The organism is Paenibacillus sp. BR2-3, assembly GCF_046529485.1.
Taxonomy (GTDB): Bacteria; Bacillota; Bacilli; order Paenibacillales; family Paenibacillaceae; genus Paenibacillus_AQ.
Map to the genome: position 1 here is coordinate 4210020 of NZ_CP126311.1, position 57671 is coordinate 4267690.

The 57671-nt window shown below is 47.3% G+C and carries 51 protein-coding genes, 16 tRNA genes, 2 rRNA genes and 1 pseudogene (2 of these 70 cut by a window edge); 7 read left to right on the plus strand and 63 right to left on the minus strand.

Features of this window, described 5'->3' with window-relative positions:
- From arsC to PaeBR_RS20295, 11 genes are all read right to left on the minus strand, one after another.
- Positions 1-171, minus strand: the 5' end (the start) of a protein-coding gene (arsC, locus tag PaeBR_RS20245) for an arsenate reductase (thioredoxin) (protein WP_410512298.1). Its footprint begins 294 nt before the window's first position; only the first 171 of its 465 coding nucleotides appear in the window; the start codon lies at positions 169-171; its stop codon lies off the left edge, out of view.
- 37 nt (positions 172-208) lie between these two features.
- The gene (locus PaeBR_RS20250; protein ID WP_410512299.1) at positions 209-643 is read right to left on the minus strand and encodes an arsenate reductase ArsC; all 435 of its coding nucleotides are present in this window, start codon (positions 641-643) and stop codon (positions 209-211) included.
- Between the two features lie 109 nt (positions 644-752).
- Positions 753-1505: a phosphate ABC transporter ATP-binding protein PstB gene (gene pstB / locus PaeBR_RS20255; RefSeq protein WP_410512300.1), complete on the minus strand. Its 753-nt coding sequence runs from the start codon at positions 1503-1505 to the stop codon at positions 753-755.
- 16 nt (positions 1506-1521) lie between these two features.
- Complete coding sequence (gene pstA, locus PaeBR_RS20260; protein WP_410512301.1) at positions 1522-2379, minus strand: phosphate ABC transporter permease PstA; 858 nt, start codon at positions 2377-2379, stop codon at positions 1522-1524.
- On the minus strand, positions 2379-3290 hold the full coding sequence (gene pstC / locus PaeBR_RS20265; RefSeq protein WP_410512302.1) for a phosphate ABC transporter permease subunit PstC: 912 nt from the start codon (positions 3288-3290) through the stop codon (positions 2379-2381). Before pstC ends, pstA begins: the two co-directional genes overlap by 1 nt.
- 99 nt (positions 3291-3389) lie before the next feature.
- Positions 3390-4400: a phosphate ABC transporter substrate-binding protein PstS family protein gene (locus PaeBR_RS20270; RefSeq protein WP_410512303.1), complete on the minus strand. Its 1011-nt coding sequence runs from the start codon at positions 4398-4400 to the stop codon at positions 3390-3392.
- 185 nt (positions 4401-4585) lie between these two features.
- Positions 4586-4735, minus strand: coding sequence for a hypothetical protein (locus PaeBR_RS20275; RefSeq protein WP_410512304.1), 150 nt, complete (start codon positions 4733-4735; stop codon positions 4586-4588).
- A 39-nt stretch (positions 4736-4774) separates the two neighbouring features.
- Positions 4775-5494 (minus strand): winged helix-turn-helix domain-containing protein, encoded by a 720-nt coding sequence (locus tag PaeBR_RS20280; RefSeq protein ID WP_410512305.1) that lies wholly within the window; start codon positions 5492-5494, stop codon positions 4775-4777.
- 111 nt (positions 5495-5605) lie between these two features.
- A complete protein-coding gene (gene gshAB, locus PaeBR_RS20285; protein ID WP_410512306.1) occupies positions 5606-7945 on the minus strand; it encodes a bifunctional glutamate--cysteine ligase GshA/glutathione synthetase GshB in 2340 nt (779 codons plus the stop codon).
- 459 nt (positions 7946-8404) lie between these two features.
- Positions 8405-9190, minus strand: a complete 786-nt coding sequence (locus tag PaeBR_RS20290; protein WP_410512307.1) for a TrmH family RNA methyltransferase — start codon at positions 9188-9190, stop codon at positions 8405-8407.
- 222 nt (positions 9191-9412) lie between these two features.
- Positions 9413-10072 (minus strand): potassium channel family protein, encoded by a 660-nt coding sequence (locus PaeBR_RS20295; protein ID WP_410512308.1) that lies wholly within the window; start codon positions 10070-10072, stop codon positions 9413-9415.
- A 134-nt stretch (positions 10073-10206) separates the two neighbouring features.
- Between PaeBR_RS20295 and PaeBR_RS20300 the strand changes: the two genes are divergently transcribed.
- Positions 10207-10443 (plus strand): small acid-soluble spore protein SspI, encoded by a 237-nt coding sequence (locus PaeBR_RS20300; protein WP_410512309.1) that lies wholly within the window; start codon positions 10207-10209, stop codon positions 10441-10443.
- A gap of 121 nt (positions 10444-10564) precedes the next feature.
- Here PaeBR_RS20300 and PaeBR_RS20305 read toward each other — a convergent pair whose 3' ends face one another.
- The 10 genes from PaeBR_RS20305 to PaeBR_RS20350 form a co-directional block, all read right to left on the minus strand.
- Entirely contained in the window at positions 10565-12151 is a 1587-nt protein-coding gene (locus tag PaeBR_RS20305; protein ID WP_410512310.1) for a peptide chain release factor 3, read from the minus strand.
- A gap of 192 nt (positions 12152-12343) precedes the next feature.
- Positions 12344-13894 carry a glucose-6-phosphate dehydrogenase gene (zwf, locus tag PaeBR_RS20310; protein WP_410512311.1) on the minus strand — a complete coding sequence of 517 codons (1551 nt, stop codon included), beginning with the start codon at positions 13892-13894 and terminating at the stop codon, positions 12344-12346.
- Positions 13895-14117: 223 nt separating this feature from the next.
- Positions 14118-14936 (minus strand): YwmB family TATA-box binding protein, encoded by an 819-nt coding sequence (locus tag PaeBR_RS20315; protein WP_410512312.1) that lies wholly within the window; start codon positions 14934-14936, stop codon positions 14118-14120.
- A 166-nt stretch (positions 14937-15102) separates the two neighbouring features.
- Entirely contained in the window at positions 15103-15756 is a 654-nt protein-coding gene (locus PaeBR_RS20320; protein ID WP_410512313.1) for a response regulator, read from the minus strand.
- Between the two features lie 15 nt (positions 15757-15771).
- Positions 15772-16830, minus strand: coding sequence for a histidine kinase (locus PaeBR_RS20325; RefSeq protein ID WP_410512314.1), 1059 nt, complete (start codon positions 16828-16830; stop codon positions 15772-15774).
- 7 nt (positions 16831-16837) lie between these two features.
- Complete coding sequence (gene liaF, locus PaeBR_RS20330; RefSeq protein WP_410512315.1) at positions 16838-17485, minus strand: cell wall-active antibiotics response protein LiaF; 648 nt, start codon at positions 17483-17485, stop codon at positions 16838-16840.
- Between the two features lie 132 nt (positions 17486-17617).
- Positions 17618-18325 (minus strand): PspA/IM30 family protein, encoded by a 708-nt coding sequence (locus tag PaeBR_RS20335; protein ID WP_410512316.1) that lies wholly within the window; start codon positions 18323-18325, stop codon positions 17618-17620.
- Positions 18326-18328: 3 nt separating this feature from the next.
- On the minus strand, positions 18329-18724 hold the full coding sequence (locus tag PaeBR_RS20340; protein ID WP_410512317.1) for a PspC domain-containing protein: 396 nt from the start codon (positions 18722-18724) through the stop codon (positions 18329-18331).
- 4 nt (positions 18725-18728) lie between these two features.
- Positions 18729-19406 carry a PspA/IM30 family protein gene (locus tag PaeBR_RS20345; RefSeq protein WP_410512318.1) on the minus strand — a complete coding sequence of 226 codons (678 nt, stop codon included), beginning with the start codon at positions 19404-19406 and terminating at the stop codon, positions 18729-18731.
- Between the two features lie 44 nt (positions 19407-19450).
- Complete coding sequence (locus PaeBR_RS20350; protein ID WP_410512319.1) at positions 19451-19753, minus strand: LiaF transmembrane domain-containing protein; 303 nt, start codon at positions 19751-19753, stop codon at positions 19451-19453.
- 249 nt (positions 19754-20002) lie between these two features.
- Here PaeBR_RS20350 and PaeBR_RS20355 point away from each other — a divergent pair, with 249 nt between their 5' ends.
- From PaeBR_RS20355 to PaeBR_RS20370, 4 genes are all read left to right on the plus strand, one after another.
- Positions 20003-20689, plus strand: a complete 687-nt coding sequence (locus PaeBR_RS20355; RefSeq protein WP_410512320.1) for a response regulator transcription factor — start codon at positions 20003-20005, stop codon at positions 20687-20689.
- Complete coding sequence (locus tag PaeBR_RS20360) at positions 20686-21723, plus strand: sensor histidine kinase (RefSeq protein ID WP_410512321.1); 1038 nt, start codon at positions 20686-20688, stop codon at positions 21721-21723. The genes PaeBR_RS20355 and PaeBR_RS20360 overlap by 4 nt, the downstream gene beginning before the upstream one ends.
- A 101-nt stretch (positions 21724-21824) precedes the next feature.
- Entirely contained in the window at positions 21825-22526 is a 702-nt protein-coding gene (locus PaeBR_RS20365; protein WP_410512322.1) for an ABC transporter ATP-binding protein, read from the plus strand.
- Positions 22523-25054, plus strand: a complete 2532-nt coding sequence (locus PaeBR_RS20370; protein WP_410512323.1) for an ABC transporter permease — start codon at positions 22523-22525, stop codon at positions 25052-25054. Before PaeBR_RS20365 ends, PaeBR_RS20370 begins: the two co-directional genes overlap by 4 nt.
- Positions 25055-25173: 119 nt before the next feature.
- Here the strand turns inward: PaeBR_RS20370 and PaeBR_RS20375 are convergent, their stop codons facing one another.
- From PaeBR_RS20375 to PaeBR_RS20480, 22 genes are all read right to left on the minus strand, one after another.
- Positions 25174-26001: a MetQ/NlpA family ABC transporter substrate-binding protein gene (locus tag PaeBR_RS20375; RefSeq protein WP_410512324.1), complete on the minus strand. Its 828-nt coding sequence runs from the start codon at positions 25999-26001 to the stop codon at positions 25174-25176.
- A 58-nt stretch (positions 26002-26059) separates the two neighbouring features.
- On the minus strand, positions 26060-26722 hold the full coding sequence (locus PaeBR_RS20380; RefSeq protein ID WP_410512325.1) for a methionine ABC transporter permease: 663 nt from the start codon (positions 26720-26722) through the stop codon (positions 26060-26062).
- Positions 26715-27476, minus strand: a complete 762-nt coding sequence (locus tag PaeBR_RS20385) for a methionine ABC transporter ATP-binding protein (RefSeq protein WP_410515259.1) — start codon at positions 27474-27476, stop codon at positions 26715-26717. Before PaeBR_RS20385 ends, PaeBR_RS20380 begins: the two co-directional genes overlap by 8 nt.
- A gap of 290 nt (positions 27477-27766) precedes the next feature.
- Positions 27767-27845, minus strand: a tRNA-Leu gene (locus PaeBR_RS20390).
- A 14-nt stretch (positions 27846-27859) separates the two neighbouring features.
- A tRNA-Cys gene (locus PaeBR_RS20395) sits at positions 27860-27933 on the minus strand.
- A gap of 11 nt (positions 27934-27944) precedes the next feature.
- A tRNA-Gly gene (locus PaeBR_RS20400) sits at positions 27945-28019 on the minus strand.
- A 6-nt stretch (positions 28020-28025) separates the two neighbouring features.
- Positions 28026-28100, minus strand: a tRNA-Gln gene (locus PaeBR_RS20405).
- A 24-nt stretch (positions 28101-28124) separates the two neighbouring features.
- Positions 28125-28200, minus strand: a tRNA-His gene (locus PaeBR_RS20410).
- Between the two features lie 56 nt (positions 28201-28256).
- Positions 28257-28332: transfer RNA gene (locus PaeBR_RS20415), tRNA-His, on the minus strand.
- Positions 28333-28356: 24 nt separating this feature from the next.
- A tRNA-Trp gene (locus PaeBR_RS20420) sits at positions 28357-28430 on the minus strand.
- A 5-nt stretch (positions 28431-28435) separates the two neighbouring features.
- Positions 28436-28521 (minus strand) — tRNA-Tyr (locus PaeBR_RS20425).
- 5 nt (positions 28522-28526) lie between these two features.
- Positions 28527-28602: transfer RNA gene (locus tag PaeBR_RS20430), tRNA-Thr, on the minus strand.
- A 22-nt stretch (positions 28603-28624) separates the two neighbouring features.
- Positions 28625-28700 (minus strand) — tRNA-Phe (locus tag PaeBR_RS20435).
- Positions 28701-28719: 19 nt separating this feature from the next.
- Positions 28720-28797: transfer RNA gene (locus PaeBR_RS20440), tRNA-Asp, on the minus strand.
- 12 nt (positions 28798-28809) lie between these two features.
- Positions 28810-28886, minus strand: a tRNA-Met gene (locus PaeBR_RS20445).
- 88 nt (positions 28887-28974) lie between these two features.
- Positions 28975-29050, minus strand: a tRNA-Val gene (locus tag PaeBR_RS20450).
- 54 nt (positions 29051-29104) lie between these two features.
- A tRNA-Glu gene (locus PaeBR_RS20455) sits at positions 29105-29179 on the minus strand.
- Between the two features lie 18 nt (positions 29180-29197).
- Positions 29198-29290: transfer RNA gene (locus PaeBR_RS20460), tRNA-Ser, on the minus strand.
- 3 nt (positions 29291-29293) lie between these two features.
- A tRNA-Asn gene (locus PaeBR_RS20465) sits at positions 29294-29369 on the minus strand.
- A 63-nt stretch (positions 29370-29432) separates the two neighbouring features.
- Positions 29433-32364 (minus strand): 23S ribosomal RNA (locus tag PaeBR_RS20470).
- Positions 32365-32759: 395 nt separating this feature from the next.
- Positions 32760-34317 (minus strand): 16S ribosomal RNA (locus PaeBR_RS20475).
- Together the 16S and 23S rRNA genes with 16 tRNA genes alongside form the textbook arrangement of a ribosomal RNA operon.
- A gap of 449 nt (positions 34318-34766) precedes the next feature.
- The gene (locus tag PaeBR_RS20480; protein WP_410512326.1) at positions 34767-35621 is read right to left on the minus strand and encodes a nucleotidyltransferase-like protein; all 855 of its coding nucleotides are present in this window, start codon (positions 35619-35621) and stop codon (positions 34767-34769) included.
- Between the two features lie 152 nt (positions 35622-35773).
- Here PaeBR_RS20480 and PaeBR_RS20485 point away from each other — a divergent pair, with 152 nt between their 5' ends.
- Positions 35774-36139 carry a DUF2614 family zinc ribbon-containing protein gene (locus PaeBR_RS20485; RefSeq protein ID WP_410512327.1) on the plus strand — a complete coding sequence of 122 codons (366 nt, stop codon included), beginning with the start codon at positions 35774-35776 and terminating at the stop codon, positions 36137-36139.
- 158 nt (positions 36140-36297) lie between these two features.
- On the opposite strand, the gene PaeBR_RS20490 is transcribed toward PaeBR_RS20485, so the two are convergent.
- From PaeBR_RS20490 to PaeBR_RS20580, 19 genes are all read right to left on the minus strand, one after another.
- Entirely contained in the window at positions 36298-38016 is a 1719-nt protein-coding gene (locus PaeBR_RS20490; RefSeq protein ID WP_410512328.1) for a glycosyl hydrolase family 18 protein, read from the minus strand.
- Between the two features lie 137 nt (positions 38017-38153).
- The gene (gene perR, locus PaeBR_RS20495) at positions 38154-38573 is read right to left on the minus strand and encodes a peroxide-responsive transcriptional repressor PerR (protein ID WP_410512329.1); all 420 of its coding nucleotides are present in this window, start codon (positions 38571-38573) and stop codon (positions 38154-38156) included.
- Positions 38574-38696: 123 nt separating this feature from the next.
- Positions 38697-40562: a DUF4097 family beta strand repeat-containing protein gene (locus tag PaeBR_RS20500; RefSeq protein WP_410512330.1), complete on the minus strand. Its 1866-nt coding sequence runs from the start codon at positions 40560-40562 to the stop codon at positions 38697-38699.
- Positions 40549-41037, minus strand: a complete 489-nt coding sequence (locus tag PaeBR_RS20505; RefSeq protein WP_410512331.1) for a GNAT family N-acetyltransferase — start codon at positions 41035-41037, stop codon at positions 40549-40551. The genes PaeBR_RS20500 and PaeBR_RS20505 overlap by 14 nt, the downstream gene beginning before the upstream one ends.
- A 92-nt stretch (positions 41038-41129) precedes the next feature.
- A complete protein-coding gene (gene gatB / locus PaeBR_RS20510) occupies positions 41130-42566 on the minus strand; it encodes an Asp-tRNA(Asn)/Glu-tRNA(Gln) amidotransferase subunit GatB (RefSeq protein ID WP_410512332.1) in 1437 nt (478 codons plus the stop codon).
- A 31-nt stretch (positions 42567-42597) separates the two neighbouring features.
- Entirely contained in the window at positions 42598-44055 is a 1458-nt protein-coding gene (gene gatA / locus PaeBR_RS20515) for an Asp-tRNA(Asn)/Glu-tRNA(Gln) amidotransferase subunit GatA (protein ID WP_410512333.1), read from the minus strand.
- Positions 44056-44085: 30 nt separating this feature from the next.
- Positions 44086-44373, minus strand: a complete 288-nt coding sequence (gene gatC / locus PaeBR_RS20520) for an Asp-tRNA(Asn)/Glu-tRNA(Gln) amidotransferase subunit GatC (protein ID WP_410512334.1) — start codon at positions 44371-44373, stop codon at positions 44086-44088.
- A 218-nt stretch (positions 44374-44591) separates the two neighbouring features.
- Complete coding sequence (locus tag PaeBR_RS20525; RefSeq protein ID WP_410512335.1) at positions 44592-44975, minus strand: ATPase; 384 nt, start codon at positions 44973-44975, stop codon at positions 44592-44594.
- 105 nt (positions 44976-45080) lie between these two features.
- Positions 45081-45863: an ABC transporter permease gene (locus PaeBR_RS20530; protein ID WP_410512336.1), complete on the minus strand. Its 783-nt coding sequence runs from the start codon at positions 45861-45863 to the stop codon at positions 45081-45083.
- Positions 45860-46765: an ATP-binding cassette domain-containing protein gene (locus PaeBR_RS20535; RefSeq protein WP_410512337.1), complete on the minus strand. Its 906-nt coding sequence runs from the start codon at positions 46763-46765 to the stop codon at positions 45860-45862. Before PaeBR_RS20535 ends, PaeBR_RS20530 begins: the two co-directional genes overlap by 4 nt.
- A gap of 11 nt (positions 46766-46776) precedes the next feature.
- Positions 46777-46968 (minus strand): PLD nuclease N-terminal domain-containing protein, encoded by a 192-nt coding sequence (locus PaeBR_RS20540; protein ID WP_410512338.1) that lies wholly within the window; start codon positions 46966-46968, stop codon positions 46777-46779.
- 25 nt (positions 46969-46993) lie between these two features.
- Entirely contained in the window at positions 46994-47221 is a 228-nt protein-coding gene (locus tag PaeBR_RS20545) for a hypothetical protein (protein WP_410512339.1), read from the minus strand.
- Positions 47218-47553 (minus strand): DUF5345 family protein, encoded by a 336-nt coding sequence (locus PaeBR_RS20550; protein ID WP_410512340.1) that lies wholly within the window; start codon positions 47551-47553, stop codon positions 47218-47220. The genes PaeBR_RS20545 and PaeBR_RS20550 overlap by 4 nt, the downstream gene beginning before the upstream one ends.
- Positions 47543-48079, minus strand: coding sequence for an RNA polymerase sigma factor SigY (gene sigY / locus PaeBR_RS20555; RefSeq protein WP_410512341.1), 537 nt, complete (start codon positions 48077-48079; stop codon positions 47543-47545). Before sigY ends, PaeBR_RS20550 begins: the two co-directional genes overlap by 11 nt.
- Before the next feature lie 82 nt (positions 48080-48161).
- Positions 48162-48422, minus strand: a complete 261-nt coding sequence (locus PaeBR_RS20560) for a hypothetical protein (RefSeq protein ID WP_410512342.1) — start codon at positions 48420-48422, stop codon at positions 48162-48164.
- 152 nt (positions 48423-48574) lie between these two features.
- On the minus strand, positions 48575-54568 hold the full coding sequence (locus PaeBR_RS20565; RefSeq protein WP_410512343.1) for an S-layer homology domain-containing protein: 5994 nt from the start codon (positions 54566-54568) through the stop codon (positions 48575-48577).
- A gap of 439 nt (positions 54569-55007) precedes the next feature.
- On the minus strand, positions 55008-55634 hold the full coding sequence (locus PaeBR_RS20570; protein ID WP_410512344.1) for an MBL fold metallo-hydrolase: 627 nt from the start codon (positions 55632-55634) through the stop codon (positions 55008-55010).
- Between the two features lie 5 nt (positions 55635-55639).
- Positions 55640-56206, minus strand: a complete 567-nt coding sequence (locus PaeBR_RS20575) for a thioredoxin family protein (protein WP_410512345.1) — start codon at positions 56204-56206, stop codon at positions 55640-55642.
- Positions 56203-56820 carry a DedA family protein gene (locus PaeBR_RS20580; RefSeq protein WP_410512346.1) on the minus strand — a complete coding sequence of 206 codons (618 nt, stop codon included), beginning with the start codon at positions 56818-56820 and terminating at the stop codon, positions 56203-56205. The genes PaeBR_RS20575 and PaeBR_RS20580 overlap by 4 nt, the downstream gene beginning before the upstream one ends.
- Before the next feature lie 201 nt (positions 56821-57021).
- On the opposite strand from PaeBR_RS20580, the pseudogene PaeBR_RS20585 reads away from it, so the two are divergent.
- A pseudogene (locus tag PaeBR_RS20585) lies at positions 57022-57135 on the plus strand (ArsR family transcriptional regulator); the annotation flags it as partial.
- 63 nt (positions 57136-57198) lie between these two features.
- On the opposite strand, the gene PaeBR_RS20590 reads toward PaeBR_RS20585, so the two are convergent.
- Positions 57199-57671 carry the end of an O-antigen ligase family protein gene (locus PaeBR_RS20590; protein WP_410512347.1) on the minus strand. The gene runs 1657 nt beyond the window's last position, so the window shows 473 of its 2130 coding nt (coding positions 1658-2130); the start codon falls outside the window, past its right edge — the gene reads right to left on this strand; the stop codon is at positions 57199-57201.

Here is a 57671-nt window from a genome sequence, read left to right on the forward strand (position 1 = left end):
CTCCATTACTTGCACAGCTCGCGGATTTAACCCGTGGGCTTCAAGTCCTGCACTATGGATCTCAAAGCTAGCGTTGTAAAGCATGCTATAATATTTGGCAAATCCTTCAGCCATCTGGCTTCTGCATGAATTGCCGGTGCAAAGAAATAGAATTACAATTGAATCTTGCATAGCAATACCTCCCTGTAAGCTAAGAATAACTCTTATCTTATTGATTGATGCGGTGAGGTATGTTTAACTCCCTCAACAATTCAATAATTTTTAGCCGGATTTCATCACGCGCGGATCTTACATCTTCCAGACGGCCCTCATGGGTTAATGGATCGGCAATATCCCATTGCACATTTTTAATGGCAAACGGTACGACAGGGCATTTTTCATTTAATTGTTCGCATAGCTTTACAATCACATTCGACTGCATAAAAGTCTGCATATCAATACTCTTTGAGATTCTGGTGGAAATATCAATCCCGACTTCTTTCATTACTTCAATCGTATACGGATGAATGTCTCCGGTTTCGAGCCCAGCGCTCTCTGCAATAACCTGCTCACCTCCATAATATCTGGCATAAGCTTCAGCAATTTGACTCCGGCAGCGATTCTGGATACAAAGAAAATAAAGACGTACGGGTTTGGTACTCATCGTCTCCCACTCCTTTTCATATATAAATTATTATATAACTAAATGATTATATACAAAGCCTGCTCTGTGTAAATTCTTTGTTAAATCCCTATCGCTAATCGAAGGATTTTTACCCAAAACGCCCCATAATATAATTTCCGGTTCTTGAGTCCAGCGGATTTGAAAACAAGTCAAACGTTGGAGCGAATTCTATAACTTCTCCACTCAACAAGAATGCCGTCTGATCCGAAATCCGGGCAGCTTGAGCCAGGTTATGGGTCACCATGACGATGGTGTATTCTTCTTTCAACTCTTTTACCAGGTCTTCAATCTTCTGTGTAGAAAGCGGATCTAACGCCGCTGTTGATTCATCCATGAGGAGGATATCCGGGTTCACAGCCAACGCCCTTGCAATACAAAGCCGCTGTTGTTGCCCTCCGGACAAACTAAAGGCCTGCTGCTTCAGGTTGTCCTTCACTTCCTCCCACAAGGCAGCCGCACGCAAGCTTTTTTCTACAATCTCATTGATTTCCGCTTTCTTTGTGATGCCGTGCAGCCGTGGTCCATAGGCGATATTGTCATAGATCGTCATTGGAAATGGATTCGGCAATTGAAAAACCATACCTACACGCTTGCGGAGCATTTCCGTTCGTACCTCTTTACCAAAGATTGATACCCCTTTAATCAGGACATCTCCCTCTGTTCTCATATCCTGAACTTGATCATTTATCCGGTTAATCGTTCGCAGCAAAGTCGATTTACCGCATCCGGAAAGACCGATTAATGCCGTAATGGATTTCTCCGGGATACTCAAGTTTATATTTTGCAGAGCCTGGCGCTCACCGTAATATACATTTAGCTCATTCACTTGGATCACATTCATCAAATAGTCTCCTTAGTTACAAGTTCTTCTGAAACTTATTGCGTAGGGTGACGGCAATCATATTCAGGAAAAGAAGCATGACCAGTAATACAATAATTCCAGCTGCAGCTAAATCATGAAAGTCCGTCTGGGGTTTAGCAATCCAGTTATATATTTGAATCGGCAGTACGGTGAATTGATCCAGCAGATTGTTTGGCAAAAAGGCGACATAAGTCAATGCCCCAATCATAACCAGTGGAGCCGTTTCTCCAATCGCCCGTGAAATGGCGAGAATGACTCCGGTTAAGATACCCGGAAATGCGGAAGGCAGCACAGCACGCTGCACCGTTTGCCATTTTGTCGCTCCCAAAGCAAGAGAAGCATCTCTTCTTGTATTAGGGACTGCCTTAATCGCTTCTTGCGCAGAAACAATGATGACTGGGAGAACAAGCAGCGTCATGGTCAGAGCACCGGAAAGCAAGCTTCGATCCAGATGCATGGTTCTCACAAATATGGTAAGCCCTAAGATCCCGTACACAATCGAAGGGACTCCGGCTAATGTGCTAATATTCAGTTGAATCAGTTTCGTTATCCATCCTTTATTGGTATATTCTTCCATAAAAATCGCTGCACCTACTCCAATCAGAAAAGATAACGGCGCCATAATCAGGACCATATATACCGTCCCGACTAAAGCGGATTTCAGCCCTGAGGAAGAAGCACGTCGGGAAGGATAGTTGGTAAATAAATCGGGAGTTAATGAACTCACACCGTCAATCAGGATCGTCACTAACAGTAATATAAGAGCCAGCACACCCACCGATGTAGCGGCAAGAAACAATAATTTTAAAGCAGAATCTTTTTTCCTTCTGGAAGCAATTTGCCCTGACATCATTAATAAACCTCCCTAAAGCGTTTGGCGATCGCTGATGCCAGTATATTCAGCAAAAAGGTAATCACAAATAACGTAAGTCCTACAGCAAATATCGAACCGTACGCCAGGGAACCATGTGGGGTGTCTCCCAAACTGACTTGTACGATGTAGGAAGTCATGGTTTGAATGCTGTTAAGAGGATTTCCTGTCATTTGCGGCGTTGCACCGGCAGCAATGGTGACAATCATCGTCTCCCCTATCGCACGTGAGAACGCAAGAACAAATGACGAGATGACACCGGAAAGAGCCGCCGGCAACACTACTTGAAGCGCTACTTCCAATCGGGTTGCGCCTAAAGCATACGCGCCATGCCTTAAACTTTTAGGTACGGCTCTCATTGCATCTTCACTCAACGAAGAAACCATAGGAATGATCATCACGCCAACAGCAATCCCCGCACTGAGTGCATTAAACATTCCAGCACCTGGAATTACAGCTTGCAGGATAGGAGATATAAAACTCAAGGCGAAATATCCATATACAATCGTTGGAACCCCGGCCAAAACCTCCAGTACAGGTTTCACCACTTTTTTAACTTTTAGGGACGCGTACTCACTTAAATAAATAGCTGAAGCTAAACCGATGGGAAGAGCAATAAGCGATGCGATGATAGTTACCATCAATGTCCCCATGAGAAGAGGCAATACACCAAAGCTTGTCGGAGCGATAAGGGGAGCCCATTTCGTACCTGTAAAAAATTCAGATATAGATATTTCTCTAAAAAAGGCAATGGATTCCGAAAACAACGTGTATACGATACCGATTGTGGTTAGCACCGAAATAAAAGCGCATAGAAATAGAAGGACTGGAATTATATAGTCGGCAATGCGCAATTTGCTTCTTTTAAACGGATGGTTTTTGATTTCTTGCATCTCACATGCTCCTCGTCTAAAAATATAGATCAAAAATGTGGTACCTCTACATGAGTTTCATGTCGAGATACCACCTGTATTCTTCAAGCACCAACTTTTTTATTGAAGCTTAGCGATCCCTGCGTCATACATTTCTTGCGGCAAGCGGATATAGCCTACCTCTTCAGACAAGTCAGCAGCATGACTCATGTAAAAATCAACAAATGCTTTTACTTCCGGCTTATCCAAAAACGCCTTGTTAACATAGATAAATAGTGGACGTGACAACGGTGCATACGTCCCGTCATTAATCGTTTCAGCAGAAGGAGAAATCGGTCCTTTACCACCGTCAATAGGAACGAGTTTCAGCTTGTCCTGGTTCTCTTCAAAATAAGCGAAGCCGAAATATCCCAGTGCGTATTTCTCGCCTTCCACACCTTGTACCAGCGTGTTGTCATCTTCGCTAAAGGTTACTTGAGCATCATTACGGCTTGCTTGTGCCTCATCATTGATGGTTTCGGTGAAATAATCAAAGGTACCGGAATCTGCACCTGGTGAGAAAATTTTAATATCCTCTGCAGGCCATCCACTCCGGACATCACTCCATTGTTTCACGGTACTGCCGGGTTTGAAAATTTCATTAAGTTCTTTAGTAGTCAAGTAATCTACCCAGTCGTTCTCCGGGTTGACCAAGACAGATAATCCGTCATAAGCTACTTCCAGTTCAATGTATTCAATGCCATTTGTCTTGGCCAGTTCGGCCTCTTCATCCTTAATCGGACGTGATGCATTGGAAATCGCTGTTTCCCCGGCAGCAAAACGTTTGAATCCTCCACCGGTTCCGGAAACACCCACCGTCACACGTACATCTTTATTCTCTTTGCCAAACTCTTCGGCCACTGCTTCTGTTATTGGATAGACCGTACTTGATCCGTCAATTTCAATGGTTCCGGATAATGCAGTCTCTGATGTATTGCTTTGTCCTGCATTGCTTGTATTCTCTTGAGCGGCATTTGTTTCTGCAGTATTAGTAGCACCGTTATTCCCGCTACCGCATGCTGCTAAAGCAAAAGATAGACTCAAAATTGCAACCAATGACATAACCCTTTTCATTTTTCTCATCGCTCCCATTTGAATATATTTATATTACAATATAAGAATATAATTATATTGTAAAAACAGGTTCGTAAATTTATTAACTCTGTGTAAAATAATCTGTTTCTGAAAAAGGAAACCTACTCATTAATAATCTCACTTGGTGTACAAACCCATCTAGAGGGAATGGTTTTGTAAGATAATAAAGTTCATGATCTGCATCACTGGAGAGTTCTGGAGCAGTTGTAAGCAGTAGCATCTGTTCCCCGGAGATCGACGACATTGTATCCTTCAGTGAGCAGTTTATATTTGTAAAGTAAAGCATGTGAGGGTTCGTCCTCGATGAGGATAATCTGCTTGTCTTTATTCATTGTTTCTCCTTCAGTGTTACACTCCTGATGCCGTAATTTCTAAAGTAATCCTTCATTGGTACGCCATACTAAACGATACCCCTTGTTTCTTATCGTTTGAATATCTAATTCTCCTTGAAAGACATCCAGTTTTTTGCGGATCGTGATGATATGATTTTTTATCGTTTTATCCTTTATCTTGGGGCCAGCCGTAGACGTTTTTTGTAATTGAAGCACAGAAATACAACTATCCAGATGCTGCACTAGCTGAATAAATAGATCCATTTCCACGTTACTCAACGTTAAAACATGATCCTTTTTTTTGATTTCAAACTGATCGGGGTAGATTTCAATGTCCCGAACTCGAAACGCCTTCGTGTATGAAGAGATTTGCATGGCATGAAGGACAGGACTATTTTTGTGAAGTGCGGAAGTGATTTTTTGAATCAGTTCAGGAAATTCGATGGGCGTCTGAATGTAATCCACAATATAACTAGACCACTTTCCTGATGATACGCAAGAAGGCTTTCCGATCTCCAAAATAGGAGGACTTCCCATTCTTCTCTTATAGGTTTCTTCATCAAACATTAACTTGTCATTCAGCTTTGAATCCAGAAGAAGTAGATCGCAAGCAGGAACCGAATGGCCTGAATCAAACGAAGTCTCACTCACCATATAGCCTTGGTTAATGAGTCCATGGCGAAGTAAACTGCTAATCGTCCGGTCAGAGTGCAGTATCCAAATTCGCTTTGGAAACAAATCAACCCAAGTCTCTTTCAACTTCCACACCTCTCACTTCTTCGCATATAATCTTATGCTTATATTTTAATATATACTTCAAACAAATCAAGTTATATTTTATTACTACTGAAACAAATACAAGCCAAATCCTTAAACAAAGGATTTGGCTGCGAATAACAAATCAAGAATCTTATCATCCGCCTTACGGTTCATGCCCCGATACGGATAACAATGAATATGGATCGCAGGATTAAAATTAATTTCGATAATACTGTAGTTTTGATCTGTTGCTTCTTCGTTAATATCATTGATCATCATGTCGACTCCGCAGAATGTGGCTCCGGCAGCCTTGGCAGATTGAATGGCAATCTGCTTATAGCTTATTGGAATTTCATCTGTAAAGTCGATACTATCCCCGCCTGTACTAATGTTGGAATTCTCCCGCAAGTAGACGACCTCACCTAAAGTTGGTATATCGGAGGGGTGTTTATCCTGGATTTTCAAAAACATCTTTTCGGCCTCACCTAATTTAATCCGTTCAAGGGGGGTTCTATACCCTTCTCCTCTTAATGGATTTTTATTTTTTTCATGGATCAGCTGTTCAATGGTCTGAACTCCATCCCCAACCACATTGGCGGGTACACGATGCAAGATCCCAACGACCTCATCCCCCATGACAAGGAAACGGTATTCTTTTCCCGTAATAAATTCTTCAAGCAAGACGGACCGGTCATGTTCAAAGGCCATATCAAAAGCTTGTTTATAATCATCTTTCGTAAAACTGTTCGTGAAAATCGTAATACCTAGTCCAAAATTCGTCGACTTCGGTTTAATTACAACTTTCCGATCCTGATGAACCCCATAATCCAGCATGGCATCTTGCAGATTTCGATAGACTTTCCCACCCGGAACCCGAATACCCCGCTGCTTCAGAACTTCTTTGGTCACGATCTTATTCTCCATAATCAGAACAGTACTGTATGAATCCAGGGATGTTTTCGTTGCCTGCTTCACATATTCCTTATGTTCACCCTTTTGTAATACAACAAAATTGTCATCACGATCAATAAGCTCAAAGCGGATACCGCGCTTCACGGCTGCTTTTAATAAGAGCTGTGTTGATAATTCTAAATCTTCATAGCCAGCAAACCTGTATCCAGTTTCGAGACTATTAGTCGCATACTGCTCAGCTTTATTTAAATGATAACGCAAGTAAGAAGAACCTTGAATTTCAGATTTAATGATGGATGCATGGCTGAGAGCAGGGTTAACGATGATTCTCTTTTCATGTTCCAGCAGATCAAGCCATTGCTGATTATCCGGCTTTATGAGTTTCAGCATTTCATGCATCTCATCAAGTATGGCCATGGCCTTGTTCTCCATGCTTACCACAGTTCCACGATCATAGATTCTCCCTTGAAGACCTTCCATCATAAGAGTATCCACATTTACGTTTGCTTGTTGCTGTTCCTCTTTAGTAAAGGGTTCATCGTCCCTCAGAAGCATATAAATCAGAAATAGATGAATGAACTGCAGGGTTTGCAGACTAATGCCATTTTTATAAAGCGGGTTTAAATCGAACATACGCAGTTCTACATAAGCTATACCAATTTCAAGCAGTTCTTGAAGTGTATTTTCGCTTTTTGCCGGTTTCATACGAATGGGACTATAAAATTCCTTCACGCTTAGTAAATCTTTAGAGAGAACTAAATTCCGCAAATCCTGGACATATTCTTCTGTTGAATCAAAAGAAACATAAAGGGGTTTTTCATTTCGATATCCGCAAACACTATTACGAAGTGAATTCATATTAGGAAAATAGTAGCTTTCTTTATCCAGCTGATTGCTTAAGGCAACACATTGTTCAATATATGATTTATTAAAAACAGGGCTGGCTCCTGTCAAATAAATAAGCAACCAACGGTATTTCAAAATATTACGTGCTACCTTTAAGTACAGCCCATCCTTAAAATGCTTATATCCATCTTTGCTTTTTGCAGCTACATATAGCTTTTTAAGAAAATCCTCGTTAAACGAAAAATTATAATGGATTCCACTAAGCAGCTGCTTTTTCCGCCCATACTTCTGAGCTAACTCGTGTCGATACGAGTCCTCCATAGGATCATTCATCCTCGCTATTGGAATATCTTCTTCACGCGGCAACGCGGGAGGATTGCTGCTGGGCCATAAATATTCACCCGTTAATTCCTGCATCACGATATCTTGCAGCGCTTCAAGGAAATGATAGGTCTCCTCAATAGAATGAAATACGGGAGTAATCATCTCAACCTGGCTTTCCGAAAAATCCGTTTTGATATAGGGGTTATCGATTTTGTCTCCAAATGCTTTTGGATGAGGGGTTAGTGCAAGATTTCCTTCCTTATCGACTCGGGTGTTCTCCTTCTCCAGGCCAAATTTCCCCATAAAAAGTTCTTCACTCAAGTTGTTATCGATAATGGAATTAGTTAAATTTAATTTTACTGAAACCATGTTAAGTACCTTCCTTCATTTCAATTTAGTTGCATTTTGCAATTATTATCGAAAAATAATAGCCTTTTGAAGGCGTGTGATAAATTTATTTACGATCAAAGTAAAAACCGCGCTCTCTTTATTGTCATCAAAATCATAAGCCATTTAATTGTAATTTGCAAACATTATTTTTACATCAAACTAATAAAAAAATCCCGTTATAACCATATAGGGATCCATAGCTAGGTGTACCACAAAAAGGGAGAGTACCCATGCAAGGAAACGATTGTTCCACCTACCTGGATGCCGGTCTGGCAGTAATAAGCACGATATAAGATTGAAAAAGTCCTGATACATCAAGGTTTCTTGATCATCAGGACTGAAATAGTTGTGCCAAATTGAAATTACAAATCGGTGCCAAACCATATTCCAAACGGTGTCAAAGTGAATTACAACTTACAAGGCGGATAGCCCGGGATCTTAACCCCGCTGCCGCATCGCCTCAAACAGCAAAATCGTAGCTGCCATCGCCGCGTTCAACGATTCGGCCCGGCCCGCCATCGGGATGATGATGCTCTTGTCGACGAGCTGCGCCGTTTCGGGCGAGATGCCCTTACCCTCGCTGCCGATAAGCAGCCACTGGCTGCCATGAAAATCATGCTGGTAGCACGACTCTTCGCCTTGCAGCGATGTGCTTACCAGCATGGCTCCACGATCGGCAGCCTGAGGCAGGATATCACTGAGATCTCCCTCCACTACCGGGAGATGGAACATCGAGCCCATCGTGGACCGGATGGTCTTGGGGTTGTAGAGATCGGCGCAGCCTTGGCCGAGGATGACTCCGTCCGCTCCTGCAGCATCCGCGCTGCGGATAATAGTTCCGACATTGCCGGGGTCTTGAACACCGTCAAGAACAACGACCAGGCTATCCGGCTTGCTCAGGATCGCTTCGACCCCGTGCTGCTCCTTCCGGACGATGGCAAATACAGGCTGAGGGGTATTCGTGCTGCTGCACTTGGAAATGATCGCCGCTGTGACACCGATTACCTCCATGCCCTGAACCGCCTGAAGAAGTCCTTTCAGCTCAGCTGGAACTCCTTTGTCAAGATCGTACGCCAGGCATTCCACGTCAGCCTCGGCCATCAGCGCCTCTTGTACCAGATGAATGCCTTCAACGATATATTTAGAGGCTCTGTCGCGGTGCTTTTTCTCCTGCAGCCCAGCCCATTCTTTAACCCGCGTATTTTGCGGAGACATAATTTCCATAGTATATCCTCTCAGTCACTTCAGTTTCTTAATTACTTTACTTTAATATAAAGACCATGTTGCACTCATGGAGAGGAAGTTTGAAACTGTAGGAGCGAAGCTTTCGCCTTTGTCCACGGATTTCGACCGCAGAAGGCGGTTCAAATCATAGAAATCTGTGGACAACAGCGACCGGAAGTTCAAACATTCCTCGGAATGATGCACTATATAGGTCTTCCACCGCTATTGATAAGCCATTTCCAGCTTCGCCAGATTATCCTTCCGTCCAACGATAACAAGCACATCGCCTTCAACCAGCCGATCCTCTGCACGGGGCGAAATATTCATTTCCTCCCCTTGGCGAATAGCCATTACGTTGCAGCCGTATTTCGCGCGGATGTTAAGCTCCTGCAGATTTTTGCCCAGCATTGCCCCGGATACCTTCATATCCAGAATACTGTAGTCCGGCGACAACTCAATATAATCAAGGATATTGGGCGAGGCCAGATGATGCGCTACCCGCAGTCCCATATCCCGTTCAGGATAAATTACTTTATCTGCACCGATTTTGCTTAATACTTTACCATGCAGCTCACTCTTGGCTTTGACCAGAATTGCGGGTACACCGAGATCCTTCAGAATCAGCGTTGTCAAAATGCTGGCTTGAATATCTTCACCAATCGCCACAACCACCACGTCAAAATTACGGATGCCCAGTGCGCGCAGCGCTTCCTCGTCCGTTGAATCAGCAGATACGGCATGGGTTACAATATTCGATATCTCCTGCGTCCGCTGCTCGTCCGCATCGATTGCCAGCACGTCAAAGCCCATGCCGCTGAGCGCTCTGGCTACACTAGATCCAAAACGTCCCATTCCAATGACGGCATATTGTTTTTTTGCCATGTCTATGTACCTCCCGTAGCTTTTTACATCTCAAATAGTATAGCATACAGGCCCATAAACTTGAATTTTCATGTTAATCGCAGGGTACATTATATCCGAGGCCATACACTTTGCATACCTTAAGGAGGTACTAAATGTCGATTACACTCGATTTGCGCCAGGCGATCATCCATAAAGTGCATGGTCAGTCTGAAGCCGATTTACGAAATATGATTGAGGGCTCTGTGGACGGACCAGAAGCGGCGCTGCCGGGGCTTGGAGCCGTTTTCGAAATGATGTGGAAGAACCTGGATACCGCCAAGCAGGATGAACTGGTTTCTTTACTTCATAAGCATCTGAAGACGATATCCCCAGGGCAGATCACATCCTAATTCAGAAGGCAGCTTACTAAAAAACCTCCGCAGCACCATGTGTATTAAACACATGAAGGCGGAGGTTCTTTTAATCATTCATTAGTACATGCGGCTTAATCCTCAGATTAAGTTAAATACCTTACGGCGCAGTCTCCAGGAACTTGGCCGTCGGATTCTTCTCAATCGCCGTACGCATTGCGTATTCGTTCTCGAACAGCACCACATAGTTGCCTTTTTTATCCGTTACCAGGGTAGAGTTAATCCGGAACTTGCTCGGATCCGGCTTGTTCTCATCCACAATCCAGCGGGCGAATTGATACGTCATCCGCTGCAGCTGTATATCTACGCCATATTCACCCTTCATGCGGTATTCGAATACCTCGAATTGCAGCTGTCCGACCACACCTAGTAGAATATCGTCAAAGCTGACCGTGCGGAACACCTGAATCATGCCCTCTTCCGTCAACTGATCGATTCCCTTCTGGAACTGCTTTGATTTCAACGCGTTTTTGATGCTCACCTTGGCGAAAATCTCCGGCGAGAACGTTGGCAGTTCGTCAAATTCAATATCGCCGGCTTGGCTTAACGTATCCCCAATCCGGAAAATACCGGGATCGAACAGGCCGATGATATCGCCAGGATATGCTTCTTCAACGATATCGCGATCCTGTGCCAAAAACTGCTGAGGCTGGGACAGCTTAATGTCCTTGCTTGCACGGACATGCTTTACGCTCATCCCACGCTCGAACTTACCGGATACAATACGCAGGAACGCAATTCGGTCACGGTGGGCCGGATTCATGTTTGCTTGAATCTTGAACACATAACCTGTGAACTTCTCATTCATCGGTTCAATCATTCCCGCAGTACTGCGACGCGGCTCCGGCTTCGGTGCAAGCTCCAGGAAATTGTCCAGAAATGTCTGTACGCCGAAATTATTAATGGCACTCCCGAAAAATACAGGTGTTATTTCACCACGAAGCACTTTGTCATAATCAAATGGGTCTCCAGCAACATCAAGCAGCTCCAGATCCTGACACAGCTGGTCATGCAGATACTCTCCAGCCATTTCACGAATAATAGGATCGCGGTAACTCTCAACCTTCTGTACCTTAATAACGGAGTGGTCATCTCCCTGGAATAGCTCTACCTGGTTCTTCATCCGGTCGTATACACCGCATAATTCGCGGCCGCTGCCAATCGGCCAGTTCATAGGTACCGAACGGATTCCAAGTACGTTCTCCAGCTCTTCCATCAGATCAAACGGACTGCGGCCTTCCCGGTCCAGCTTGTTAATGAATGTGAAGATGGGAAGACCCTTCTTGGCACATACCTGGAACAACTTAATGGTTTGCGTTTCCACACCCTTGGCAACGTCAATCAACATGACCGCACTGTCCGCAGCTGTGAGTGTACGGTAAGTGTCTTCACTGAAATCCTGATGACCCGGTGTATCCAAAATATTTACACGGTGGTCCATATAGTCAAATTGCATTACAGAAGAAGTTACGGAGATTCCCCGTTGCTTTTCAATTTCCATCCAGTCGCTTGTTGCATGCTTGCTCGCCTTGCGGGCTTTAACCGTTCCCGCCAGCCGGATAGCGCCGCCAAATAACAGCAGCTTCTCCGTCAAAGTTGTTTTACCCGCATCCGGGTGGGAAATGATCGCAAACGTTCTGCGTTTATCCACTTCCTTCTGCAGTTTCTGATCCGGTGCTTTGCTCATTATACATATCCCTTCATTGGTCAATTATGTTCATCACTGGGTCCATCGAGGTCCGCTTCCAGTTCAAGCATCCTTTTCAGTATATCAAAATCCGGCAGACATTATCTATAAAAGTCCCAGACTTCTACAAAAAAATCCCCCTGCAGCCTCTGCAGGGAGATTGTATTCGCATTTCTCTTAAAGCTTCGGCTTTTAGTTGTTCAGCCGCCATACCACATTATCTTCTTCCTGACCGTTCACCGGCCACCAGTGAAAGCCTTCTTTCTCCAGCAGTTTATCTGCTTCTACCGGGCCCCATGAACCTGCAGGGTAGGAAGCCAAATCCGTGCTTTCTTCCTTCCACGCCTTCGCAATACGGTCCACGAACGACCATGCGGACGATACCTCATCCCAGCGGGTGAAATAGGTGGAGTCTCCGCGTGCAGCATCATTGAGCAAGCGCTCGTAAGCTTCCGGCGAGTTGATGCCAATCATACAGCTCTGGCAGAAATCCATAGCCAGCGGCTGAATTTCCGACTCCGAGCCCGGCTTTTTGGCATTGATTTTTACATAGATGCCTTCCATCGGATTGACGCGGATTACGAGCAGGTTCGGCTCCAGATTATGCTTTTGTCCCAAATAGACATTGGTAGGCATACCCTTAAACTCCACAACCACTTCCGTTGTCTTCACAGGAAGACGTTTGCCGGTACGAATATAGAAAGGAACGCCCGCCCAGCGGAAGTTGTCTACAAATACGCGGGCAGCAAAATACGTTTCCGTATTGGATTCAGGATTCACCTTGTCCTCCTGGCGGTATGCCGGAAGCGACTTGCCTTTATAGAGGCCTTGAGTATATTGTCCGCGCACGACATTCTCACGAACTTCATCAGAGGAAGCGTAAGGACGCAGCGAGCGCAATACCTTCACCTTCTCATCACGGATATCTTCAGCCAGCAGTCGGCTAGGCGGCTCCATCGCAATCATGGTCAGCAGCTGCAGAATGTGGTTTTGACCCATATCCCGCAAGGCTCCGGCATGATCATAATACCCCCCGCGTTCTTCTACACCAACTGTTTCACCCAGTGTGATCTGGATGTTGGCAATGTGCTTATTGTTCCAGAGCGGTTCGAAAAAGGCATTCGCAAAACGGATTACTTCAATGTTCTGAACCATTTCCTTACCCAGGTAATGGTCGATCCGGTAAATCTCCTCTTCCTTGAACACCTGCCGGATTTGCTCGTTCAGCTTCTCAGCCGACTCCAGGTCGTAACCGAATGGCTTCTCAATGACGAGGCGTTTCCAGCCTTCACCGTCCAGCATGCCGCCAGCCTTAAGGTTGAACGATACACTTCCGAACAGTTCAGGAGCAAGAGCCAGATAGAACATGCGGTTACCCGGAATGTGGAACTTCTCCTCAAGAACTTCGGTTTGAGCCCGTAATTCACGGAACCCGTCAATATTATTGATATCCAGAGATTTGTATTCAAAATGCTCTACAAATTGGGTCCATTCACTCTCGTCCCCTGCCTGATAACGACAGAATTCACGAATGGAGTTTCCAATGTCACTTCTGAATTCTTCCTGAGTGCGCGGGCGACGCGCTACGCCGATTACCGCAAAATCGTGCGCCAGCTTGCCTTCGCGGTACAAGCTGTAAATCGCCGGGAAAAGCTTACGACGGGCTAAATCTCCGGTAGCCCCAAATATAAAAAATACAGCACCGGGTGTTTGCAGTGCGTCAAGGGTTTGATTTTCAGCCATGGCTCCTCATCTTTCTGTATGTAATATAGTTTTATTGACAACCATTCTCAGCATCGAATACATTATGAAAATTGCGTGACGACGTGAACTCATTTTATCACATTCTTAAAAATGATGCTATCACATTCCTGACTAATTTTCTCGGAATTTCGTAAATTTCCATTAATGTTTCTTATTATTCACTATACTTCGACTTATATAACTTCATATCTATACGATGGCATCAGTATTCTATCGTTATTAATGGGAACCCAATTGTAACACGGCTGCTGCCTTTTTTAACATCCTTATGAATCGCTGCCTGCAGGGCTATCTTGTGGTTTCCGCTCATTACGGATCGCTGCAAAGCAGGAGTGTTGTAAGAATGGCTGGCCGTGGTTTCGTCTTCGTAGGTTTCCAGTACAGAAAGCTCGGCTAGTTGCCCGTTCATGGTCTGTTCCGTTAACAGCAGCGCTTCCCGGGGGTCCCCCTCCTCCTTCGCAGTACCCTGCAATGAGGTGTTCCATTCCGCTTTGACCCCGGCCTTCCGCAATTTCGTGCCTGCTTCTTCCGCTGCGGCCTGCAGATCTGGAGCATTTAACAAATCCGGCGTCTCCAGGGTTACAATCACATAACTGCGTCCGTCTCCAAGCTCGCTCCAGAACATGGTAGTCTGAAAACCGGCTCCGCTGGCAGCCGAGCGGTAAGTAAGATGCTCCTCCCCGTCGTCCCGGCTTGCCTCTCCCAAACCTAACGCAGCAGACAAATCTGTAGCAGCAGCACCAGCCTCAGGACCGTCACCGTTGTATTCTCCCTGCCATTTCAATACCAGGCGAAGGGGGGAACCGGGTACTGTAACGCTTTTGCCAAGGGAAGCCAGCAACGGAAGCGACTTTCCCAATTCGGACTGGCTCTCTTTTTCACCTTCGCCCCGAAAACCCGCCATCAGCACCGCAGCGCAGCAAAGAATCAGTACCAGCAGCTTTCCTTTAATGCCGCCTTTAATGCCTCTTTTACTCCCAGCCCCGTGGCTTGTCCCCTTGTTACCATCCCGATTTCCCATGTAATATCGCCCTCTCCATATCCGGTCTATTAATCTAGTAAACAGGATGCCCGGTTTAAAAGATTTTATACGGAGGCCAGCTTTTTAATATATTCCTGCACGCAAAAAAACCGGCCCTGCTTACTCGAGGCCAGTTCTTGTACACTTTCGAGGATATAGCAGCCAATTACTCCGCCAATCCATTTTTATACGCATAAATTGCCGCTTGAGTCCGGTCTTCCACACTCAGCTTGGCGAGAATATTCGTCACGTGGAATTTCACAGTCTTGATTCCGATGATAAGCTGATCGGCTATATCCTGATTGGATTTCCCCTGAGCCAAAAGCTTCAATACTTCCATCTCCCGCTCCGTAAGCTCTTTATGGGCAGGCGGTTCTCCCATGGCATCACTGCGGAACCGGTTCATCATTTTGGAAGCAACCTGCGAGACCAGTACAGACTGGCCTCTCGCTGCCGCACGAATCGCATCGGCGACCTCACTGGCCCGCGACGTTTTCAGCAAATAACTGAAAGCCCCGGCTTCAATGACCGGATACATCTTGGCATCATCCAAATAGCTGGTCAAGACGATAACCTTACATTCAGGGTAAAGCTTCATAAGCTCTCTGGTGGTCTCAATACCATTCATGCCGTCCATCACCAGATCCATAAGAACGACATCCGGCTTATATTCCTGGGCGAGACGAATGCCTTCCTCTCCGCCTCCGGCTTCGCCTACCACTTCGATCCCATCCTCGGTGCCAAGTACTGCAGCCAAACCAATCCGGACCATTTCATGATCATCCACCAGTAGTACTTTAATCGAATTTTCTGTCTCCATGGTTCCCCTGTCCTCCTATTCATTGACTAACGGAACTGTAATTTCAATTCGCGTCCCTTTTCCCGGAGCTGTAATGAATTGAATGGAGCCTCCGGTTTCCACGATCCGTTCCTGCATATTCGATAAGCCGTAAGATGTTTTCTTGCTTTCGTCCATTTCAAACCCGATACCGTCATCCCGGAGGGTCATACGCACCGTATCCCCCCGGCGATGAAGACGAATCTCCAGCTTCTCGGCCTTCGCATGCCGCAGTGTATTCGAGATTGTCTCCTGAACAATGCGAAACAAGTGATTCTCTACACCCTTCAGCAAGTGAACATCCGGGTCCATTTCGAATAAAATCTCAATAGGAACCTTCACCTTAAGCTCTTTAATCAGCTCCTGAAGCCCCTGCTCCAGCCCTTTGCCATCCAGATAAACCGGCCTTAAATGCAGCAGCAGCGCTCTCATCTCCGACTGGGCAACAGCAGCCATTTCCTCAATCAGTGCAATCTGGCGCTGAGCCTTGTCGAAATCCTTTTCCAGCGTCCGGCCAACGGCTGTAGCCGTCATGGAGATGGCGAATAACTGTTGGGAGACCGCATCATGCAGCTCACGCGCCAGTCGCTGCCGTTCCTCGACAATGGCTGAGACCCGCGCCTGCTCTGCCAGCTGCGCATTATGTGTAGATAACCTCTGCAGCGTAGTCACCTGGTTCTCCCATTTGCCGCTAATCCGCCCCAGCTGTTCTCCCAGCCTGCCCAGCTCATCCTCGCCAAGCTTTGGCATCGACAGCGTGAGGTTACCCTTTTCCCACAGCAGCAGAGTCTCCCGCAGCCGCTCCAGCTTACGCTTGATGCGAAAGCTCTGGTAGAAGCCGAACCCGACTCCGAATCCTATCGGCAGTACAATCAGAGAAAGTGCGGTCCGCAGCCCAATCTCCCAGTTCTCAAAAGGCTCTAAATAACCGTATGTATACATAATGTACAGGATCACAAGCAGCATGACAAAGGAAAAAAGAGCCCCCTCTCCCATGCTGCGTGATACCATGTTCGTGTTCTTCTTATTCTCCACCGGGGGCCCTCCCTTCTGCATCCTAATATCAGGTAAACCGCACATCCAAATCGCCCATTAAATACGAGACGCTGAACTTCACTTTATACTCGCTGCTATCATAATTGGAAGACTTCCAATTCAGCCGGTTCAACATGCCCGTATCGCGCTGGTTGCCGAATTCAATGGATCCGAACAACACAAACGCCTCAATTTCCACACCATAATCCTCCGACAAATGGATATCTATATCCCCAAAAATCCCTTGAAACAACAGGATTGTCTCTTTATCCTCTGCCATAGCCAGCGAAAGGTCGAGATCCGCTTCACCGAGCACATGCCAGGCGCTAAGACTTTGCATCACCCACGGCGATTGATCCCAGTCAAAGCTGGATGAGAAGTTTTGCTTCTGCATGAATCCGCTCTTGTGCTGCAGCTTTTTGGATTTGGTAAAAAACATGCCCAGTGAGATCAGACAAATGCCGAGAACCAGCACCAAATGATCCAGGAGCAGCATCACCGCGCCAATCCCAAGCAGTGTGTAGCCTTGTTTGACTTTGCCGGACGTTGTACGATAAATGCCTAGCAGCAGGAACAGCAGTGCGACAATGGAGAAAAAGCCGATCCATCTGCCAAATATCATCAAGCAGCCGACTCCGATCAGTCCTATGGCAATCAAACGGTTTCGCTTATCCATCTCGCACCTCCCAAAAGTTATGCCAAGCCTGTGAATTAGCGTTCGAAAAGCCATACCGGTATGGAAATTCCACACCGTATGGCTTTACCTTGTTCAGCATATCATACCAGCCTGTATTTTTGGAACAGGCTTTTATTCTTCTTTTTTGTCCAAAGAAGGGGATGAAGGAGGGGCATTCAGCTTGTTCTTCAGTGCGGCAAGCTGTTCTTCGACCTTCAGCTGCTTCTCGGCATCAATAGGTTTGCTGTAGGCAGCTGCTGGAGGACTGTAAGGCGCACGCATAACATCAGCTTCCGCTTCGAGCTGCATAATCTTCTCTTCCATACGGTGGAATCCGAGAGATGCACTGCCGCTTTCGATCGCATGTACGCTGCTGATCTGGGACATTTGCTTCTTGGCTTTAGCCATTTGCGCACGGGATACCAGTTCATTGCGCTTGTTGCGCAGCTTATAGAACTCATCCTTCATTTCATGCAGCTGCTGCACCAATTCCTTGGCTTGCGTTTCCGCTTGCCCGTGAAGCTCACTGTACTCGGCATGCTTTTGGTCGAAATAGATTTTTTCCTCCAGCAGCTTGCGTGCAACCTCCTCTTGACCATTCTTCAGAGCGAGCTCAGCTTGCGCAGCACGTTGTCCGGATACTTTGGCAGCCTCTTCAACACGCTGCTTCATCCGGCGCTCATTGGCCATTTGTTTCGCTACAGTGACTTCAGCTTCGTGAATTTCTGCCTCCATATCGCGCAGATATTGATTAAGCATCACAATCGGGTCCTCTACCTTATCCAACAAGTCGTTTACCGACGCTTTTGTCATGTCCTTAATTCTTTGAAATACTCCCATGATTTACACTTCTCCCTTCTCGTATTTAGACAGTTTTTGTTTGAGTTCTTCGACTTCTTTTTTCAGAGCCTTTTTCTCAATATCCTTCATCATGGCATCCAGTCCGGAGTCCGGGGCCGAATACGCGTTGTTCTTATCCGAATAGTGACCTCCGTATGGGCCTCCATATGCGCTTCCTGGCGCTCCATGTCCAGGCCCAAAAGGATTGTTATGCGTTGGCTCCTTCGGAATAATAAGTGCGGCGATGAAGTATACCGGAATCACCGTACCCCCTGTGAAAGGAATACTTACCACAAGCAGAATCCGTGCTAACGTAGAATCAATCCCGAGCGTCTCGGACAAGCCTCCAGCCAGCCCTGTCATCACCTTATCACGGGTTGATCGATACAATGGGGTCATAGTGCTACTCCTTTCTGTCATGGTTCAACTTTTCCTTTAGACGGGCTAATTCTCTTTCGAGGACAGTAGCTACTGTCTCTCCCGCCTGTACCGCATACTCTTGCCCCATACGCCGTAAGTCGCTCAGGCTTTTGGCTTCCAGCTCCCAGTCGGTCATCCGGTCTTCCAGGCGATTGAACATCTTGGGTACATCACCGCCGCCTCCGAAGGCTCCGGCTCTTTGATTCATGCGCTGCTGCAATCGCAGCGTTTCCATTCGTGCCGCGTAATATTGACGTTTGCTGTACACGGTCTGGTACTCCATTTTCAGCTCGTTCAGCTGCCCTTCAAGCTCAAACAGGGATTGCTGGCTCTGCTCCAAAAGTCCGTTGTACTGCTCCAGCTTTTCCTCGTGAATGATTTTTTCCTGCAAAGCCAGCTTCGCCAGATGATCTTCCCCGGCTTTCAGTGCCAATAGCGCCTGCTCTTCACGTTTGTTTCTCATGGCTGTTGCCTGATTTACCTGCTGCTGCAACTGCTTCGTATGGGAAGCATATTGCTGATACAACCTCTCAGCCTCACCGATTTCATCCCGGGTGGTATGAAGGAATTGATCAATCAGCTTCACAGGGTCTTGGCTTTGTTCCAGCCGGTCATTTAGATTAGCTACGGTAATATCCCGCATGCGACGAAAAACGCTCATAATTTCCTGTTCCCTCCTAACTTTCTATTAGGTATTCGTTCCCTTTAGTAAGTACTTCTTCTCTTGCCCTTCAAAAACAAGATGCCCCAAACGATCAGCGCCACACCCAGCAAGGGTCCAATGAGCCAGGATAGCTTGGCGATCAAAGACATAACACCGATGAAAAGCACGACCCAACCGATAACCTTACGTCCGCTCTTGATTCCATAGTAACCGAGAACAATCAGCAATACAGGGAACAGCAGTCTGAAAATTCCGTGAATCAGAGGAAGCGCAATACCCATCAGCATAATCGCTCCGAGTACAATCAGTACAATCGCTAATCCGTTTCCTTTTTTCTTTTGCATTTTTTCTCACCGCCTTTCGTATTCCTCAACCTTATGATCTTATTCTAGGGCAATCTCAAGCTTTTCAAAACAGACCGGGGACGGTTTTTAGTACTGGACCTTAGTCGGGGAGGCTCTACGACTGCAGACTACTCGGTCTCTTCTATCTATCATTTCAGCTTTTAAAGAAAAAATGGAAGTGTATAATTATGCTTAATGTGTCTTTGCACAAATGTTGATTTATACTGCCCGTTGGAAGGAGAACCGCCCATGAGGACATTGCTGATTGTTGAGGACGACCGCAGTCTGAATAAAGGGATCGCCCTGACGCTTTCCCAGAATGATCTGATCATTAAACAGGCCTATGACATCGCTGCTGCGGAGCAAATCGTCTCGTCGCACAAGATCGATTTGATCATTCTCGATATAAACCTTCCGGACGGAAGCGGACTGGATTATTGTGTGAAAATCCGGAGAACGTCGCAGACGCCCATTATCTTTCTTACTGCCAATGATATGGAGCCGGACATTGTTACGGGCTTTGAGCTGGGAGCCGATGATTATATCACCAAACCGTTCAGCCTGATGGTTCTGCGCGCCAGAGTTATGGCAGTTCTTAGAAGAGCGGAGCACCATAGCGGGGATAAAATAACCATTGGCCCATTAACCTTCGACTTCGGCAAGATGGAGTATTACCGAAACAACCGTCAGCTGGTACTTAGCAAAACCGAACAGAAGCTGCTGAAGATTCTGGTAGCTAACCCGGGAAATATTTTGACAAGAGAACAGCTGATTGATAAAACCTGGAGCCAAGACGCCGAATTTGTAGATGAAAATGCGCTGAGCGTAGCCATCAAACGGCTGCGGGCCAAGATTGAGGACGAGCCCTCCTCTCCAAAATACATTAAGACTATTTATGGCTTAGGTTATATGTGGGCGGAAGGGCAACACCCATGAAGAAGAAAAACAGGCAGGTTCAACACTCAAAGCAGATTAATATTCTGTTCTCGCTGATTTTTGTTCTCCTGGTCTTAACCTACACAGTCACTGTTATTTTCCTGACAGGCCTGGACTTCACGCTGTTATGGCTCTCCTTTCTGTTTATCGTTTGCATGATGGTGGGCGGAGTCGCATGGATTGTCATTCTTACCCGCCAAATTACTGACTTTATGGAGAATGTGGATGAAATCGTAGATCGGGCCATTCAAGGCCGGGAACCCATAACCTATTATGAGGAGACTTCCCTTTCCTCTTTGGAACATAAATTAATGCGGTACATAGATATTTCCAAGGCTAAAGAACAGAACATAGAGACGGAGAAAAATAAAATCAAAGGACTGATCTCTGATATTTCCCACCAGACCAAGACGCCCTTGGCCAATATCATGGTTTACACCCAGCTCCTGGGGGAGGCTTCCGAATTAAAAGAGGATAGTCGGCATCACGTGAACGATATTAAGGTGCAATCGGATAAATTGGATTGGCTGATCCAGTCCTTGATCAAGCTTTCCAGACTGGAAACAGGCATGATCTCCCTCCATATCGGGGACAATCCCGTTATTCAAACGATCAAGCAGACCGTATCCCAAGTTTATGCCCAATCAGAAAGCAAAGACATCGTTATCAGCATTTCCTGTGCGGCGCAACTCGTGGCCCGCCACGACATGAAATGGACCAGCGAAGCGCTTTTCAACCTGTTGGAGAACGCCGTGAAATACACGGGTCAAGGAGGCAAGATACATCTTTCAGCCGAGAGCAACGAGATGTTCACTCGTCTGGATATTTCAGATACGGGCATCGGGATACCTGAAGAGGATCTCCATTCTATTTTCAAGCGGTTTTATCGGGGGCAAAATGCCCGTGAAGCTGAAGGCATAGGCATCGGATTGTTTTTGGCCCGGGAGATTATCACCACTCAAGGCGGATATATTAAAGTAACCTCCGAGCTTGGCAAGGGCACAACATTCTCGGTTTTCTTGCCCCAACTATGATTGTGTCAATACCGTCAGATTTCAGACACGGTGCTGTCAGATTTGTTTGATACCTTTAGATGGTGAATAAAGGACGAATCATTTAGGGGGAAACGCTACTTATGCCTATTTTAAGAACAGAAAACCTGAAGAAGTATTACGGAAAAGGTGCACAGATTGTCAAAGCCTTGGACGGTGTATCGCTATCCGTGGAAAAAGGGGAATTTGTAGCCATTGTCGGGACCAGCGGCAGCGGCAAAAGCACGCTCTTACATATGCTTGGCGGTCTGGATCGGGCCTCAGAGGGCAAGGTTTACGTGGACGGGCACGATATCTTCACGATGAGTGATGACAAGCTGACTATTTTCAGACGCAGATCGGTTGGATTCGTCTTCCAGAGCTACAATCTCGTACCCATTTTGAATGTGCTGGAGAATATAGTGCTTCCCATAGAACTGGACGGCGGCAAAATAGACAAGGAATACCTGGATACAGTCATCCGAACCCTGGGACTTCAAGAAAAGGTAAATAATCTGCCTTCCAACCTCTCCGGCGGCCAGCAGCAGCGTGTAGCTATCGCCAGAGCCTTGGCCTCCAAACCTTCCATCATACTGGCGGACGAGCCAACAGGTAATTTGGACAGTAAAACCAGTCAAGAAGTGCTCATATTAATGAAGCAGATGAGTGAGAAATTCAACCAGACCATCGTGATGATCACGCATAACGAGCAGATCGCACAGACCGCTGACCGTATGATCCGAATTGAGGACGGAAGAGCTGTTTCCGGGAATGAGCAGGTTGGCCGGGAAGTGAGCCCTTCATGATCGGGACGAATAACCACAAGACCATCCGCCGCCTCGCCGTCAAAAGCTTAAAAGCAAATCTGATGCGCAATCTCACCATCATCTGTGCGGTCATCCTGACTACACTCTTGATTACCGCCGTATTTACACTGACCCTCAGTCTCAATAAGTCGATGGAATATACCCAGATGCGGACGGTGGGAAGTGATTTTCACGGGGGCTTCAAGCAATTGAACCCCGCTGAGCTGGAAGAGCTGCGCCAGCATCCCTCTATCCGTGAATACGGAGTCTCTCTTTTGGCTGGCGAACTGAAGAATGAGGTTTTTAAGAACAGTCGGGTAGAGGTTCATCAAATCGATAAAAACTACGCCAAGCATAGCTTTGTCCAATTTATAGAAGGCGGCCTGCCTTCCGGCGAAAACGAAATTGTCCTCAATACGTGGGAACTGGACAGGCTTGGTGTTCTGCATGAATTAGGCCAGCTTGTCACCCTGGAGATGGATATCGGTGAGAAAACCTTAAGCAAGGAGTTTACTCTGTCGGGATATTATGAAGCGGATAAGCATCTGGCTATGGCGGGAATGGCCTTCGTCTCAGAGGCTTTTACACGGAAGTACATCTCTTCTATCGACCCTGCCCTCTCCATCGCCAAGGGTTCCTATGTCAACACTTCAGAGCTGAATGTAATGTTTAACAATTCCATTGATATCGAGCAGAAACTGAATAAAGTACTGGCGGATACAGGACTGGATGTACCCATAGGAATAAATTGGGCTTATTCCAGTGTCTCACTTACCGAAGATTGGATGAATCTGATTCCTTATACAGCTGTACTATTCATTATTATGCTGAGTGGATATTTACTGATTTATAATATTTTCTACATTTCTGTAGTGCGGGATGTGAAGTTTTACGGATTGCTGAAGACGATTGGCACCACCCCCAGGCAGTTGAAGAGGATTATTCTCATTCAGGCGCAACTGCTGTACCTGATGGCACTCCCATTCGGATTAGCCCTTGGTTATCTGATAGGCTGCCTGATGACCCCATTACTCAGTTCCTTCTCCAGCCAGCCTGTAGAAACTTCTTATTCGGCCAGTCCAATCATATTTATAGGAGCAGCTTTGTTCTCTTACATTACGGTATGGATTGCCGCCAGCAAGCCAGGCAAGATCGCCGCCCGGATCGCTCCGGTAGAAGCTGTGAAGTTCTCAGGCATACAGAGTGGCGGGAGAAGGAAAGCCAAGAAATCGCAGCACGGGGCAAAACTTTACAGCATGGCGTTCTCTAACTTATTCAGAGGTAAAAAGAAGCTGCTGCTAATGCTGTCCTCCCTGTCATTAAGCATTATTTTATTCAGCACCATCTTTACGATTATCTCTTCATTGGATGTTAATAAATACTTGAATACTTTTATATCGGGTGATTTCATGGTCACTAATGAGGCGATCATCACTTTGGGTAGAGAACGAGCCGGCGATCCTAATAAACTATCGGAGGAATTCAGCAGCACTCTGGGCAGAATCGACGGGGTGGAAAGTGTTGACAAGGTTAATTTCAAGGTAGAGCAGTATCTTCTGGATGACGCTGTTCGTACGGTTCTGGAGCCGTTGGCTGCCTTGCCTGACCCTGGTCCTGCCACCCTCTGGCACTTAAACGAAGGATACATTGATATTTATCTTTATGGAATAGATCCGGGCTGGTATGACTTGGTGGAGAAGGATATCCTCGAAGGATCGTTTGATAAGCAGAAATTTGATTCTGGAAGTTATGTGATTATCACCGAGTCCTTAGTGGGAGAAGATGCTTACGCAACCTATTATCATCCCGGCGATATCATTACCTATGATGGCTTGGACAAAAGTTATGAAGTGATGGCCGTGTTAAACTCCGATGCCCTTTTTGCAGCAACGATACAATCTTTTTCATCTGATGGCTACAATGCCTTCTTCCCTGCTTCAGAGCTGAACAAAGTGCTGCCGAAGGACAGCAAGCAAGCCATGATCCTCTCGGCCACCCTGCACGCCGATCCGGCCAAGCTGGACGAGGTGGAGCAGGCTGCCAAGGCCATGACCGATTCTACGGATGAGCTTACTCTAAAGTCCAGGGAAGACTACAGACAGGAATTGAGCGGATTTATCACCATTTTTCAAACTATAGGATACGGCCTTAGCTTTGTCATTGCGCTGATCGGAGTGCTCAACTACATTAACACTGTGCTTACCGGGGTCATTGCCCGCAGAAATGAGTTTGCCGTTCTGGAGAGTATCGGAATGACCAGGCAGCAGCTGAAGAAAATGCTTGTGTATGAAGGGCTTTATATTGTGCTCTTTACGGTGGCTGTCTCCTCGACCACAGGTGTGGTGATTACTTATACTATTGCCAGAAGCATCACTGCAAACATGGCCTTTACGGTATTTCGAATGAACTGGCTTCCGTTTGTCCTGGTCGTACCGGTTCTGCTGATTATAGCCTATTCTGTGACCCTGAAGGCTTACCGGATGCTGACCAAATCCACGATTGTCGAAAGACTTAGGGAAATCGAATAGCAGCATGCCCGGTAGATACACTGTCGGGATCACACTGCGCATGTAAAAAAGGCAGGTCCGGCGAATTGGCGCGGTCCTGCCTTTTTTTGTACAGAGTCTTATTTTCTAATCTTAACGGTTTATTTAAAAGCAGGAAGCGCGATATCCGCGTAGTTTTCCTCCAGGAACTTTTTCACTTCAGGACCGCTCATTCGCTCGGCTAGCTTCTTGATGGCTGCGGAGTCTTTGTTATCACTGCGTGCCACGAAAGTAATGGCAAATTCGGAATCCTCGCTTTCCGTAATCAGCGCATCTTTCTTAGGTGTTAGCCCAAGCGGGCTGGCATAAGCCGGAGTCATAGCCACCAGATCAGCATCGTCCAGCATACGGGCCAGCATCAGCAGATCCACTTCCTCGAACTTGAAGTTTCTTGGATTCTCCACTATGTCAGCCTGCGTAGCCTTAATGCCTGCGCCCTCTTTCAGCTTGATCAAACCGGCTGCTTCGAACATGACCAACGAGCGGCCGATGTTCGACGGATCATTCGCCATCACGAGCGTTGCTCCATCCGGCAGATCGGCGATATTCTTAAAGCGTTTGGAATAACCGCCATATATGGCATTGTAAACAGGCTGAACCGCTACCAGTTCGGAGCCCTTGCTGGCATTGAATTGCTCCATATACGGAACATGCTGAAAAAAATTAGCGTCAATTTCCTTATTGGCCAGCGCCTCATTCGGCTGCACGTTGTCAGACAGCACAACAACCTCAAGATCGATACCATCCTCTTTTAGCAACGGCTTAACAATATCCAGAATATCTGTCATCGGCGGAATCAGTGTCGCGACCTTAAGCTTCGTCGGCTTACCGCTATTTTGTGCAGGATCATTTCCGGATGCCTCCTTATTTCCACAACCTGCAACGATTAATACCATCAGTGTAAGAGCAAGTAGCATTAGTCTTTTCATTAGTGCAGCTAACCTCCATTTTATATTACGAATAGTTGTTGTAACTGTTGTAACTCCTTTATCGCTTATCCAGCAGTCTAGACAGAGTACCGCCAGTGAATTGAACGGCCTGAACCAGCACGATCATAACAAGAATAGCATACACCATGACCTCGGTCTCAAACCGCTGATAACCGTAACGGATGGCAAAATCGCCAACCCCGCCCCCGCCCACAACTCCCATCACTGTCGAGAAGGAAATAAAGCTTATGGTAGAGGTTGTTAATCCGAGCACCAGACCCGAACGGGCCTCTACATACAAAAATTTATAGGTAAGTTCCAGCTTCGAAGCTCCCATAGACAGAGCGGCCTCAATAGTACCCTTTGGAACCTCCAGCAAGGACTGCTCAACCAAACGCGAATAATAAGCAATCGCCACAATAGACAAAGGAATCGTCGCCGCCATCGTGCCAATCGCCGTGCCTGCTATAATGCGGGTTACGGGGATCAGTGCAACAACAAGCAGCAGAAAAGGAAAGGAACGGATGATGTTAACGATACTGTTCAAAACCAGTGACACAAGCTTGTTCTCATAGATCTGGCCTTTTCGGCAAAAAAATAGCAGCGTCCCCAAAGGAAGCCCCACCAGCAGCGCAGCGCCAACCGATATTCCCACCATCACAAAGGTTTCGCCGATCGACTCCCACATTTGGGCCTGATATTTAACGACGCTATCAAACATGGGCTTCCCCCGCCTTGCTGAAAATCTGATCCCGATACGAACCGAAGCTCCCCGCAGCAGGACGGAATTCACCCTCATCCCGGGAGAATGAATCAATGATCCGCCCTCTTTCCATCACAGATACATGTCTGCATATGCTTTTGACAACGTCCATCTCATGGGTGATGATCACAACGGTTACGCCGAAGCTTGCATTCACATGCTTCAGCACATCCAGTATCTCAGCAGTAGTCTCGGGATCAAGTGAGGAAGTCGGCTCATCGCAGAGCAGCAGCTTTGGGCTGTTCGCAAGCGCACGGGCGATTGCCACCCTCTGCCGCTGTCCTCCGCTAAGCTGGGCGGGATATTGCTCCACCTTGTCCTCCAAACCGACAAAGCTCAGACATTCCTTCACCCGCTTCATCCGTTCACTTTTCGTCAGACCAGCCAGCTCCAGCGGGATAGAGACATTTCGGCTGACAGTCATGTTATTTACGAGATTAAATTGCTGAAAAATCATTCCGATCTTCTGACGCTCCTTCCGCAGCTGCTTATCCGGCATTTCCGTCAGAAGTTGTCCGTCTACAGTAACCGTACCTTGATCAGGCCGTTCCAGTAAATTGATCATCCGAAGAAGTGTGGACTTCCCGGCGCCGCTTGCACCGATGATGCCATGAATGTTCCCTGCCCCGACTTCAAGCGATACAGTGTCAACCGCCTGATACATGCCGTCCTTCATCTTGTAGCTTTTGCTTACCTGACTAAGAGATAGGATAGCGCAACCCCCTTTCGTGCGTATATAATGAGGCTCCTCACCTACGTACATATTGTACTATAATTATTCAAAAACTGTTTCATTAAAATTATCCTTAAATAATAAGGCATTTACTCGTCTGTGTCATTATTTTTTTCGAAATGATATATCCAAATCATGTAAGGTAACCTTGACGGAGCTTCAGGCTGACCTGTAACCTGTTCTGTCCCTCATAGCTTCCTCTCAGTTCATACAGATGTAAAAAAAGAGTACCTGAAATCAAATGATTTCAGGTACTCTTTGCTTCATTATACCGGCGAGAGGACTCGAACCTCCACGGTTTCCCACTCGATTTTGAGTCGAGCGCGTCTGCCATTCCGCCACGCCGGCATAATATAAATAAATGGAGGCGCCACCCAGATTTGAACTGGGGATAAAGCTTTTGCAGAGCTTTGCCTTACCACTTGGCTATGGCGCCATAAGTAAAAATGGAGCGGACGACGGGAATCGAACCCGCGACCCTCGCCTTGGCAAGGCGATGCTCTACCGCTGAGCCACGTCCGCATTGTATGGCTGGGGATATAGGATTTGAACCTATGCATGACGGAGTCAAAGTCCGTTGCCTTACCGCTTGGCTAATCCCCAACAACATGCAAATAAAAAGTTAAATGGGGCGACCGATGGGTCTCGAACCCACGAATGCCGGAACCACAATCCGGTGCGTTAACCCCTTCGCCACGGTCGCCATATTACAAATAATTAAAACTTCTAACAAATGAAACAAAAGATCTTTAAAGAAAATGGGGCGACCGATGGGTCTCGAACCCACGAATGCCGGAACCACAATCCGGTGCGTTAACCCCTTCGCCACGGTCGCCATATTAACCTTTAAAAACCACATTGGCAGGGGCAGCAGGAATTGAACCCACACTAACGGTTTTGGAGACCGCTGTTCTACCTTTAAACTATGCCCCTAAAACTGGTGGAGGATGATGGATTCGAACCACCGAACACTTACGTGAGCAGATTTACAGTCTGATGCGTTTGGCCACTTCGCTAATCCTCCAAGGATGGTGCCGGCGAGAGGACTTGAACCCCCAACCTACTGATTACAAGTCAGTTGCTCTACCAGTTGAGCTACACCGGCGTATTCTTTTGTGTAAGGCTTATGGTGGCTCGGGACGGAATCGAACCGCCGACACGAGGATTTTCAGTCCTCTGCTCTACCGACTGAGCTACCGAGCCATACGAATAAAGTGATAAATGGCGGAACCGACGGGATTCGAACCCGCGATCTCCTGCGTGACAGGCAGGCATGTTAGGCCAACTACACCACGGTTCCAAAAAATTTAATTGGTTGCGGGGGCAGGATTTGAACCTGCGGCCTTCGGGTTATGAGCCCGACGAGCTACCGGGCTGCTCCACCCCGCGTCAGTAAAAGTATATTATCCCTGTGGGGCCCCCGAAAAGTATACGGAACCCGCTGCGAAGCATTTGCTTCACTTTTTGGGGATTTTTATGGTGGAGGCTGAGGGGTTCGAACCCCCGACCCTCTGCTTGTAAGGCAGATGCTCTCCCAGCTGAGCTAAGCCTCCATAAACGAACAATGGTAATTGTACCAAATCTCACTAGATAAAATCAAGAGAAAATGGTGACCCGTATGGGATTCGAACCCATGTTACCTCCGTGAAAGGGAGGTGTCTTAACCCCTTGACCAACGGGCCAAACTACTAGAAAATTTGTGGCGGAGAGAGAGGGATTCGAACCCTCGAGACGCTTGTGGCGCCTACACGATTTCCAATCGTGCTCCTTCGGCCAAACTCGGACACCTCTCCAAATGGCTCCCCGAACAGGACTCGAACCTGTGACAACTCGATTAACAGTCGAGTGCTCTACCAACTGAGCTATCAGGGAATATACATTCCAGGCTTGAGTCGCCTGAAAACTGAATCCGAAACGAATTTGCGCGATTAGATATTGGATAAGCCCTCGACCGATTAGTATTGGTCAGCTCCATGCATTGCTGCACTTCCACCTCCAACCTATCTACCTCGTCGTCTTCAAGGGGTCTTACGTGTTGGGAAATCTCATCTTGAGGGGGGCTTCACGCTTAGATGCTTTCAGCGCTTATCCCGTCCGTACGTAGCTACTCAGCCATGCTCCTGGCGGAACAACTGATGCACCAGCGGTACGTCCATCCCGGTCCTCTCGTACTAAGGACAGCTCCTCTCAAATTTCCTGCGCCCACGACAGATAGGGACCGAACTGTCTCACGACGTTCTGAACCCAGCTCGCGTACCGCTTTAATGGGCGAACAGCCCAACCCTTGGGACCTACTTCAGCCCCAGGATGCGATGAGCCGACATCGAGGTGCCAAACCTCCCCGTCGATGTGGACTCTTGGGGGAGATAAGCCTGTTATCCCCAGGGTAGCTTTTATCCGTTGAGCGATGGCCCTTCCATGCGGTACCACCGGATCACTAAGTCCGACTTTCGTCCCTGCTCGACTTGTTGGTCTCGCAGTCAAGCTCCCTTATGCCTTTGCACTCTTCGAATGATTTCCAACCATTCTGAGGGAACCTTGGAACGCCTCCGTTACTCTTTAGGAGGCGACCGCCCCAGTCAAACTGCCCGCCTGACACGGTCCCCGTACCCGATTAGGGTACCAGGTTAGAACCTAGATACGATCAGGGTGGTATCCCAACGTCGCCTCTGCAGAAGCTTGCGCTCCTGCTTCCCTGGCTCCCACCTATCCTGTACAGATCGTACCCAAATTCAATATCAAGCTGCAGTAAAGCTCCATGGGGTCTTTCCGTCTTGTCGCGGGTAACCTGCATCTTCACAGGTATTAAAATTTCACCGGATCTCTCGTTGAGACAGCGCCCAAGTCGTTACGCCATTCGTGCGGGTCAGAATTTACCTGACAAGGAATTTCGCTACCTTAGGACCGTTATAGTTACGGCCGCCGTTTACTGGGGCTTCGGTTCACAGCTTCGGGTTTAACCCCTAACCGCTCCCCTTAACCTTCCAGCACCGGGCAGGCGTCAGCCCGTATACTTCGCCTTGCGGCTTCGCACAGACCTGTGTTTTTGCTAAACAGTCGCTTGGGCCTTTTCACTGCGGCCCCCTCGTGCTATTCACACTACCGGGGCACCCCTTCTCCCGAAGTTACGGGGTCATTTTGCCGAGTTCCTTAACGAGAGTTCTTCCGCGCGCCTTAGAATTCTCTTCTCGCCTACCTGTGTCGGTTTGCGGTACGGGCACCTTCTCCTGGCTAGAGGCTTTTCTTGGCAGTGTGAGATCATGACCTTCGCTACTTTAATTTTCGCTCCCCATCACAGCCTGGCCTTAACGATGTGCGGATTTGCCTACACATCAGCCTCACTGCTTAGACGGACATCCATCAGTCCGCGTCACTACCCTCCTGCGTCACCCCATCGCTCATAGCGGATTACGGTGGTACAGTAATTTCAAACTGTTGTCCTTCGACTACGCCTTTCGGCCTCGCCTTAGGTCCCGACTTACCCTGAGCGGACGAGCCTTCCTCAGGAAACCTTGGGCTTTCGGCGGATCAGATTCTCACTGATCTTTTCGTTACTCATACCGGCATTCTCACTTGTATGCTGTCCAGCGCTCCTTACGGTACACCTTCAACCCACATACAACGCTCCCCTACCCCAGATACATACGTATCTAGCCATAGCTTCGGTGGTGTGTTTAGCCCCGTTACATTTTCGGCGCAGAGTCACTCGACCAGTGAGCTATTACGCACTCTTTCAATGGTGGCTGCTTCTAAGCCAACATCCTGGTTGTCTGTGCAACTCCACATCCTTTCCCACTTAACACACACTTGGGGACCTTAGCTGATGGTCTGGGCTGTTTCCCTTTTGACAATGGATCTTAGCACTCACTGTCTGACTCCCGGCAATAAATAGATGGCATTCGGAGTTTGACTGATCTTGGTAACCCTTGCGGGCCCCGCAACCAATCAGTGCTCTACCTCCATTACTCTTGTGCCGAGGCTAGCCCTAAAGCTATTTCGGGGAGAACCAGCTATCTCCGAGTTCGATTGGAATTTCTCCGCTACCCCCACCTCATCCCCGCATTTTTCAACATGCGTGGGTTCGGGCCTCCAGTGCGTGTTACCGCACCTTCACCCTGGACAGGGGTAGATCACACGGTTTCGGGTCTACGTCCACATACTATGTCGCCCTATTCAGACTCGCTTTCGCTGCGGCTCCGGCTTCTCACCTTAACCTTGCATGTTAAACGTAACTCGCCGGTTCATTCTACAAAAGGCACGCCATCACCCATAAACAGGGCTCTGACTTTTTGTAAGCACACGGTTTCAGGTTCTATTTCACTCCCCTTCCGGGGTGCTTTTCACCTTTCCCTCACGGTACTGTTTCACTATCGGTCGCCAGGTAGTATTTAGCCTTAGCAGATGGTCCTGCTGGATTCATACGGGGTTTCACGTGCCCCGCACTACTCGGGATCCGTCTCGGAGAGAACACAGTTTAGGTTACAGGGCTTTTACCTTGTGTAGCGGGCCTTTCCAGACCTCTTCACCTACCAGATTCCTTTGTAACTCCATGTGAGACGTCCCACAACCCCCAGGCGATAAATCGCCCAAGTTTAGGCTGTTCCGCGTTCGCTCGCCGCTACTGACGGAATCACTATTGTTTTCTCTTCCTCAGGGTACTTAGATGTTTCAGTTCCCCTGGTCTGCCTCTATCTCTCCTATGTGTTCAGAGAGAAGTAACTGCGAATTACCACAGCTGGGTTTCCCCATTCGGACACCCCCGGATCAAAGCTTGCTTACAGCTCCCCGAGGCAGTTTCGTTGTTCGCCACGTCCTTCGTCGGCTCCTGGCGCCTAGGCATCCTCCGTGTGCTCTTATTAGCTTAACCTCGATTTTTTCCGTAGGAAAAATATCGGACATTGATTCTCTTCCGAAGAAGAAAGTCAATCTTCGACACTCCATTAAGAAGCAATCGTATCAACTAATAACATTCACTTGTTTGCACAAGTGTGCTAAAAGATGTTCTAAAACGCAAATTCGTTTCGGTATCCAGTTTTCAAGGATCAAGTTTGTGGATTTTTGGGTCGAGCACGACTGTGCCGATCAAAATTCCAGACTAGATGGTACGTTTGAGAGCTTAAACTCTCAAAACTGAGCAACGAGTGAGTTAAAAGCTTTGCGAAGCAAAGCTGCTTCGAAAGCCTAAGCTTGAACCTAAAGGTTCTTATAGAAGCCTGCGCTTCGTATTTGAATGTCACCATTGCAGGTGACGATTCTCCATAGAAAGGAGGTGATCCAGCCGCACCTTCCGATACGGCTACCTTGTTACGACTTCACCCCAATCATCTACCCCACCTTCGGCGGCTGGCTCCCTTGCGGGTTACCCCACCGACTTCGGGTGTTGTAAACTCTCGTGGTGTGACGGGCGGTGTGTACAAGACCCGGGAACGTATTCACCGCGGCATGCTGATCCGCGATTACTAGCAATTCCGACTTCATGCAGGCGAGTTGCAGCCTGCAATCCGAACTGAGACCGGCTTTGCTGGGATTGGCTCCACCTCGCGGTTTCGCTTCCCGTTGTACCGGCCATTGTAGTACGTGTGTAGCCCAGGTCATAAGGGGCATGATGATTTGACGTCATCCCCACCTTCCTCCGGTTTGTCACCGGCAGTCTGCTTAGAGTGCCCACCATTACGTGCTGGCAACTAAGCATAAGGGTTGCGCTCGTTGCGGGACTTAACCCAACATCTCACGACACGAGCTGACGACAACCATGCACCACCTGTCTTGGGTGCTCCGAAGAGGGACACTATCTCTAGTGTTTTCACCCAGATGTCAAGACCTGGTAAGGTTCTTCGCGTTGCTTCGAATTAAACCACATACTCCACTGCTTGTGCGGGTCCCCGTCAATTCCTTTGAGTTTCAGTCTTGCGACCGTACTCCCCAGGCGGAGTGCTTACTGTGTTAACTTCGGCACCAAGGGTATCGAAACCCCTAACACCTAGCACTCATCGTTTACGGCGTGGACTACCAGGGTATCTAATCCTGTTTGCTCCCCACGCTTTCGCGCCTCAGCGTCAGTTACAGCCCAGAAAGTCGCCTTCGCCACTGGTGTTCCTCCACATATCTACGCATTTCACCGCTACACGTGGAATTCCACTTTCCTCTTCTGTACTCAAGCCACCCAGTTTCCAGTGCGACCTCAGGTTGAGCCCAAGGTTTAAACACCAGACTTAAATAGCCGCCTGCGCGCGCTTTACGCCCAATAATTCTGGACAACGCTTGCCCCCTACGTATTACCGCGGCTGCTGGCACGTAGTTAGCCGGGGCTTTCTTCTCAGGTACCGTCACTCTCATAGCAGTTACTCTATGAGACGTTCTTCCCTGGCAACAGAGCTTTACGATCCGAAAACCTTCATCACTCACGCGGCATTGCTCCGTCAGGCTTTCGCCCATTGCGGAAGATTCCCTACTGCTGCCTCCCGTAGGAGTCTGGGCCGTGTCTCAGTCCCAGTGTGGCCGTTCACCCTCTCAGGTCGGCTACGCATCGTCGCCTTGGTGAGCCGTTACCTCACCAACTAGCTAATGCGCCGCAGGCCCATCCCTCAGTGACAGATTGCTCCGTCTTTCATTCTCTCTTCAGGAGAACAAAGAAATTATCCGGTATTAGCTACCGTTTCCGGTAGTTATCCCAGGCTAAGGGGCAGGTTGCCTACGTGTTACTCACCCGTCCGCCGCTAAACATCGGCTTTCCCGAAGGAAAGCTTTTGCTCCGCTCGACTTGCATGTATTAGGCATGCCGCCAGCGTTCGTCCTGAGCCAGGATCAAACTCTCCAATTAGTTTTTTTCGAGCGTCTACTCCCCCGAATCACTCCGAGAAAATAAACATCCGAAAAGATATTGAAAAGAGCGACAGCTCATTTTGAAACATCTGACGAGAATTTACATTCTCATTTTTTTGGATTTCACTTTCGTAAAATCCCACTCACTCGTTGTTCAGTTTTCAAAGATCAAGTTCTTGTTTGTCGCATGCAATGTCTCAGCAGCGACCTTTATAATATATCACGACGCCCTCATTTTAGTCAACTTTTTTTTCAACTTAATTTTCTTGGTTGTTTTTCAAACGCTTCTGAGTGAACTTACTCTTCAGAGGGACGAGTTATAATTTATCACATTAACAAGGGATGAGTCAACCATAAATATTGCCGTTAAATATCCTCCCCCTGTTATCAAGATAACAAAAAAAGAGAGCGCATCTGCCTCTCCAAAAATTACAGTTTATTTTCTTTTTATATTGTATAACGGATAGCATGACCACCTACTGCATTAGCATCTGCCCAAGAGGTTATCTCCCTGATCAATGATCGGGATACCAGCCTACTCAAAACAAGTGGCATCTCAGCTTCCAAATGGCTCAGGCCAGGACTCTTCAGCAGTTCCTCTATACTCCATGGTTCCTTGCGGCTATCCAGAATGGTCAATAGTATAATGCAGCAATCCGCCATCTTCGACATAATTGCAAATTCACAAGCCAGCAGCACAAGCTGCACTCTTTGCTCAAGTGTTTCAGTGCTGATTGTTAACTCTTCATATAATTTATAAACCGCCGTATTCTGGCTTTTCAGCTGATCCCACACTGCCGGCTCCGGGAATCTGCCACCCTCACTTACTTCGATACGCGCCCAATGGTACAAGGAAATCAATATACAATTATATGCATCCATAATGCAGCCTGCTGCGATATACCGTTTGGATTTCACGTACATATGTAAAAAGCGTGCGAACTCCATAAACAGTACACGTTCCCGGAGAGGCTGGTCAAATTGAAGTATGGTGCGGCGCAAACCCTCCAGCATCCCCTGTGGATCCCAGACTACTTCGCCTTTCAGCAAACTTGTAACAAGCTCATTATTATCTCCGGCACTTACCGCCCGTTCCAGAGCTTGGAAACCAACATGCAGCGTCTGGGTGCGCATCTCCCCGGCTATGGTATGACGAATGATTCGTTCCTTCTCCAGTTCATCATGCAGCATTAATACAACCATATCGTAATCATGGAGCAGTGCGCTTTGAAAGGGACTGTTCCCCTGCTGCCGCAAAGTGACCACTCCAAGGACACTCTCATCAAATGTTTCTCCACTCATCAATGTCAAATCGGACAGTTCCATGCTTCCCTCCATCAAATATGGCGTTTTTGCGTCAGTTCAGCTATAATTCAGTTATAATATAATTCTACATATTCATTGTTAGTTCCTTCTGGACGACCGAACTATATTGAAGTTAGGAGCAAATACTCATGATTTTTAAATCTGCCAAAATTAATGCTTTTCGCACATGGGGATTGCTGCTCACAATGCTCGGCATGGGGCTCATGATACTCGGGACAGCAGGGATTGTATTTTGGGGACATGCCGGAAAGATTGCGGCTGCGTTCGGACTTATTATCGGGTTGGTATCAATGATGGCCAGTTTAGCTATATATTTCTGGGCAGGCATGCTGTCCACGAGTGCAGTGCAGGTGGATTGTCCGGAATGTCACAAGCTGACCAAAATGCTCGGCAAGACGGACCGCTGTATGTTTTGCCATACCATCCTGACTATGGACCCGGAACAGGCAAATATCACGGCAGAGCAGCTTGAAAGTCAACAGCTTAAGCAATAATCTTATTACCACCCAAGAAGAAACGGCTTCGCCGTCCTTATAGGGACGGCACCCGTTTCTCGGAGAAATATAAGGATAAAGTATAGAGTGAAACTTATACTTTATCCTTATATTTAAAAAAAGGGCTCCCGAAACAAACGGGACCCTTTTTTCCTTAGTTATTGGTGAATTTCCTTCAGCGCTTTCCACGCCGCCTGATTGGCAAAGCTGCGGTTCCAAGAGGCTATCCCTCCAAGTCCGGAGGACTTGGCCAGATCCACTCTCGCCTTCAGCGACAACTTGTCTTCTATCCATATTTTGCGGGGAATCCCGTCTTCCTTATATTCTACGTAGTTCTGTCCTGATGCTTGTTCGAATTTTGGTTTCAGCTTCTTTGAGCTAATAATCTCGGCAACGGCGTCCATGCTTACGGCTTTGGAGCTTACTTTGATCTCTCCATCCGACTTGGTCTCAGACCAGATACGCGTATATAAAGGAATGCCCAATATGATCTTCTCAGGCGGTACGTCGTCCTCCTCAATGATACGGGTTATTGAATTCTCTACCCAGGGCAATGAGGCCACAGAGCCAGCCGTAGGGCTTGACGCCCAGTGCTCATCGTATGCCATAACAATGATAAAATCAGCTATTGCTCCAAGTGCTCGCCGGTCCAAAAACAATGACCACATTTCGCTGTTCGATTTCGGCGTTACATCTATAGATACGATCAGATTCCTGGCCTGAGCCATCGGCTTTAGTTCCCGCATAAATTGCGTAACATTCTCGCCATCCTTCGTATATACATTTTCAAAATCTATATTGATGCCATCCAGATTATATAAGTCGCTATACTCAAGCATTTGGACGATTGTCCGCATCCGCTTCTCATAAGTCGACAACGCCGCAGTTGTCATGTCTGCCTCAAAGCTGTTGCTGAGCAGGCCCCATACCTCCATCCCCTGCTTGTGGGCCCACTGCACATAACCACTGTCGGCCTGACAGCGCACATTCCCTTCGCCATCTACAATTCTGAACCAGGTGGGGCTAACCACATTGATACCAGGCAGCTTCCCGATCGAATCCGGATTTGGCTTTCGCTCATATACGGCTTCCCAGACCAGGTTAACAGGCTTGCCGCTCCAGCTTCGCTCCGCGCGTGTGGATGCTGCCGGCTGTGGTTTAACTGTTTTTTGACCATCAGAAATAATATCTCCGTCCCGGACAAAGCCTGTGTACCCATTGCTCATCTGCACATATATCCAGTCCTCATTGTCATCCCAGATCTTCACAATGGTTCCAGGCGGCATGTCGGCAACTATAGGAGCATGAATGGTCGCTTCTTGACGAAGAGCAATATTTGAACCGCCCTTCTCTCCCTTAACTTTGCCCAAGGGCACTGTCTCACCGGAGGTCATTAACTGAACGGCTCCAGTCTCCGCATCCTCTTGCAGCTCAAATCCGTATAAGTCCTTCAGCGTTTCTGCTGGAAGGTAGGTTAGTTCACCCTTTTCCTCGGGAGCCAGCCGGAGCTGGATCGGTTTGTTATTCAGGCTCGCTTTGGTTGTATCTGCCTGCATGTACAGAAGCTCACTGGCTGTCGATAAAATAACAGACTTACTCTCAGCCTCATACCTGATCGATGAATCCACATATTCCTGCAGGAACGGCAAAGGCAATAACAGATTCTCTCCTGTCCCTGAGGCAGAAAAACCGGTAAGCTGTCCTTTGACGAAAATAGGCTTGTCTATACTTTTCCAGTCGGGCTCAACGTGAAGGCGGTTCGGCATTACATAAAAAACGACCCAATAAGCTGCGGCCGCAATAATAAAAAGTCCCAACAGGCGGCGAAAAAGACCTCCGCGCTTTTGTACGCGCCTTTGTCTCTGTCTTCTGTCCAAGATTAATCCTCCGTATGATTGCTGATTTTGAACTACGATAATCCTTCATAAAAATAAAACGTGAGTCCTCCAGTTACGGATTCAGCACGTTGTTCAAACTCCTAAAGCCTATTCGGTTCTTTATTTCAAAGCTGCTTTCAACTGCAGCTTTTGCAAACTCCGTAAAGCTCCATCCGCAGTCCCTTGATCTTGAAGCCCGTAGCCTGCTCGGCCCGGTGTTCCACCTCATGAAGAGAAGGATAACTGAAATCTTCAATCTTTCCGCATACTTGGCAGATGACATGATAATGGTCCGATACATTGGCATCGAAGCGGCTGGAATTATCGCCATAGGTCAGTTCGCGAACCATACCGGCTTCCATGAACATTTTCAAGTTATTATACACCGTTGCCACGCTCATGCTAGGAAACTTCGGCTCCAGTGCCCGGTATATATCGTCTGCTGTAGGATGATTCATAGCTTCCATTAAATAAGTTAATATAGCATGACGCTGGGGCGTAATACGGACGCCGGTTGTCTTCAGTTGTTCCAATGCGTGCTGTACGCCACTACCCATCAATGTCACCGCCCTTGGTAAAACATATTAGAACTTCTATTTATAATAGTAAGACCAGGCTTTCAATATTGTCAACGCGGTCTTTACATTATATTTATTATTATATAATAAAAATTACTTATTTCAATATTTTCTCACATTTAAGTTGCTATTTCCTTCTACATGCAGCTTGAATTCACCAGTACCCACTTCTCCGGAGAGAGTCTTTTTATCAATAAACAGTCCTGGAATATCCGATAGGATATCACCATATCCACTGGAACCCTCCACGGTGTAATCACCCTCCAAGGGTAAGTAAAGTTTGATATCTCCAACGGCACTGTATATATCCCAATTTCCGCCGATACTCGTTGAGCGAACATCGATACCGCCATTGAGAGATTCTGCGTGTACCTTCATTCGCGCCTCGGTGACCGTCAAATTTCCATTTTTACTGGAAATATCAACCAAGTCCCTACTATTAACAGCACTCACATTGCCAACAGCAGTTGCCAGCTTCAATGGCCCCGTCACATCCCAGGCATTCATATCTCCGCCGTTAGTGGTCAGATCCACACTGCCTTGCACTTCTCTGGTCCGGACAACCCCGTTAAGCGTCTTCCCTTTAACATCCCCCAGTACACGGTACAGTATAAGCTGTCCATTTCCGGTTTCAAGTGAGATATCCTGGATTGCTTCGACATTTTGCAGCGTAATTCCGCCGTTCATTGTCCGTACCGCCAGATTAAAACGACGGTCTTCCGGCAGAAAAATATCCATATCCATCCGCGGCTGACGTTTGCCTGAATCTCCAAAAGCCTTACCTTTAGGGGTGATTTTAATATTCGTGTCTTCAGTAACCTCAAGGAACGATTGCTCCGCTATCGCCTCTGCCATAACCCCTTCCAGCTGATCCACCCATACGGTAGTCACAATCTCAATATCCTCCACAGGAGCCCTGTGCAACAAAATATCACCGTTGATCGCATCAATGGATATTTTGGCCGAGTCCAGTTCAACCGGTACGATTAAAGGGGATTTCTTAAAGCTGCTTCCTTTCGCTTCCCCATATTCCACGGCCGCTGCAGTCAGATTCAGATTAACCCGGTTCCATAAGTGTAAATAATGCTCTTGTTCAGCCACGATAAATACGCAGGCCGCCAGGAGCATAGCGGACAGCAAACCCCGTAAATCGAGACGAAACCTACTCCCTGTAAAAGAAGAAGCAGAACCTGCCCTGCGGGCAAAATAAAAAATTAGCAAGTACTCTATACCCCATAGCACAGGAATGGCAGGCCACCATCTGAGCAAGAGCAGCATATATTCGGTATTATTTTTCCAGTCCAGTAATAGCGGAATTCCTGCGCCTATTAGCAGTGCAGCAGCCGTGTATCTTCCAATGCGCCGTTTGCTGCTTCCGGTTCCCCGCCGCCGGGCTATTCCTTGGTAAATCTCCCGCGCTCCCATAAGCACGCCCCCACAGATTAGCGCTATCGCGACCGCTATTCCTGCATCATGCTCAATAAATAACCGCAGCCAGGCCGGCTTTTGGCGAAAAAGAAAAAGTAACACTCCACCAAAGAGCAGTAAAAGGCCAAACGAAATACCCGGTTCGCTGACGAAAGAACGACGTTTGGAAACCGGAGAAGCTTTATCGGAATCAGAGTCAGGTTCCTGCTCCCCTCCTACGCTCACACGATTACGAAGAATCCGGTCAGAGGTTTGCAGCACATCGAATACGTTGTAAAAATAAACTACCGGAATGAATAGCGCCAATATAATAAGCAGCGGTACATTAATCTGCATGCCGATTGACGAAAAATACAGCAAAGCCGCGATATCGAGCAGGATAATAAAAATCAGTGAAATTCCCTTGCGGAGAAGCCCCAAATACAAATGTCCGGTTCCGGGAATAAGTACCGCCAGCAGCCCGGCAACAAATTTATGTTTTTGGGGACGGCGGTGCTTGGGACGTGGAGGAATAACTTCATGCATTTCAGTCTCGTCCATCTTTTGGGGTCTCCTCCCTTCGGTGAAACTCAACAAGTTCAACACCAGGCGCTACTTCCTCTATCCCGGCTGCAATAAAACCGTACTTGGTATATAAAGAGACTGCCGGATGATTCAGCTTCCCTGTAGATACGATAAATTGTTCCATTCTGTTATAACGATCAAATACATAATTCAACAGCCTGCCGGCGATTCCTTTGCGAAAATGCTCCGGGTCGATCATCATCCGTGTAATCGTAAGCTTCCCGGGTGATTCTTCTGCTGTAGCCACAGCCCCCAACAGTTCACCATCCTCACTCAGACAACCATAAAAAATCTCCACACTGCGGCGCAGCATGTCCCTAGTCTCCATTAATGGAGGAATATCATGAAAGCCTATCAGCTCCGCTTCAAGCCGGTAAGCTTTATGCTGAAGACTCCATAGTTCATCAATCGTGCTATCGTCCAGCAGGTTTAGCTTGATAATCCCATTCATTCTACTAATCCCCTTATAGACCGAGAAGGGCCTGCCGATGTCGACAAGCCCTTAATTTATGTCACTCCATTATATTACCCAATAAAAAAAATCTAACGATCCAGTACTTCTGCCAGCAGCTTGTTGGCAAGACCCGGATTCGCTTTCCCCTTGCTTTCCTTCATAACCTGTCCTACAAGGAAGCCTATCGCTTTCTGCTTGCCTGCTTTGTAATCCTCTACGGATTGCGGGTTCGCAGCTACGACCGCCTCAACGATTCCTTTGATAGCCCCTTCATCGCTGATCTGTACCAGACCCTTCTCTTCTACGATGACTGCAGGCAGCTTGCCGCTCTCCAGCATTTCCTTGAAGACGGTTTTGGCAATTTTGCTGCTGATGGTTCCGCCGGCAATCAGGCCAATCATCTCGCCCAAACCTTGCGGCGTTATCTTTACCTCAGATAATTCCAAATTGTTCCCATTTAAATAGGCGAGCAGGTCCCCCATGATCCAGTTGGCTACAGCTTTGGCGTCCTTGGTATAGCTTAGGGCTCCTTCAAAAAAATCAGCCAGCAGCATAGAGGAAGTAATTACACCCGCATCGTAAACGGTAAGACCGAACTCTTGGCTATAGCGGGCCTGCCGCGCATCGGGAAGCTCAGGTATAGTGGCCCGGATCGACTCCTTCCAGGCATCGCTAATATTCAGCACGATCAGATCCGGATCAGGGAAATAACGGTAATCATGCGCTTCTTCCTTGCCGCGCATAGACAAGGTCTTGCCCCCGGCTTCATCCCACCGGCGCGTCTCCTGAACAACAATACCGCCGTCATCCAGTATTTCACCTTGCCGGTATTGTTCATATTCAAGGCCGCGGAGCACACCGCGGAAGGAGTTCATATTCTTGAGCTCCGCCCGGATCCCAAATTCCTGCTGGCCTATCGGCCGGAGACTGATATTGGCATCACAGCGCATGGAGCCCTCTTCCATTTTCACATCGGACACATCGCAGTATTGCATAATCGCCCGAATCTTCTCCAGATAAGCACGCGCTTCTTCCGGTGATCTTAAATCCGGTTCAGACACGATTTCAATAAGAGGTGTTCCTACCCGGTTAAAGTCAACGAGTGAAGCAAAACCTCCGTCTACGTGGGTCAGTTTACCGGCATCCTCCTCCAAATGGAGGCGGGTGATTCCGATCCGTTTGGTCTCCCCGTCCACTTCGATATCAATCCAGCCGTTCAAGCCGATAGGCTGATCGAACTGCGAGATCTGGTAAGCTTTTGGCGAATCGGGATAAAAATAGTTTTTGCGGTCGAATTTACTGACATCGCCTATCGTGCAATTCAGTGCCATCGCTGCTTTCATCGCGTATTCCACCGCCTGCCGGTTCAGAACCGGGAGCACGCCGGGATGGCCCAGACACACAGGACAAGTGTGCGTATTGGGCGGAGCGCCGAATTCTGTGGAGCAGCCGCAGAAGATTTTGGACTGTGTGTGAAGCTCAACGTGAACCTCAAGTCCGATGACCGTTTCATATTTAGATGACATAGTAACCCATTCCCCTCCTTTTTGGAAGATATTACAGCTGTGGACGCTGCTTATGATGTTCTGTATTTTGTTCAAAGGCATGCGCTACGCGCAGCACTGTTTGCTCATCAAATTCCTTACCGATAATCTGCATGCCTACAGGCAGACCTTCAGCGAAACCGCAAGGAATGCTGACGGCAGGGATACCGGCAAGACTTACCGGAATGGTAAGAATATCGTTCAAATACATCGTCAGCGGATCTTCGGTCTGCGAACCAAGCTTAAATGCCGTCGTTGGCGCAGTCGGCCCGATTACAACATCGTAGTTCTTAAATACTTCATCAAAATCCTGCTTGATCAGGGTGCGCACCTTCTGCGCTTTTAAATAATAGGCATCGTAATACCCTGAACTCAGTGAATAGGTTCCCAGCATAATCCGACGCTTAACCTCCGGACCAAATCCGCGGCTGCGGGAGTTAAGATAAAGGTCAAGCAAGCCTCCGCCTTCATCTACACGCTTACCGTAACGGACGCCGTCGAACCGTGCAAGATTGGAAGAAGCCTCTGACGAGGAAAGTAAATAGTAGGCCGCCACTGCATATTCTGTATGCGGCAGGGATACCTCTTCCCACACGGCGCCGAGCCCTTCCAGCACTTTAAGGCCAGACAGTACCGCATCACGCACACTGGCATCAACGCCTTCACCCAGATATTCCTTCGGCACAGCAATGCGAAGTCCTGAGACGTCGCCGGTGAGCGCACTTAAATAATCAGGAATGTCCACCTTGGCCGAAGTAGAGTCCTGGGCGTCGTAGCCGGCAATGGCTTGCAGCACATAGGCTGAATCCTCTACATTACGGGTAAGGGGACCGATCTGGTCAAGGGAAGACGCAAAGGCCACCAGCCCGTAACGGGATACAAGACCATAGGTTGGCTTCAGGCCGACCACACCGCAATAGGAAGCAGGCTGACGGATAGAACCGCCTGTATCGGAGCCGAGCGAAAAGAATACTTCGCCTGCAGCTACGCTCGCCGCAGAACCGCCGCTGGAACCTCCCGGAACACGTTCCAAATCCCATGGATTGCGGACCGGTCCAAAGCTGGAATTCTCGTTGGATCCGCCCATGGCGAACTCGTCCATATTCAGCTTTCCAATGGTTACGGCGTCTGCCTGGCGGAGCTTGGCGGCAACCGTAGCATCATAAATTGGCTGGTAATTGGTCAGAAACTGACTGGCGCAGGTGGTGCGCAGTCCCTTGGTCACAATGTTGTCTTTAATTCCGGCAGGAAGCCCAAATAACAATCCGCGTTCTCCTCCAGATGCCAGCTTATCATCCAAAGCCCGGGCAGTCGCACGCGCTCCCTCTTCATTCAAGGTCAAAAAGGCATGGATGTCTCCATCCCGCCGGGCAATGGCTGACAAGGATTCTTCGGTCAGCTCACTCACCGACACCTCTTTGTTATTCAGCATATTATGTAATTCGGGTAATCGATATTGAAACAGGCTCAAAATTACATCCCCTTTCCTAATTGATTTGCACTATTCCAGGACAGCAGGCACCTTGAAATGTCCATCTTCCTCATCCGGTGCATTAAGCAAAGCAGCCTCTTGGGACAGGCTCTCTTTAACAACATCTTCACGCATCACATTGCTGACCTGCAGCACATGCGTCGTCGGCTTAACATGATCCGTGTCAAGCTCATTCAATTTCTCTGCATATTGTAAAATAGCATTCATTTGTTCAGTTAAGGTTGCCTCTTCTTCCGGGCTTAACTGCAGACGGGCCAGCTTGGCCACATGCTGCACATCGTTGACCGTAATGCTCATAAGAAATTTCCCTCCTAATGTAAAGGGCTAAAGTGCCCGGATAACGTTACTAATTATATTGTACAAGCCTGGACAATTCAATGAGCTCTATGTCCGGAGGACAATTTTTGACAATAAAAAAATAGGGATATCCGCAAAGCCATGAATGGCTTCTAAGGCCCCCCTTGATTCATAAGATCAGAGTCATTTATAAAAAAGCCGGCTTTCGCCGGCCTTTCTTAAATCCAAGCCCGGAGATTCACCTGTTTGATGAATTCCGCCTGGGACATACTTTCTTGTGAAGTTGTCTCTAGCTCTTCCGTCTCTGTAGATTCGCCGTTCATCAAATGATGGAACAGCTTCTCATTGTACGTAGACAAGGCATAATCAATCAATGCCTCTCTTGTAGCCCTTTCTGCTTCCTCTACCAGCAATTCTTCTTCCGCTTCCACGTCCTCTGCGGTGACGTAAAAATTCCGGTTCGCCTGAGGCACACGAATGACATAATCAAACGCGTTATCCGGATTGCGGTCGTAAGCAATAAGGTAGCCATAATCCCCGATAGGAAGATTCTGCTCGAAAGCATCCGCAACAATGACAATCTTCTCTCCTAATCGCAGCATCGCCCTGCCTCCTTGAATCAAATCTATCGATTTGCTTATTTCAACAGTCTACTAAAAAAAGATAGTGCTGTCTACTAGGAGAGGTTGCCATTGGACCCCGGCTAATTAATTCGCCAGCTTATTCCTTTTGATCGACAGGGCAGCTCCGGCAATACAAAAAACGATAAGAACTCCTGCCGATAGAAGAGGTCCGACCAGAGCGGTACCGATACTTGCGCTTCCTTCCGTAAGCAATACAGCGGAAAGACCCTGCAGACTGGCAGGCGTCCAATCCATCCATAAAGGCAGCAGACTGTTGAATAAGGTAAGCCCGGCGCCTGACAGCAGGGCCATAAAAGCAGCGACGGGACCGCGTAGACAAGCACTGAACAGCAGGGTCAGCGACACGATGCACAGGAGCCATAATCCATATAATCCCGTAGCGGACAAGACATTATTCCACGATAAGACACCGATTAGCTGTTCCGTATAATAGGCTGCAGCGGCTGCACCCAGCCCAAGACAGAGGGCCAGCAACGTCAGGTATGCAGACCATTTCGCAAAGATTATCGCCATTGGAGATATAGGCCTTACCTGTACCAATTCTGCGGTTCCGCTGTATCGTTCACCAGACAGGCTGTTCATTGCAGCCAGCACCAGCACAAGCAGGCCAATCGTTCCATACTGCCCTAACGCCTCTGCCATTGTTACGGCTGCGCCAGGCATTTCATAGGTTTCCAGCAGAGCCGGCGGTACATCCCCTGATGCGCCAAGAATTTCCGGCATATAATAAGTTACAAGCGGTTGCATAATACCTAATATAATGAATACCACCGGAATCCAGGCCAGCTTGTAGCTGCGGGCCATCTCCCGCATTTCTTTTTGAAAATAGACCCAAGCGCTCCTCATGATCCTACCACCTTCATAAATAAATCTTCCAGCGTGGATGAACCCGCCTCAAAGTGCAGCAGCGGAATCCCAAGGCTTGCAGCCTCCTGAACGATGACCCGGCGTGCCTCCCCAACATCATTAACATTAAAAAAGGCGTCCACCCCGGAAACTTGACCCTCTAGCACAAAAGACTTGGCGGACAATGACTGCAGCCACTGTATAGCTTCCTGCTGTTTCTCGACGCGGAGACGAATAACCGGAATACGATAGCGCAGCCGCAGATCGGCCAGTGTGCCATGCTCCGCAATCACCCCTTGGTTCAGCAAAATAATATTGTTGCATATTTCTTCCGCATCGTGCAGCACATGCGTGGAAAAGATGATTGTAGTTTCTTCCCGGATTTCCCGCAGCATCTCCATCACCTCACGCCTCCCAATCGGGTCCAGCGCAGATACCGGTTCGTCAAGCAGCAGCAGGCGGGGACGATGCACAAGTGCTTGTGCCAAACCGAGTCTCTGCTTCATTCCACCGGAGTAGCCGGCAATCCGGCGGCGTGCAGCTTCCTTCAAACCCACCCGTTCCAACGCTGTTGCCGCCATGGCTGCGGCCTCCCCCGATCTCAAACCGCTCAGCTTGGCGGCAAAAATCACGTATTCTTCTCCGCTCATCCAGCCGTAAAAGGCAGGAGCCTGGGGTAAATATCCCAACTGCTTCCGGTAGTCGGTTCCGGGCTCTGCGCCTTCAAAAGATATTCCGCCCGAAGTTGGTGCAAGCAGCCCTGCCAGCATACGAAGCGTAGTAGTCTTGCCTGCACCGTTCGGTCCAAGCAGGGCTGTGCAGTGCCCTTTCTCAATATTAAAGTTTATATGATTGACGGACAGATGCTTGCCGTAGCTTTTGCATAAATCACGGACTTCCATCAGGGGAGGCATTAAGCATCCTTCCTTCCAAAGGTAAAGTAAGCGATGCTGCCGAGAAGATTCCCAAAAATAAGAATGATCAACCATAACCATTTCGGGCCCCTGGTAGCTTCCGCTTTCCGCAATGAAAACAATCCGATGACTGCCAGCAAAGCCTGAAGTGCAAGTAAAGGCCATACTAATGACCACTTTATCTCTTCCAATTGAAAACCCTCCTGTACTTTAGTTTTACTTCCCCTGATTCCCCACCTTGCTCCGCCGCACTATGTCGGGAAGCACTACAACTAGTAAATAGACCACCGTCGGCATTGGAAGGCCTGTAATTCCCCATAAGCCCCAGAACCAGGCTCTCTTCCCCCGCTTCCGGGCATTACGAAACAGGCAGGTACCTTGGAGCAGTAAACCTGCAGCCAAAAGGAAAAACAACCACAACGGAATATCCTGGAGATCATTCATTCCTCCGCACCGTACCCCTTCCTGGGAATGCGGGAAGCGGCTGCAATAATTAGAGCGGCTGCCGGGATAGCCCCTTGAATCACCAAATAAATGAACGGTGCTTCATTCAGTAGGGCCAGAAATACACCCACAAGACCCAAAGACAGCAGCCAGAAAAGCAATAATTCCTTACGCGCCCGGTTACGGAGTCTCACACTCTCAGCCGTTATTTGCAGGGTTAGTGCGCTAAGGGATGGCGGTGTTATGTCTTCATAGGCCCTATCCAAGCGTTTAAGTCCCAGGTCAAGCCTCTCCAGAAGGGGATCGGGAATCTTCTTATTGTCACTGTTCATCTTCACCCAGCTCCTTTCGTAATTGGCGCAGTCCATAGGCTACGCGGGATTTGGCCGTTCCCTCCGGAATTAGCAGCATGCTTCCTATTTCTTCATACCCATAGCCATAATAATGCTTCAGAAGAACAGCAACCCGCTGCGACGAGGGCAGACGGGATAAAGCGTCCAACACATCGCTCCATTCCTCATTGCGGCTCTCAAACTGCCACCGGATGGACCGGATACCTTGTTCCTGGCTGCGGTTCCATTCATGTTCCCGTTTACGCCGCCGCATCCGGTCGAAATATAATCTCGTGGCTATGGTAACCAACCAGGAGGAAAATGACGATGAGCCGTTATAAGCAGAAATTTTCTCCATGCACCTGACCATCGTATCCTGGCAGACATCTTCTGCAAGCGCCGGATCCAGTGTTACTTTGAGCAGATATTTATACAGGAAGGTGTAATGATCCTGAAGAAGCTGCGCCAACGCTGAAGCATTGCCCTGCTGCGCTTGCCGGATTATTGTTGCATTACTTTGACTCATCTTCTCCCCCGTCGTTCTCCTGAAATGTCATATGTAATACGCCGGACTCCTCCAATTCGTTCAACACCAAAGATACAAAAGTTCAAAATTTATTCCGTTGCTCCCAAAGCCTTCTCCGCCAAGGCTGTACTGACCCTCTTGCATTAGGGAATTTCCAGAACTCAGGAGTGAGGGGATCAACCGATTGCAAAGAAGACAGCGCATTATCGCTGCCTTCCTTATATGTATAGTATTGCTCAGCTTCCCTGCAGAGGGTTCTATCCTCCCGTTGGGATATCCGTTCATTCTTGCCGTCATTTTCACTGAAATATTGTCCATAATCCAGAAGGTATTGCATGTCCACTCTCAAGCAAGCTCCCCCATTCAGCAGTCGTAACCATAAAAAGACAAAAAAAGAACGCAAACCGGGATTATTCCACAGTCTGCGTGCTTCGCGTAGGTAAATGTTACATTTAATTAACAGTATTGTAGCAAGTTTGCATCCTCATGTCCACCTTAAATTTCCCGAGTTTTGTCGGTTAATAATTTAGAAATCACTTGTGCACTTTCCGCACGATTGGCTTGCCCTTGTGGGGCGAACTGGTTATTGTCGCGACCTTGGATGAATCCAAGCTGAGCGGCTGCATTAACCGCATCTTGTGCCCAAGCACTAATGTTTGCACGATCTGCAAATCCTGCTGTGTTGCTTGCCTTTACCTTCTTGCCGACTTTCACTTCATAGGCCTTTACAATCATAACCGCCATTTCCTGGCGCGTGATTGTAGCGTCCGGTACAAATGTATTGGCAGTACGTCCGGATACAATGCCCGCTTCATCCGCTGCTGCTACAGCTTCTGCATACCACTTGGAGCCGTTTACATCCTTGAACCTTGCTTCTTTCGTTGCTTCTAAACTAAGTGTACGAACAATCAATGCCGTAAACTCAGCGCGTGTTACAGGTTTCAGCGGTGCAAATTCAGTATCGCTCACACCTGTAACGATGTGCTTCGATGCCATTCTCTTAATGACATCATATGCCCAGTAATGGCTCGCTACATCCTCAAAGGATTTATCGTATTCAAGAACAGCGTACTTACTGAAGTGTCCTATGCTGGCAGTGATATTGCTGCCGTTTAATTTTCCACCAACATACTCTAGGGTTCCACCATCAGCAATGTAATAAACACCAAGCCGGTCTTTGTTGGCAGACTCATTAACCTTTAATGTAATTTCAATGGGTTTTGTGAACTTGGTTAACTTGTGCTCTTTTCCGTCTTTACCCACGATTGCTAAATTGAATTCAAATACATCTCCAGCCGCTTTAACTTCAGCCTTTGATTTCCCCTTCGCTTTGTTGACAAGCTGCTGTGCAGCTTCATTCATTAATGGCTCTGCACCAAAGGAAATATGTGCATCCTTCAACTCCATTTGGGTTAATAGAGACTTCAATTCTTCAAGTAATACACCATCAATTACGGCTTCAAACTTCTCATTTTTCACTACCATGTTATTGTTCTTATTAACAGCTTCAGCAGTTACCGGCAATAGAACCTTACTCTTGCCATTTGGAAGCGTTACAAGAACCTTGCCATCTGGATTAGCTTTTGGATTCACCACTTCCGCTTTAGGATCGGTTGGTTGTGCTGGGGTCGTTGGAGCAGGTGTTGAACCGTCGTCACCATTCCCCTCAGCTTTGCGAATCGTTAAGTTAATCGTTTTAGTTGCTTGAGATGCACGACCTTTATCTGTGTACCATGGCTGTGCCAAGGTTTCAGCAGTAGGTTCAATGTGTAGTACGAAGGTGTTAACACCCGACTTGAGCGGAATGTTCGGAACCAGTACATTACCGTATTGATCCATCGCACTCTCAGCAATTGGAGTGTTATTGATATTGAACTTTACGCCATACGGCACCTTAGCTTTTAAAGTAAAGCTAGTTTCATCTACGGGTGCTGAATATTCAATATCTTCACCGTAAGATATACGAGGCATGGAAATCATCATTGGCATATCTACCCAACGAAGTACATAATCATCAACCAACATTTTGTTGCCACCTTCATTTTTGATCGTTAACTGCATGTTAGTATCTGTGGATCCATATGCCCAATTGCCATGATCTTCAGTATCATTCGGCACACGGGTATGCGAAGTGAACGCTTCTGTTTCCCATGTTCCTCTTGTGTACTTATACTGAATAGATTTTCCGGCCATCATTTTAAAGGTGTACTCTACGACATCGCGATTGGTTGCGCCGCTTGGAACCTTCAATTCGGTACTGCCGGCATTCCATCCATTAAGGCTGCCTGCAATAAAAATTCCGTCCGCAGAGGGTGTATAGGAAGGTAAATGCAATCTTAACGTTACATCTACCATAACCAATTTTGGCGTTACTGTTTTATCATCAGAAAATGCTCGATTGTAAGATCGATCAAATGTGGCTACCTTATAAACGTATGGTGTATCATTACTTACTGCATAATCTACGTAGAAGGTAGCGGTTTTCTCAACCGTTGCAATTTTAGTGAATGCCGTATCTGTTGATTTTTTACGGAAAATATCAATCCCGCTAATATCTGTGCCAGTAGATGCCCAGTGAAGGTTGACTAAATTGGATTCCACTACAATGTCCGCTAAGACAGGTGCTGCCGGAGCTGTTGTATCATTCGCATCTGCGTTAGCCATCAATGAAGCTTCTGTTGTTTGAGTATAATTCTCGCCATTGTCAGTGGATACCTTGGCAAAGTAATGGAACTTTCCTGCTTCAGTAGGCTCGAAGGTAGCATAGTAGACCTTTTTGCCGTCTGCCGTATCTTCTTTATAGCGAAGTTTAGTATCCTTAGCATTAGCTTTGTCTGTACCTTCCGGATAATAAGCTAACCTGGCGATCATATTAGGTGCCTCAGCATTTGCAAATGCAGCATTGTTCGTCAAGCCGTAAACTTCAATCGTCACGGTTATTTGACTTGTCTTATTCCCTACTCCAACAGTCATATTTGCTGCTTGAGAAGAGATAACTACACTGTTGATTGGAAAGGAAGGTGTTGCGGATACCATATCCAAAATGGCACTTTCGCCACTCCCTTGTGCTGCTGTTACGGCATAATAGTATTTGCTGCCATTCGTTACGGCATCATCTACAAATGTAAGGTTAGTAAGTCCTGTAGCTAAGGTAGTTAATACTCCACCTTCAATTGGGGCACGGTAAACATTGTAGCTGTCCGCACCTGCAACGGCATCCCATGTAAGGTTAATCACACCGTTGCCTGCTGTCGCAGTAACATTTTGAACAACCGGCACTTCAATTAACGCGCCTTCGGATACCATCATATACCCTGTCTGAGCGGGAATGGTGATATTAAGTTTTCCAGCGGTCACTGTAGCTTGAGCCGTTCCGTATAGCTGATCTTTTAAAACTACGCCATTTGGAATAAACCCGGCTACATTCGCCTCAATGGTCGCATCCGTTGTCCCTTTATTGATGATCACCAAGCCTGCTTTTGTCGCATTTTTTCTGGCATAAGCAATGATATCACCCTGGGCATAAGCTACCTTTATATCACCCGTACGGAATACTTCATTGTCATTACGGACTTCTGCAGCTTTCTGATATACATTAAATAACGAGGCATACTTACCTACACCTGTAAATTCACCATGATTTTCGCTTACCCGCTCCCATGGGAAGGTTCTTCTGGAGTCGGGATCTTTCGTGCCTTCCAGACCTACTTCATCTCCGTAATAAATAGTAGGCGCTCCAGGGTATCCCATTTGGAAGATGGCTGTCAATTCTTGCAATTTTCGTGCAGTTTCTGTTGCATCCTGCGCCATTCCTAATCTGTTTTCTTCATATTGTGGATAATCCAGTTTGGTTATATTTCTAGTGGTATCATGAGAACCTACTAAATTAAGCATGACTAACCAAGCTTCTTTAGGATAATCCTCACGAATAGATTCCAGTGCAGCATCCATAGTTTGCGCATTGCCGCCCGTTAAGAAGGACTGCAAGGCACCTCTAAAGCGATAGTTCATGACCGAATCGAATTGGTTACCCAGCAGGTAATGCGTAGCTACCCCCCACTCTTCTCCTAAAATAATAGGATCTACAATGGGCTGGCCGCTGGCATTGGTTAATCCCGTTTGCGATTTCACAGCCTTACGGAACTTCTCCCATGTACCAAAGGATACATCTGGTGCTACGTCCAGCCGCCATCCGCTTGCACCCATCCAGTTCCAAACTTGAGAAGCTGTGTTCTTCATCGCTTCCTGTTGTTGTTCCGGGGTCATAGTGGACAAGTCATAGCCAATAACATGGTTTCTATAGCTCTTTACGTTCCATTCATGTGTGCCTTCTATAGCGCCCGCATCACCTTCTACCGGCTCAATCGCATCCATCGCAGGCAGGGAATCATAGCCCCACCAAGCATCATATTTATACATGGATACATTATCACGACTTTTAACCTTTTCGTTGTGGATCGTAAACCAGGTGGTAAACTCAAAGTCCTCTGGATACTTATAGTTCTTTCCTGTTGCAGGGTTGACCTGACTGGTAAATCCTTTAATCACCTCTTGCTCTGCTGCTTCCAGAGTCATCTTGTCAACATTGACATGGTCATAAACCGCTGCCCAATACTCATAAGCTCCAATTTCAGGGTATTTCTCATAGCGGTCAAAATAAATGGAATCATCGCCAACATGGTTAAATACTCCATCAGCGATAATGTGAATGCCGCGTGCTCTTGCTTCGTTAGCAAATTGGATAAACACAGCATCAGAAGCTTTTCTTGTAGCATCATAATTAAGACCTGACTTTGGATTCCCAGGCGTATTGTAAACGGGCTTACCCAGCATTGGATCCAGATGTTTATAATCTGTTGCATCATACTTATGGTTCGAACCCGCCCAAGCAATAGGGTTAAAGTAAATTGCCGTTACCCCGATGGATTCAAGGTAATTTAGTTTCGCTTTTACCCCCTGGATATCGCCGCCGTAAAATTCATTCGTCCAGACTCCGTCTGTCTTAGATCCGGGGTAGTAGGGTGCATTCTCTGGCGTCAGGCGATCCGGCATTTCCGGAATGTCACTCCATTCGCCCCATACTTGGTTAGGTGTAGGGTCGTTCGCCACACCGCCATCAAAATACTGAAGCGGGAAAGCATTGATTGGCTCACCTGTACGATCTTCATCACGATTACCACGGTAGCCATCTACAGTCTTGGCACGGTTATTGCCTTCATCCCCATCAAAGAAACGATCAGGGAGGATTTGATAAACGATCGCATTTTTCATCCAGTCCGGTGTTTTGAAATCAGCAGCGTACACTGTCAAGTCAAAGGCAACCGCGCCTGCATCAACGGCTCTGCCTGTACCACCACGTATACTGTCATCACCATATTCAACTTTTGTAGAGCCGTCAATTAAGATAAATTTATATCCCCACACGCCGATACCTTGGAAATCAGCAGCTGGAATAAGGGTTTCAAAGTAGTCTAAGTTACCTACTGACGTAACTTTTCTCATGTCATAGCTTTTTGCCAATGCCTTTTCATCGATCAACTCAACTTTGGCAACTTGCACATCATCTTTTTCTGCTGCAATACGCAGGGTTAAATCTTGTTGTCCTTCCGGAATGGCTCCAAAAGGCTTCTTGTAAGTGATGGAGCGACTGTCAAACCTAATGGCTTCACTCTTAATCATCCCATCAAAGTTACCCTCAGCCGGTTTATAATCGTGGGATAGAAATTTAGATGCAGCTGAATAATTAATCGAAAATGTGACATTAGCTGGGTCCACAGTGGCTAGCTGTAGATTGTTTCCTCCTTCATTGCCATAACTCTCATCCCAATTGGTTCCAAAAACTACTTTGGCTTCATATGAACCAACAGGGATGCTTCTTTGAAGCTTGTAAACAGAATTATTGAAATTATAGTCTACAAAAAATTGCTTGGCGGCAGACGGGTCCCAATTGTTCTCACTAAAAACCGATTGGACTGTCCCTACGAGTCTAGGCCATTTACCAGCTGTTAGTGCAGGTATGTATTGCGGCAGCCCTGCTACTCCAGCCAGATTAATACGAGCTGCATTTAATTCATCGTTAATATAAAAGTTTACTTTTGTTTTTTCCGTAAGGGTTAACGAGAAATTGTTACCATTATTGGAGTAACCATCCCATGTTCCATTTTTCGTAAGTTTGAATTCATGCGTTCCTGCATCCAAAACGGTTGAGTAAGCATAAAATCCTCCGACAAGATGAGTAAATTTCGCTTGTGGATTCGTATTATTCCAAACACCTTTTAACCCGGGCACGTACCATTCGTTGGTACCGCCTGGCTGACCCACAAATTCATCTGCATAAACGTCACCTGTTACTGTAGCTGAAATACTGGAGCCTCCAGCCGCTGCAAAAGCTGTCACCGGTCCAAATGTAGTGAAAAATAGCTGCAGAAGCATAATAGCGCTAATAAACAAAGAGATATTTGCCTTATTTCTTCGAATATATAATTGCATCCAATTAACCTCCTTTTATCTTTAACACTGTTGATGAACGCCGCCCGGGTCAATTTGCTTTGCAAGAGCGACAGTCAAGTTGTGAAGATCATTATGCACCCCCTTTCAACATAAAACTGATGACTACTTCACATCCGAAATATGCGCAAACGTTTGCAAAAAAAGAGAAATAAATATAATCTGGACGACACTTTATATTGTGCAACAGATTATTTGCACAATATAAATAAATGAAAGCGCTTGCTATATACTATTTATCATATTACTCTTGTTCCTAAATCAATGTCAACCCGTAAATCCATTCGTTTTTTTTCGATAAAATCATAAATAGACATGGACACCTAGATAACGACAACGTTTGCACAATGTTGCACAGCACAAAAAAGACTCAAGCCATATTATGCTTGAGTCGCAATCCATATTCAGACAGGAAATTTCCTCAGGAAACATACGGGTTACGGGCACGCTCGTACCCGATGGTTGTCCGCGAGCCATGTCCCGGATAGACCTTCACCTCATCATCCATCTTGAACAGCTTGCCCCGGATAGAGTCAAGCAGGTCCCGTTCCCTGCCTCCGGCAAGATCGGTGCGCCCTACGCCAAGTCTAAACAGCACATCACCCGAGAAAAGATCATTTCCGCAGAGGAAACTGACGCTTCCCGGAGAGTGTCCTGGCGTATGATACACCTTGAAATCGAGTCCGATCAGCTTCAAGGTCTGACCTTCAGCAAGGTCATACTCTGCAGGCTCGGTCGTTAGCGGAGGGGAAACATTCGGCCACATCAGTGAGCCGTTCAGCTTGGGATTGGTGAGCCATTCGCTCTCCAAAGCATGCAGATACACGGGACAATTCTTCAGTTTACGAATTTCGTCAACGCCGCCCATATGGTCAAAATGCGCATGGGTCAGTAAGATCGCTTCGATCTCCATCTCTTGGATACTCCGAACCAAAGCGGCAGGGTTCATACCGGGATCGATAATAACACCACGTGAAGGATCAGCACCTGTCAGCAGGTAAGCATTCGTCTGAAGCGGCCCTAAATTATAGTTACGGATATTCAGCATTTTGTTTAAAATCCGGAGATCAGACTGCGCAGTTCTTTGGCGATAGCAGCCTGTGATTCCGTTCCTTCCCCATAGGCTTGCCCCATGGCTTTACGTACTTCGGCGATCTTACTCTCATAATCGGGAGCCTCGCGGTCGGGATTTTCCCGTTTGAACTCGTTCATAAGACTCTGGACATGCTGCGGGCGAGGACCCCAGTGGCCCAGCACATACCCGCCAGTATCGGCGAAGATAACAATAGGCACCGCGCGCCCGCCCATGGTCAGGAAGTTATCCATAACCTCCGGGTTATCTTCCAGTATCAGAACTTCAGTCTTGATTCCGGCAGTCTCCAGGATCCGAAAAACAACCGGAACATTACGTACCACATCGCCGCACCAATCAGCAGCAAGAATAAGCACACGCAGATCGTCCCGGTGATTCAGACTTTTAAAAAACTCCCGGTCACTTTCATCTTCCCACGTGAATTTCTCATACCAGGATTCAAATGCCTGCTGATTTCGGGTCATACCCTCTACAAATTGACGTGGGGTAAGACCCTGATTAAATTTAGGGGCTACATTTCGCTTCATTTTCCGCTACCTCGCTCCTTCTTGGATTTGTACCATTTGAACAGGAAGTAAATGGTAACCATAGCAATCGCGCCTAAAATGATTTCCTGCGTATACTGGGAAGCGAGTTCATCAATATCTTTCCATTTATCGCCCAGAGTCATTCCCAGGTACACAAACAAAGCGCTCCACGGAATAACAGCGAGTGTAGTCAACAATGTAAACTTACCCAAAGGCATGCGGGATATACCAGCGGGAACTGAAATCGCATGACGGACCACCGGGATAAACCGGGCAGTGAAGATTACGCCTGTCCCGTACTTATTGAACCACTCTTCCGAATGGTCAATTTGCTTCTTTTTGATAAAAATGTATTTGCCGTATTTCTCCAGAAACGGCCTGCCGCCATAACGTCCAATCCAGTAAACAAATATCTGTGCAATTACACCGCCTATTGTTCCGAACAGAACCGCGCCAAAAAAATTAATGTGTCCAGCCCAAACCAAGTATCCTCCAAAGGCCAGCACAATTTCACTCGGAATCACTTCAATCATTAGTCCAATCATAATCCCGAAATAACCAAGGCTCTGAATCCATTCAAACAATTGCGAGATCAGATCAGAAATAAAATGCAATCCAGTTCCTCCTCCCATTTTTTTCTCAAAATACGGCTTGGCTGATGTACAGCGGGTACTAGCCGTTTCTGCTTTATGTAGCCAGCGTCTCTTCTCTTAGACTATTCTAGCATATGAAAAGGTACGACTTCTACTTATGGGCTTTGTCAGCAAAGGACGGCGGGATTAAGGCATGAAACCAATAAAAACAGATATCCTATTATTGACAGTGAGGCTGCGAATGAATCCTTCAAAGCACTGGCCGACCCCACCCGCCGCCAAATTATCCGTCTGCTGCGGGAGAAGGACAGAACTGCCGGAGAATTGTCGACTGAGACAGGGACGAGTACGGACTGGAATAGGCGGAGACAGACAGGCAGAGACCTCTTTCTGCAACTCTCATTTAGCAGAAATTACAAATATTAAAGATTTCAGCCGTTGGCCTATGCTAACGGCTTGTTCCGTAAGATGGAAGCTGCGGTCATTATATCTCCCGCCGTCCGCATTGTCCGCAAGCAGCCTGTATTGACGGAGCAACTCCAATCCGGAAGCCGCACTGCGCAGCGCCCCCTCCTTATCTCCGGCTGCCAGCCTCCGCTGGCTTAGAAGCAGCATTCCATCTATCGCTTTCGTTCTTTTGCCGTAATTATAGACATCCAAACTCAAGCTTCGCCGAACCCAATACAGCGCTGCTCCCGGGTTATCCCCGCCCATAAAAATTTCTGCCATTACCCAGTTTAAGGCCGGATTCTCCGGTGAATAACTCAGGCTGTTTTTGAGTAAGCTTTTGCTCCGCTCCTTAGGCAGTTGTTCCGAAAGCGCAGCCGCAGTCCGTGGCGATAGCTGATTCCAGTGCAGCGATTGCTGCAGCA

Bases quoted from the DNA above. Each gene is read 5' to 3' on its own strand.
- PaeBR_RS20250 (WP_410512299.1), bottom strand. From the start codon at position 643: ATGAGTACCAAACCCGTACGTCTTTATTTTCTTTGTATCCAGAATCGC.
- pstB (WP_410512300.1), bottom strand. From the start codon at position 1,505: ATGAATGTGATCCAAGTGAATGAGCTAAATGTATATTACGGTGAGCGC.
- pstA (WP_410512301.1), bottom strand. From the start codon at position 2,379: ATGATGTCAGGGCAAATTGCTTCCAGAAGGAAAAAAGATTCTGCTTTA.
- pstC (WP_410512302.1), bottom strand. From the start codon at position 3,290: ATGCAAGAAATCAAAAACCATCCGTTTAAAAGAAGCAAATTGCGCATT.
- PaeBR_RS20270 (WP_410512303.1), bottom strand. From the start codon at position 4,400: ATGGGAGCGATGAGAAAAATGAAAAGGGTTATGTCATTGGTTGCAATT.
- PaeBR_RS20275 (WP_410512304.1), bottom strand. From the start codon at position 4,735: ATGAATAAAGACAAGCAGATTATCCTCATCGAGGACGAACCCTCACAT.
- gshAB (WP_410512306.1), bottom strand. From the start codon at position 7,945: ATGGTTTCAGTAAAATTAAATTTAACTAATTCCATTATCGATAACAAC.
- PaeBR_RS20290 (WP_410512307.1), bottom strand. From the start codon at position 9,190: ATGGAAATTATGTCTCCGCAAAATACGCGGGTTAAAGAATGGGCTGGG.
- PaeBR_RS20295 (WP_410512308.1), bottom strand. From the start codon at position 10,072: ATGGCAAAAAAACAATATGCCGTCATTGGAATGGGACGTTTTGGATCT.
- PaeBR_RS20300 (WP_410512309.1), top strand. From the start codon at position 10,207: ATGTCGATTACACTCGATTTGCGCCAGGCGATCATCCATAAAGTGCAT.
- PaeBR_RS20305 (WP_410512310.1), bottom strand. From the start codon at position 12,151: ATGAGCAAAGCACCGGATCAGAAACTGCAGAAGGAAGTGGATAAACGC.
- zwf (WP_410512311.1), bottom strand. From the start codon at position 13,894: ATGGCTGAAAATCAAACCCTTGACGCACTGCAAACACCCGGTGCTGTA.
- PaeBR_RS20315 (WP_410512312.1), bottom strand. From the start codon at position 14,936: ATGGGAAATCGGGATGGTAACAAGGGGACAAGCCACGGGGCTGGGAGT.
- PaeBR_RS20320 (WP_410512313.1), bottom strand. From the start codon at position 15,756: ATGGAGACAGAAAATTCGATTAAAGTACTACTGGTGGATGATCATGAA.
- PaeBR_RS20325 (WP_410512314.1), bottom strand. From the start codon at position 16,830: ATGCAGAAGGGAGGGCCCCCGGTGGAGAATAAGAAGAACACGAACATG.
- liaF (WP_410512315.1), bottom strand. From the start codon at position 17,485: ATGGATAAGCGAAACCGTTTGATTGCCATAGGACTGATCGGAGTCGGC.
- PaeBR_RS20335 (WP_410512316.1), bottom strand. From the start codon at position 18,325: ATGGGAGTATTTCAAAGAATTAAGGACATGACAAAAGCGTCGGTAAAC.
- PaeBR_RS20340 (WP_410512317.1), bottom strand. From the start codon at position 18,724: ATGACCCCATTGTATCGATCAACCCGTGATAAGGTGATGACAGGGCTG.
- PaeBR_RS20345 (WP_410512318.1), bottom strand. From the start codon at position 19,406: ATGAGCGTTTTTCGTCGCATGCGGGATATTACCGTAGCTAATCTAAAT.
- PaeBR_RS20350 (WP_410512319.1), bottom strand. From the start codon at position 19,753: ATGCAAAAGAAAAAAGGAAACGGATTAGCGATTGTACTGATTGTACTC.
- PaeBR_RS20355 (WP_410512320.1), top strand. From the start codon at position 20,003: ATGAGGACATTGCTGATTGTTGAGGACGACCGCAGTCTGAATAAAGGG.
- PaeBR_RS20360 (WP_410512321.1), top strand. From the start codon at position 20,686: ATGAAGAAGAAAAACAGGCAGGTTCAACACTCAAAGCAGATTAATATT.
- PaeBR_RS20365 (WP_410512322.1), top strand. From the start codon at position 21,825: ATGCCTATTTTAAGAACAGAAAACCTGAAGAAGTATTACGGAAAAGGT.
- PaeBR_RS20370 (WP_410512323.1), top strand. From the start codon at position 22,523: ATGATCGGGACGAATAACCACAAGACCATCCGCCGCCTCGCCGTCAAA.
- PaeBR_RS20375 (WP_410512324.1), bottom strand. From the start codon at position 26,001: ATGAAAAGACTAATGCTACTTGCTCTTACACTGATGGTATTAATCGTT.
- PaeBR_RS20380 (WP_410512325.1), bottom strand. From the start codon at position 26,722: ATGTTTGATAGCGTCGTTAAATATCAGGCCCAAATGTGGGAGTCGATC.
- PaeBR_RS20480 (WP_410512326.1), bottom strand. From the start codon at position 35,621: ATGAGTGGAGAAACATTTGATGAGAGTGTCCTTGGAGTGGTCACTTTG.
- PaeBR_RS20485 (WP_410512327.1), top strand. From the start codon at position 35,774: ATGATTTTTAAATCTGCCAAAATTAATGCTTTTCGCACATGGGGATTG.
- perR (WP_410512329.1), bottom strand. From the start codon at position 38,573: ATGGGTAGTGGCGTACAGCACGCATTGGAACAACTGAAGACAACCGGC.
- PaeBR_RS20500 (WP_410512330.1), bottom strand. From the start codon at position 40,562: ATGGACGAGACTGAAATGCATGAAGTTATTCCTCCACGTCCCAAGCAC.
- PaeBR_RS20505 (WP_410512331.1), bottom strand. From the start codon at position 41,037: ATGAATGGGATTATCAAGCTAAACCTGCTGGACGATAGCACGATTGAT.
- gatB (WP_410512332.1), bottom strand. From the start codon at position 42,566: ATGTCATCTAAATATGAAACGGTCATCGGACTTGAGGTTCACGTTGAG.
- gatC (WP_410512334.1), bottom strand. From the start codon at position 44,373: ATGAGCATTACGGTCAACGATGTGCAGCATGTGGCCAAGCTGGCCCGT.
- PaeBR_RS20525 (WP_410512335.1), bottom strand. From the start codon at position 44,975: ATGCTGCGATTAGGAGAGAAGATTGTCATTGTTGCGGATGCTTTCGAG.
- PaeBR_RS20530 (WP_410512336.1), bottom strand. From the start codon at position 45,863: ATGAGGAGCGCTTGGGTCTATTTTCAAAAAGAAATGCGGGAGATGGCC.
- PaeBR_RS20535 (WP_410512337.1), bottom strand. From the start codon at position 46,765: ATGGAAGTCCGTGATTTATGCAAAAGCTACGGCAAGCATCTGTCCGTC.
- PaeBR_RS20545 (WP_410512339.1), bottom strand. From the start codon at position 47,221: ATGAATGATCTCCAGGATATTCCGTTGTGGTTGTTTTTCCTTTTGGCT.
- PaeBR_RS20550 (WP_410512340.1), bottom strand. From the start codon at position 47,553: ATGAACAGTGACAATAAGAAGATTCCCGATCCCCTTCTGGAGAGGCTT.
- sigY (WP_410512341.1), bottom strand. From the start codon at position 48,079: ATGAGTCAAAGTAATGCAACAATAATCCGGCAAGCGCAGCAGGGCAAT.
- PaeBR_RS20565 (WP_410512343.1), bottom strand. From the start codon at position 54,568: ATGCAATTATATATTCGAAGAAATAAGGCAAATATCTCTTTGTTTATT.
- PaeBR_RS20570 (WP_410512344.1), bottom strand. From the start codon at position 55,634: ATGCTGAATATCCGTAACTATAATTTAGGGCCGCTTCAGACGAATGCT.
- PaeBR_RS20575 (WP_410512345.1), bottom strand. From the start codon at position 56,206: ATGAAGCGAAATGTAGCCCCTAAATTTAATCAGGGTCTTACCCCACGT.